General features: G+C 72.2%; 55 protein-coding genes and 3 tRNA genes (1 of these 58 only partly in view). 34 read left to right on the forward strand and 24 right to left on the reverse strand.

Features of this window, described 5'->3' with window-relative positions; genetic code table 11:
* Nucleotides 1–371: 371 nt before the first annotated feature.
* Nucleotides 372–1,085 carry a hypothetical protein gene (locus ACN265_RS31790; RefSeq protein ID WP_421411032.1) on the forward strand — a complete coding sequence of 238 codons (714 nt, stop codon included), beginning with the start codon at nt 372–374 and terminating at the stop codon, nt 1,083–1,085.
* A gap of 265 nt (nt 1,086–1,350) precedes the next feature.
* On the opposite strand, the gene ACN265_RS31795 is transcribed toward ACN265_RS31790, so the two are convergent.
* A complete protein-coding gene (locus tag ACN265_RS31795) occupies nt 1,351–2,160 on the reverse strand; it encodes a pectate lyase (RefSeq protein ID WP_421411033.1) in 810 nt (269 codons plus the stop codon).
* Between the two features lie 174 nt (nt 2,161–2,334).
* Nucleotides 2,335–3,792, reverse strand: a complete 1,458-nt coding sequence (locus ACN265_RS31800) for a tetratricopeptide repeat protein (RefSeq protein WP_421411035.1) — start codon at nt 3,790–3,792, stop codon at nt 2,335–2,337.
* Nucleotides 3,793–4,077: 285 nt separating this feature from the next.
* Here ACN265_RS31800 and ACN265_RS31805 point away from each other — a divergent pair, with 285 nt between their 5' ends.
* From ACN265_RS31805 to ACN265_RS31815, 3 genes are all read left to right on the forward strand, one after another.
* Nucleotides 4,078–4,407 carry a hypothetical protein gene (locus ACN265_RS31805; RefSeq protein ID WP_421411037.1) on the forward strand — a complete coding sequence of 110 codons (330 nt, stop codon included), beginning with the start codon at nt 4,078–4,080 and terminating at the stop codon, nt 4,405–4,407.
* 30 nt (nt 4,408–4,437) lie between these two features.
* Nucleotides 4,438–6,696 carry a CHAT domain-containing protein gene (locus ACN265_RS31810; protein ID WP_421411039.1) on the forward strand — a complete coding sequence of 753 codons (2,259 nt, stop codon included), beginning with the start codon at nt 4,438–4,440 and terminating at the stop codon, nt 6,694–6,696.
* A gap of 97 nt (nt 6,697–6,793) precedes the next feature.
* The gene (locus ACN265_RS31815; RefSeq protein ID WP_421411041.1) at nt 6,794–7,663 is read left to right on the forward strand and encodes a tetratricopeptide repeat protein; all 870 of its coding nucleotides are present in this window, start codon (nt 6,794–6,796) and stop codon (nt 7,661–7,663) included.
* A gap of 18 nt (nt 7,664–7,681) precedes the next feature.
* On the opposite strand, the gene ACN265_RS31820 is transcribed toward ACN265_RS31815, so the two are convergent.
* The 4 genes from ACN265_RS31820 to ACN265_RS31835 form a co-directional block, all read right to left on the reverse strand.
* Entirely contained in the window at nt 7,682–8,401 is a 720-nt protein-coding gene (locus ACN265_RS31820) for a CDP-alcohol phosphatidyltransferase family protein (protein WP_088642367.1), read from the reverse strand.
* Nucleotides 8,376–9,443, reverse strand: a complete 1,068-nt coding sequence (locus ACN265_RS31825; protein WP_421411043.1) for an iron-containing alcohol dehydrogenase family protein — start codon at nt 9,441–9,443, stop codon at nt 8,376–8,378. Before ACN265_RS31825 ends, ACN265_RS31820 begins: the two co-directional genes overlap by 26 nt.
* On the reverse strand, nt 9,431–10,162 hold the full coding sequence (locus ACN265_RS31830) for a sugar phosphate nucleotidyltransferase (RefSeq protein WP_421411045.1): 732 nt from the start codon (nt 10,160–10,162) through the stop codon (nt 9,431–9,433). Before ACN265_RS31830 ends, ACN265_RS31825 begins: the two co-directional genes overlap by 13 nt.
* A 99-nt stretch (nt 10,163–10,261) precedes the next feature.
* On the reverse strand, nt 10,262–11,071 hold the full coding sequence (locus ACN265_RS31835; protein WP_420116226.1) for a hypothetical protein: 810 nt from the start codon (nt 11,069–11,071) through the stop codon (nt 10,262–10,264).
* 200 nt (nt 11,072–11,271) lie between these two features.
* Here ACN265_RS31835 and ACN265_RS31840 point away from each other — a divergent pair, with 200 nt between their 5' ends.
* Together ACN265_RS31840 and corA are read left to right on the forward strand one after the other, a co-directional pair.
* Nucleotides 11,272–12,366: a PLP-dependent aminotransferase family protein gene (locus ACN265_RS31840; RefSeq protein WP_357924614.1), complete on the forward strand. Its 1,095-nt coding sequence runs from the start codon at nt 11,272–11,274 to the stop codon at nt 12,364–12,366.
* Between the two features lie 310 nt (nt 12,367–12,676).
* Nucleotides 12,677–13,825 (forward strand): magnesium/cobalt transporter CorA, encoded by a 1,149-nt coding sequence (gene corA / locus ACN265_RS31845; protein WP_421411047.1) that lies wholly within the window; start codon nt 12,677–12,679, stop codon nt 13,823–13,825.
* Between the two features lie 11 nt (nt 13,826–13,836).
* Here the strand turns inward: corA and ACN265_RS31850 are convergent, their stop codons facing one another.
* Complete coding sequence (locus tag ACN265_RS31850) at nt 13,837–14,763, reverse strand: polysaccharide deacetylase family protein (RefSeq protein ID WP_421411049.1); 927 nt, start codon at nt 14,761–14,763, stop codon at nt 13,837–13,839.
* A gap of 252 nt (nt 14,764–15,015) precedes the next feature.
* Nucleotides 15,016–15,870, reverse strand: a complete 855-nt coding sequence (locus ACN265_RS31855) for a hypothetical protein (RefSeq protein ID WP_421411051.1) — start codon at nt 15,868–15,870, stop codon at nt 15,016–15,018.
* Between the two features lie 84 nt (nt 15,871–15,954).
* Here ACN265_RS31855 and ACN265_RS31860 point away from each other — a divergent pair, with 84 nt between their 5' ends.
* Both ACN265_RS31860 and ACN265_RS31865 read left to right on the forward strand, forming a co-directional pair.
* Nucleotides 15,955–16,485, forward strand: a complete 531-nt coding sequence (locus tag ACN265_RS31860) for a peptidylprolyl isomerase (RefSeq protein ID WP_204925423.1) — start codon at nt 15,955–15,957, stop codon at nt 16,483–16,485.
* A gap of 27 nt (nt 16,486–16,512) precedes the next feature.
* Nucleotides 16,513–17,460, forward strand: coding sequence for a rhomboid family intramembrane serine protease (locus tag ACN265_RS31865; RefSeq protein ID WP_421411053.1), 948 nt, complete (start codon nt 16,513–16,515; stop codon nt 17,458–17,460).
* 88 nt (nt 17,461–17,548) lie between these two features.
* Here ACN265_RS31865 and ACN265_RS31870 read toward each other — a convergent pair whose 3' ends face one another.
* Nucleotides 17,549–17,974: a PH domain-containing protein gene (locus ACN265_RS31870; protein ID WP_420115309.1), complete on the reverse strand. Its 426-nt coding sequence runs from the start codon at nt 17,972–17,974 to the stop codon at nt 17,549–17,551.
* A gap of 104 nt (nt 17,975–18,078) precedes the next feature.
* Between ACN265_RS31870 and ACN265_RS31875 the strand changes: the two genes are divergently transcribed.
* From ACN265_RS31875 to ACN265_RS31900, 6 genes are all read left to right on the forward strand, one after another.
* The gene (locus ACN265_RS31875) at nt 18,079–19,251 is read left to right on the forward strand and encodes a thiolase family protein (protein ID WP_421411055.1); all 1,173 of its coding nucleotides are present in this window, start codon (nt 18,079–18,081) and stop codon (nt 19,249–19,251) included.
* A 158-nt stretch (nt 19,252–19,409) separates the two neighbouring features.
* The gene (locus ACN265_RS31880) at nt 19,410–20,525 is read left to right on the forward strand and encodes an aminoglycoside phosphotransferase family protein (RefSeq protein WP_421411057.1); all 1,116 of its coding nucleotides are present in this window, start codon (nt 19,410–19,412) and stop codon (nt 20,523–20,525) included.
* A 123-nt stretch (nt 20,526–20,648) separates the two neighbouring features.
* Complete coding sequence (locus ACN265_RS31885) at nt 20,649–21,161, forward strand: hypothetical protein (protein ID WP_204925418.1); 513 nt, start codon at nt 20,649–20,651, stop codon at nt 21,159–21,161.
* Between the two features lie 68 nt (nt 21,162–21,229).
* A complete protein-coding gene (locus ACN265_RS31890) occupies nt 21,230–21,925 on the forward strand; it encodes a response regulator transcription factor (protein ID WP_204925417.1) in 696 nt (231 codons plus the stop codon).
* Nucleotides 21,918–23,357, forward strand: coding sequence for a sensor histidine kinase (locus tag ACN265_RS31895; protein ID WP_377683624.1), 1,440 nt, complete (start codon nt 21,918–21,920; stop codon nt 23,355–23,357). Before ACN265_RS31890 ends, ACN265_RS31895 begins: the two co-directional genes overlap by 8 nt.
* Before the next feature lie 55 nt (nt 23,358–23,412).
* Nucleotides 23,413–24,006 carry a hypothetical protein gene (locus ACN265_RS31900; protein ID WP_420115313.1) on the forward strand — a complete coding sequence of 198 codons (594 nt, stop codon included), beginning with the start codon at nt 23,413–23,415 and terminating at the stop codon, nt 24,004–24,006.
* 66 nt (nt 24,007–24,072) lie between these two features.
* Here the strand turns inward: ACN265_RS31900 and ACN265_RS31905 are convergent, their stop codons facing one another.
* Nucleotides 24,073–26,352, reverse strand: coding sequence for a hypothetical protein (locus ACN265_RS31905; RefSeq protein WP_421411060.1), 2,280 nt, complete (start codon nt 26,350–26,352; stop codon nt 24,073–24,075).
* 145 nt (nt 26,353–26,497) lie between these two features.
* Here ACN265_RS31905 and ACN265_RS31910 point away from each other — a divergent pair, with 145 nt between their 5' ends.
* On the forward strand, nt 26,498–27,202 hold the full coding sequence (locus tag ACN265_RS31910; RefSeq protein ID WP_204925630.1) for a glycosyltransferase family 2 protein: 705 nt from the start codon (nt 26,498–26,500) through the stop codon (nt 27,200–27,202).
* Between the two features lie 25 nt (nt 27,203–27,227).
* On the opposite strand, the gene ACN265_RS31915 is transcribed toward ACN265_RS31910, so the two are convergent.
* Together ACN265_RS31915 and ACN265_RS31920 are read right to left on the reverse strand one after the other, a co-directional pair.
* Entirely contained in the window at nt 27,228–28,112 is an 885-nt protein-coding gene (locus ACN265_RS31915; RefSeq protein WP_421411719.1) for a transketolase family protein, read from the reverse strand.
* A 2-nt stretch (nt 28,113–28,114) separates the two neighbouring features.
* Nucleotides 28,115–28,837, reverse strand: a complete 723-nt coding sequence (locus tag ACN265_RS31920) for a transketolase (protein ID WP_421411062.1) — start codon at nt 28,835–28,837, stop codon at nt 28,115–28,117.
* A gap of 45 nt (nt 28,838–28,882) precedes the next feature.
* Here ACN265_RS31920 and soxR point away from each other — a divergent pair, with 45 nt between their 5' ends.
* Nucleotides 28,883–29,344, forward strand: coding sequence for a redox-sensitive transcriptional activator SoxR (gene soxR / locus ACN265_RS31925; RefSeq protein ID WP_204925412.1), 462 nt, complete (start codon nt 28,883–28,885; stop codon nt 29,342–29,344).
* Between the two features lie 40 nt (nt 29,345–29,384).
* On the opposite strand, the gene ACN265_RS31930 is transcribed toward soxR, so the two are convergent.
* Nucleotides 29,385–30,362: an NAD(P)H-quinone oxidoreductase gene (locus ACN265_RS31930; protein WP_421411064.1), complete on the reverse strand. Its 978-nt coding sequence runs from the start codon at nt 30,360–30,362 to the stop codon at nt 29,385–29,387.
* 295 nt (nt 30,363–30,657) lie between these two features.
* Between ACN265_RS31930 and ACN265_RS31935 the strand changes: the two genes are divergently transcribed.
* Nucleotides 30,658–30,744: transfer RNA gene (locus ACN265_RS31935), tRNA-Ser, on the forward strand.
* A 424-nt stretch (nt 30,745–31,168) separates the two neighbouring features.
* On the opposite strand, the gene ACN265_RS31940 is transcribed toward ACN265_RS31935, so the two are convergent.
* From ACN265_RS31940 to ACN265_RS31955, 4 genes are all read right to left on the reverse strand, one after another.
* Nucleotides 31,169–31,579: a type II toxin-antitoxin system VapC family toxin gene (locus ACN265_RS31940; RefSeq protein WP_421411065.1), complete on the reverse strand. Its 411-nt coding sequence runs from the start codon at nt 31,577–31,579 to the stop codon at nt 31,169–31,171.
* Nucleotides 31,576–31,854, reverse strand: a complete 279-nt coding sequence (locus ACN265_RS31945) for a type II toxin-antitoxin system Phd/YefM family antitoxin (RefSeq protein WP_421411067.1) — start codon at nt 31,852–31,854, stop codon at nt 31,576–31,578. Before ACN265_RS31945 ends, ACN265_RS31940 begins: the two co-directional genes overlap by 4 nt.
* A gap of 90 nt (nt 31,855–31,944) precedes the next feature.
* Nucleotides 31,945–32,067, reverse strand: a complete 123-nt coding sequence (locus ACN265_RS31950) for a GntR family transcriptional regulator (protein ID WP_421411069.1) — start codon at nt 32,065–32,067, stop codon at nt 31,945–31,947.
* Nucleotides 32,068–32,076: 9 nt separating this feature from the next.
* On the reverse strand, nt 32,077–32,298 hold the full coding sequence (locus ACN265_RS31955; protein WP_421411071.1) for a GntR family transcriptional regulator: 222 nt from the start codon (nt 32,296–32,298) through the stop codon (nt 32,077–32,079).
* 663 nt (nt 32,299–32,961) lie between these two features.
* Between ACN265_RS31955 and ACN265_RS31960 the strand changes: the two genes are divergently transcribed.
* On the forward strand, nt 32,962–33,243 hold the full coding sequence (locus tag ACN265_RS31960; RefSeq protein WP_421411073.1) for a hypothetical protein: 282 nt from the start codon (nt 32,962–32,964) through the stop codon (nt 33,241–33,243).
* On the opposite strand, the gene ACN265_RS31965 is transcribed toward ACN265_RS31960, so the two are convergent.
* On the reverse strand, nt 33,227–33,607 hold the full coding sequence (locus ACN265_RS31965; protein ID WP_421411074.1) for a nuclear transport factor 2 family protein: 381 nt from the start codon (nt 33,605–33,607) through the stop codon (nt 33,227–33,229). The genes ACN265_RS31960 and ACN265_RS31965 overlap by 17 nt on opposite strands.
* A 133-nt stretch (nt 33,608–33,740) precedes the next feature.
* Between ACN265_RS31965 and ACN265_RS31970 the strand changes: the two genes are divergently transcribed.
* Entirely contained in the window at nt 33,741–34,274 is a 534-nt protein-coding gene (locus ACN265_RS31970) for a YbhB/YbcL family Raf kinase inhibitor-like protein (RefSeq protein WP_363649361.1), read from the forward strand.
* Nucleotides 34,275–34,325: 51 nt separating this feature from the next.
* On the opposite strand, the gene ACN265_RS31975 is transcribed toward ACN265_RS31970, so the two are convergent.
* Nucleotides 34,326–35,036, reverse strand: a complete 711-nt coding sequence (locus tag ACN265_RS31975) for a class I SAM-dependent methyltransferase (protein WP_088642340.1) — start codon at nt 35,034–35,036, stop codon at nt 34,326–34,328.
* A gap of 409 nt (nt 35,037–35,445) precedes the next feature.
* On the opposite strand from ACN265_RS31975, the gene ACN265_RS31980 reads away from it, so the two are divergent.
* Nucleotides 35,446–37,143 (forward strand): hypothetical protein, encoded by a 1,698-nt coding sequence (locus ACN265_RS31980; RefSeq protein ID WP_421411721.1) that lies wholly within the window; start codon nt 35,446–35,448, stop codon nt 37,141–37,143.
* Nucleotides 37,144–37,161: 18 nt separating this feature from the next.
* Here ACN265_RS31980 and ACN265_RS31985 read toward each other — a convergent pair whose 3' ends face one another.
* Nucleotides 37,162–37,941, reverse strand: coding sequence for a hypothetical protein (locus ACN265_RS31985; protein ID WP_421411723.1), 780 nt, complete (start codon nt 37,939–37,941; stop codon nt 37,162–37,164).
* Between the two features lie 352 nt (nt 37,942–38,293).
* On the opposite strand from ACN265_RS31985, the gene ACN265_RS31990 reads away from it, so the two are divergent.
* Complete coding sequence (locus ACN265_RS31990) at nt 38,294–39,793, forward strand: peptide deformylase (protein ID WP_421411077.1); 1,500 nt, start codon at nt 38,294–38,296, stop codon at nt 39,791–39,793.
* Nucleotides 39,794–39,891: 98 nt separating this feature from the next.
* On the opposite strand, the gene ACN265_RS31995 is transcribed toward ACN265_RS31990, so the two are convergent.
* Entirely contained in the window at nt 39,892–41,010 is a 1,119-nt protein-coding gene (locus ACN265_RS31995; RefSeq protein WP_204925401.1) for a globin domain-containing protein, read from the reverse strand.
* A 145-nt stretch (nt 41,011–41,155) separates the two neighbouring features.
* On the opposite strand from ACN265_RS31995, the gene ACN265_RS32000 reads away from it, so the two are divergent.
* The gene (locus ACN265_RS32000; protein ID WP_421411079.1) at nt 41,156–41,929 is read left to right on the forward strand and encodes a CPBP family intramembrane glutamic endopeptidase; all 774 of its coding nucleotides are present in this window, start codon (nt 41,156–41,158) and stop codon (nt 41,927–41,929) included.
* A 67-nt stretch (nt 41,930–41,996) separates the two neighbouring features.
* Here ACN265_RS32000 and ACN265_RS32005 read toward each other — a convergent pair whose 3' ends face one another.
* Entirely contained in the window at nt 41,997–42,617 is a 621-nt protein-coding gene (locus ACN265_RS32005) for a hypothetical protein (protein WP_421411081.1), read from the reverse strand.
* An 809-nt stretch (nt 42,618–43,426) separates the two neighbouring features.
* On the opposite strand from ACN265_RS32005, the gene ACN265_RS32010 reads away from it, so the two are divergent.
* The 3 genes from ACN265_RS32010 to ACN265_RS32020 all read left to right on the forward strand — a co-directional run bounded on the left by ACN265_RS32010 (nt 43,427) and on the right by ACN265_RS32020 (nt 44,224).
* Nucleotides 43,427–43,618: a hypothetical protein gene (locus tag ACN265_RS32010; protein ID WP_421411083.1), complete on the forward strand. Its 192-nt coding sequence runs from the start codon at nt 43,427–43,429 to the stop codon at nt 43,616–43,618.
* A gap of 407 nt (nt 43,619–44,025) precedes the next feature.
* Nucleotides 44,026–44,116, forward strand: a tRNA-Ser gene (locus ACN265_RS32015).
* Nucleotides 44,117–44,151: 35 nt separating this feature from the next.
* Nucleotides 44,152–44,224, forward strand: a tRNA-Arg gene (locus ACN265_RS32020).
* 176 nt (nt 44,225–44,400) lie between these two features.
* Here the strand turns inward: ACN265_RS32020 and ACN265_RS32025 are convergent.
* Nucleotides 44,401–45,072: a hypothetical protein gene (locus ACN265_RS32025; protein ID WP_421411084.1), complete on the reverse strand. Its 672-nt coding sequence runs from the start codon at nt 45,070–45,072 to the stop codon at nt 44,401–44,403.
* 203 nt (nt 45,073–45,275) lie between these two features.
* Nucleotides 45,276–45,959: a Crp/Fnr family transcriptional regulator gene (locus tag ACN265_RS32030; RefSeq protein WP_421411086.1), complete on the reverse strand. Its 684-nt coding sequence runs from the start codon at nt 45,957–45,959 to the stop codon at nt 45,276–45,278.
* A 293-nt stretch (nt 45,960–46,252) separates the two neighbouring features.
* Between ACN265_RS32030 and ACN265_RS32035 the strand changes: the two genes are divergently transcribed.
* From ACN265_RS32035 to ACN265_RS32075, 9 genes are all read left to right on the forward strand, one after another.
* Entirely contained in the window at nt 46,253–47,251 is a 999-nt protein-coding gene (locus ACN265_RS32035; RefSeq protein ID WP_421411088.1) for an Hsp70 family protein, read from the forward strand.
* Nucleotides 47,248–48,030, forward strand: coding sequence for a TRAFAC clade GTPase domain-containing protein (locus ACN265_RS32040; RefSeq protein WP_421411090.1), 783 nt, complete (start codon nt 47,248–47,250; stop codon nt 48,028–48,030). Before ACN265_RS32035 ends, ACN265_RS32040 begins: the two co-directional genes overlap by 4 nt.
* A 43-nt stretch (nt 48,031–48,073) precedes the next feature.
* The gene (locus ACN265_RS32045) at nt 48,074–49,111 is read left to right on the forward strand and encodes a hypothetical protein (RefSeq protein ID WP_421411092.1); all 1,038 of its coding nucleotides are present in this window, start codon (nt 48,074–48,076) and stop codon (nt 49,109–49,111) included.
* On the forward strand, nt 49,108–50,145 hold the full coding sequence (locus ACN265_RS32050; protein WP_421411094.1) for a hypothetical protein: 1,038 nt from the start codon (nt 49,108–49,110) through the stop codon (nt 50,143–50,145). Before ACN265_RS32045 ends, ACN265_RS32050 begins: the two co-directional genes overlap by 4 nt.
* The gene (locus ACN265_RS32055; protein ID WP_421411096.1) at nt 50,142–52,010 is read left to right on the forward strand and encodes a dynamin family protein; all 1,869 of its coding nucleotides are present in this window, start codon (nt 50,142–50,144) and stop codon (nt 52,008–52,010) included. Before ACN265_RS32050 ends, ACN265_RS32055 begins: the two co-directional genes overlap by 4 nt.
* A complete protein-coding gene (locus ACN265_RS32060; protein ID WP_421411097.1) occupies nt 52,000–53,451 on the forward strand; it encodes a dynamin family protein in 1,452 nt (483 codons plus the stop codon). Before ACN265_RS32055 ends, ACN265_RS32060 begins: the two co-directional genes overlap by 11 nt.
* Nucleotides 53,452–53,488: 37 nt before the next feature.
* A complete protein-coding gene (locus ACN265_RS32065; RefSeq protein WP_421411099.1) occupies nt 53,489–54,010 on the forward strand; it encodes a hypothetical protein in 522 nt (173 codons plus the stop codon).
* Between the two features lie 427 nt (nt 54,011–54,437).
* A complete protein-coding gene (locus ACN265_RS32070) occupies nt 54,438–55,877 on the forward strand; it encodes a helix-turn-helix domain-containing protein (protein WP_421411101.1) in 1,440 nt (479 codons plus the stop codon).
* Nucleotides 55,874–55,925, forward strand: the start of a protein-coding gene (locus ACN265_RS32075; RefSeq protein ID WP_421411103.1) for a GNAT family N-acetyltransferase. It continues 503 nt past the right edge of the window; 52 of the gene's 555 nt are visible here — the first part of the coding sequence; its start codon is at nt 55,874–55,876; the stop codon falls past the right edge of the window. Before ACN265_RS32070 ends, ACN265_RS32075 begins: the two co-directional genes overlap by 4 nt.

Here is a 55,925-nt window from a genome sequence, read left to right on the forward strand (position 1 = left end):
CCCAACTTCGCCCCAACCGCGTCGATCAATCCCGTGTCACGGCGGCCAGGAACACAAACCCCCAAACGCCACGAACCCCCAGTGCTTCTGCCCGACTCTCCCGGTGATCAAGAAGATTGCGTCATCGGGAAGATCAAAGTTGACGTAAATCTCTTGATCACCGACACCAGGTGACTCAATTCTCTTGATCACCGGGCAGATCAGGGCGGGAGAGCCTGCCGTGGCGTGTGTGCCGGTCGGAATGGGCTGCCGGCCTGCGTCAGTGGTGTCCGGGAGTCGTCAGTTTCGGCTCTGGTGATGGTCGAACGTCCTCCCGTAACCTGATGGACCGCGTCCACAGTGGATCAGGGCCTAGCCGAGGAGTTCGACGCATGGTGACGGATGCCCACGATGGGCCGGTTCCGGAAGTGGCCGGAGGTGGGCAGCGGGTCCTCGATCTGCTGGACAAGGCGATCACCCTCCAGAGTCCCCTGGTGCGCAAGAACATCGCCCGCGCCCGCCAGCGCAACCCTGAGGCGACCCCCGCAGAGGTGATCCGCAACCTGGAACGGATGTACGTCAGCGCCCTGACCGGGACGGGTGCCGCAGTGGGCGGAGCCGCAGCAGCGCCCGGCGTAGGCACGGGAGTCGCGCTGGCGCTGTCGGGAGGCGAGTTCCTCTCTTCGCTCCAGTTGAGCGCCCTCTTCGCACTCTCAATTGCCGAAGTGCACGGCGTACCCATCGACGAGGTCGAACGCCGCCGGACGATCGTCATGGGCATCATGCTCGGCGGCTCCGGCTCTGCCACCATCACCAAGATGGCTGAACGTACGGGGCAGCACTGGGGGCGGCTGATCGTCGGGCAGGTTCCCGGCGAGACGTTGCGCCAGATCAACAAGGTCCTGGGAAGGCACTTCATCACGAAGTACGGCACGAAACAGGGCATCATCGTTCTCGGCCGGGTAGCGCCGTTCGGCGTCGGCGCGGTTATCGGCGGTGGTGCCAACGCTGCCCTCGCCGCCCTGGCCGTGCGGGCCGCCCGCCGTGCCTTCGGCCCACCCCCGACGTCATGGCCGAGTGACGTCGGCACGGGACCGGAGATCTGAGCGGCCCAAACCTGTGGGCCGAAGTAGCGGTATTTCGGCGAGGTCGACACCCCAACTTCGCCCCAACGGAGTCGATCAACCAGGGCGCGGCGGTCGAGGACGCGGCATCCGACGCCCTATCGGTTCCTTCGCTGATGCTGGCGACGGAGGCGGGCCGCGCACACCATGCGGGTGTGTGCGGCCCGCCTCCGTTACGACGGAACCGCGATGCCGGCCTACGGCCAGGTGACACACAGGGCCTACTGCAGTTGAGGGAGGGCCGGCTCTACTTGTAGACGATGTTCGAGGACGTGTACTTGCAGTACGTACCGTCAGGGCCGCTGCCGGTCTTGACGGGTTCGGCACCGGAGCTGTTGCCCGTGTAGCGGTCGCAGATGGAGATCTTCCGGCTGCTGTCGCCGTAGATGGTGATGCCCGAGAACGTCGCGGTGTCGCCGTAGTTGGTGTTGATGCCGGCGAGCACCTTGCCGGGGGCGGTCACGGTGACGTTCTGGATGACGACGGTCCGCTTGTACTGGGTCGAGCAGTTGCCGCACGACCGGTACAGCTTGCCGAAGTTGCTGACGTCGAAGTTCTTGATGGTCAGCTTGCCGCCGCCGTTGTGCTGGAACACCTTGTCGGAGGCGGAGCGGGCACCCCCGCCGTCGACCGTGTAGTTCGCCGACGAGCCGCCCTTGAAGGTGGCGGCGTCCTCGCCGACGTCCTCCCACCACACGTTGATCAGCGTGCAACTGCCCTTGCAGTGGATGCCGTCGGCGGCCGGCGAACCGATGATCACGTTCTTGATCGTCGCGCCGTCGGCCAGCTCGAAGATCGGTTTCTGGCTCTCGCTCTGACCGCCGTCACCCATCGCGCCGCCGGCCTTGTAGCGGACCAGGCCGTAGTCCTTGGTGCCGCTGACCGACTGGGTGGTGGTGACGGTGGTGGTGCTCTTGGCGGTGGGCCAGGTGGCGGCCTGGGCACCGGTCTGGGTCACGACCAGGCCGGCGGCGACCAGCCCTACGGTGGCGAACGGCAGCAGGGCGACCTGCCACCGTCGACGGCGCGACGTCGCGCCGTTGTCACGTGTGCTCACGTGTCCTCCGAGACGGGTGATGGGACGGGGTGGTGGCGGACAGCCGTCCGCACGCGCAGGAGCGCCCGCCGAAGTGCCGCAGCAGGGCTGGAAAGCGCTTACCTGCGAACGCCACACTACGACACCTTTCGATGCGCCGGAAGGGTCTCGCTCGGCTGTGGTCGAAGTGCTTTCCTACTGGCGTTCTGCGCGTTCCTGTCGGAGTTGTTCGAGGACGCGGGTGTCGGCTTCGAGGTCGGGGTGGCCAACCTGCCGGTCGAGGTCGACCACGAGTTCGAGCTCCCGGATCGCCTGGTCGAGGTCACCGACCGCCCGGAGGACCATCGCGATGTTGAACCGGGTGACGGCTTCGCCGGCCCGGTAGCCGACCTCCCGCTGGATGGGGAGGGCTTGGTGGTAGTGGTCGAGGGCCCGCTGCCGATCCCCCTGGCTGTCGTACACGCTGCCGATGTTGGTGAGGGTGACGGCTTCGCCGGCCCGGTCGCCGACTTCCCGCTGGATGGGGAGGGCTTGGTGGTAGTGGTCGAGGGCCTGTTGTCGATCCCCCTGGCTGTCGTACACGCTGCCGATGTTGGTGAGGGTGGTGGCTTCGCCGGCTCGGTTGCCGACTTCCCGCTGGATGGGGAGGGCTTGGTGGTAGTGGTCGAGGGCCTGTTGCCGATCCCCCTGGCTGTTGTACACGCTGCCGATGTTGGTGAGGGTGGTGGCTTCGCCGGCTCGGTTGCCGACTTCCCGCGTGATGGGGAGGGCTTGGTGGTAGTGGTCGAGGGCCTGTTGCCGATCCCCCTGGCTGTCGTACACGAGGCCGATGTTGTTGAGGGTGACGGCTTCGCCGGCTCGGTCGCCGACTTCCCGCGTGATGGGGAGGGCTTGGTGGTAGTGGTCGAGGGCCCGCTGCGCATCCCCGAGGCTGTCGTACACGCTGCCGATGTTGTTGAGGGTGGTGGCTTCGCCGGCTCGGTCGCCGACTTCCCGCGTGATGGGGAGGGCTTGGTGGTAGTGGTCGAGGGCCTGTTGTCGATCCCCCTGGTTGTCGTACACGCTGCCGATGTTGGCGAGGGTGGCGGCTTCGCCGGCCCGGTTGCCGACTTCCCGCTGGATCGAGAGGGCTTGGTGGTAGTGGTCCAGGGCCCGCTGCCGATCCCCCCGTCTGTTGTACACGAGGCCGATGCTGTGGAGGGTGGCGGCTTCGCCGGCCCGGTCGCCGACTTCCCGCCGGATGGGGAGGGCTTGGTGGTAGTGGTCCAGGGCCCGCTGCCGATTTCCCTGGCTGTCGTACACGAGGCCGATGTTGGTGAGGGTGGCGGCTTCGTTGCCCCGGTGGCCGGCCTGTTGGTACATGGTCAGGGCCTGCTGGTAGTCCTCAAGCGCCGGCCGGGGTCGGCCCGTCGACGACCGCGCCCAGCCACGCTGGTAAAGAGCGTCGGCGTCCGGGCCCAGGGTCAGGGTCGCGGTGGCCATGGCTTCGACGGCGGCGAACCGCGAGGTACGCAACCACACCCGACTCACCCGGTCACCGAGGTCCCGGGCGATCTCCGGCTGTCGGCCGGCGACCGCGAGCCGATGCACCTCCACGCGTCGGGCGATGGTGGTCGCCGCAGCAGTGTTGACGGGGCGTTCTCGATCCTCCATCGCCGGTCCACCTCGCCCTTCCTGCTACTCCCGTTGCCGAGGGTAGGACGGTGACACCACAGGCATGAGGGCAGTGGCGTCGGTCGCCGTTGTTCTTTCCCCGCTGACCGGGGACGCGGTCGGTGAGTCGGGAAGCTGTCACCTGAGCCGGGTTCTCCGAGCGGCCCCGGGACGCGAATGAAACGTACAGTAGCCGCCAAGGTCCGTACCGTTGATCGTCCCGGCTGGGCGGGCGGGGCGGTCCTGGGCCGGTGTGACCAGGAGCGTGGGGGAGGGGCGCGGGCGATGGCGAACGCCACAGTGGAGGTTTCCGGGGCGCAGGCCGCGAGCTGGGCGGCGGAACTGCGGGCCGCGCTGGTCGCTGCCGTGGGGCCCGACGGCAGCGTGTCGCCGGTGCAGGTGCAGCGTTCGTCAGAGATGGTGATCGCGGTGATCGGACTGGTGTTCTCCGGGGTCGGTGCGGCCAAGACGATCACCGAGTGGTGGGGTGCCCGCCGCCGGGACGGCGCTGCGGTCACCGTGCTGCTGCCCGACGGCACCCGGATCGAGCTGGCCGAGGGCAGCCAGGCCCGGCTGGAGATCGCCATGCGGCAGGACGACACCGGGCCGCGCTGACCTGGCCACCACCACGACGGGGACGGGCAGATGAGCACCTTCGACCTGGAGGTCTTCGCGCAGACCTCGGACCACTACGAACTCCGGCTTTCCGCCGACGGCCAGCCATCCCGGGTCCGCAGCCTGGACCGGGCCGCCGTCGACGAGCTGATCACCCTGGTACGCCGCGACTACAGCACCGACGCCACCGCCCACAAGGTGTACGGCGCGACGCGGCTGGCCGAGCTGGGGACGCGGCTGGCGGAGTTCCTGGACGGCGACGAGCGGTGGCTGACCCCGATGCTGGCCCATCCCGCCGGGGCGGTGCTGCGGATCACCGCCGAGCAGCGGCTGCGGCACCTGCCATGGGAGTTGCTGGCCCGGGAGGGGGCGTTCCTGACGGTGGCCGGGCGGGCGCCGCTCCTGCCGGTGCGGGCGGTCGGCACCCACGCGGCGTTGACCGGCCCGGTCGCGCCGGGTAACCGGCCGCTGCGGGTGCTGTTCATGGCGGCCTCGCCCGAGGGTGTCGAGCCGGTGCTCAACTTCGAGGCCGAGGAGGCGGCGATCCTGGCCGCGACCCGGCGCACCGGCACCGATCTGGTGGTGGAGGAGAGCGGCACCCTGGAGGGGCTGCAATTCCTCAGCCGTGACTACGGGCCCGGCCACTTCGACGTGCTGCACCTGAGCGGGCACGCCACCACCGCCGGCGGGCAGCCGGTCTTCCTCCTGGAGGACGAGTACGGCAGGCCCACCCGGGCGACGGCCGACCAGCTCGCCGAGGCGATGCAGGGCCACTGGCCGAGGCTGGTGTTCGTCTCCGGCTGCCTGACCGCCGACGCCCCGGAGGGCGGCGTGGTCCCGTCGATGAGTGAGAGCCTGGTCGCCGCTGGTGCCCCTGCGGTGCTTGGCTGGGCTCTGCCGGTCGGGGACGTCTCCGCCACCGACTTCGCCGCCGCCCTCTACCAGGTCCTGGCCGACGGCGGGTCGTTGGACCGGGCCATCATCGCGGCCCGCCGCCACCTGTTCCATGACAAGCAGAGCAGCTACTGGCATCTGCTCCGCGTCTACGCCGACCGGTCCCCGCTGGCACCCATGGTCACCCCGCTGCACACCAAGGGCCGCAGGCGGTTGCAGGTACGGGCCGCCGACCAGCAGTTCCTGGACCCGCAGACCCAACTGTCCCGGGTCGCGTCCCGTGCCGAGTTCGTCGGCCGGCGGCGGGTCATCCAGCGCTGCCTACGCGTCCTGCGGCAACCCGCCGACACCCCCGGCGCGGCGCAGGGCCTGCTGCTGGCCGGCATGGGCGGGCTCGGCAAGAGCAGCCTCGCCTCCCGGCTCCTGGAACGCATGCCCACCCACCAGCGTGCCGTCTGGTACGGCCGGGTTGACGCCATCAAGTTCCGCGAACTCACCAGCAAGATCCGTTTCGACAGCCTCGACCAGAGCATCGAGGCCGCCACCCTGCTCGACAACGACCAGGTTTCCCTGTCGATCAGGCTGCGGCACCTGCTCGACGCCGACGGACCGCTCGGCGGGACACCCTGCCTGTTCGTCTTCGACGACTTCGAGACCGGCAACCTCGACGCCCGCGACGACGGCAGCCGGGTCCTCGCCCCGGCGATGGCCGAGATCCTGCCCGCCCTGCTGGCCGCCATCCGCGACACCGGCAGCCCGAGCCGCGTCGTCATCACCAGCCGCTACCGCTTCCCCGCCCCGACCGGCACCACCCTCGCCGTCGAAGCGCTGGAAACCCTCACCCCGGTCGAGCAGACCAAGAAGATCGCCAACCTGACCAACCTGCGCCCCGAATCCACCATCAACCCCACCATCCGGAACCGGGCGATCGAGGCGGCAGCCGGCAACCCCCGCCTGCTCGACTGGCTCAACCGGATCGTCGGCGACGTCGCCCTCGACGTCGACGGCCTGCTCGCCGCCATCGAGGGCGAAGCCAACAGGTTCCGCCGGGAAACCGTCCTCGCCGACAACCTGCTCGACTCCCAACCCCTCGAACTCCGCCGGATGCTCGCCCGGATCAACGTCGTCGAACTACCGATCCCCGCCGCCACCGTCCACGCCCTGCACCCGCACCCCGACGCCGCCCGGCACCTCCAGCGGGCCGTCGAACTCGGCCTGCTCGAAGAGGGCATCGACCCGGAAAAGCACGAGCCCCGCTACTTCGTCTCCAACGTCCTGCACCCCCTCGTCCGCCCCCTGCTCACCGACGACGACTACACCGAGGCGTGCGCCGCCGCCGCCCAGTCCCTCTACCAAATCTGGGTCCTCGACCCCACCACCCCCGATGGCTACTGACCCGCAATTCCTCGCCCGCTGGGTCGAGGTGCACCGGCTCGCCGTCGCCGGCCGACAGCCGGCGATCGCCCGTAAGGTCGGTGACCGGGTGGGTCGGGTGTGGTTGCGTACCTCGCGATTCGCCGCTGTCGAGGCCATGGCCACCGCGACCCTGACCCTGGGCCCGGACGCCGGCTCCTTCTACGACCGGGGTTGGGCGCGGTCGTCGACGGGCCGACCCCGGCCGGCGCTGGAGGACTACCAACAGGCCCTGACCATGTACCGGCAGGCCGGCCACCGGGGCAACGAAGCCGCCACCCTCAGCAACATCGGCCTCGTGTACGACAACCTGGGGGATCGGCAGCGTGCCCTGGACCACTACCACCAGGCCCTGCCCATCCAGCGGGAGGTGGGGAACCGAGCGGGTGAGGCCATCACCCTCAGCAACGTCGGTGTCGTGTACGAAAGCATGGGGGATCAGCAGTGTGCCCTGGACCACTTCCACCAGGCCCTGCCCATCCAGCGGGAGGCCGGTGACCGGGCGGGTGAAGCTGTCACCCTCAGCAACATCGGCCTCGTGTACCGCCACTTGGGGGATCTGCAGGGGGCTCTCGACTACTACCGTCAGGCACTGCCTATTCGACGGGAGGTCGGTGACCGGGCGGGTGAAGCTGTCACCCTGAACAACATCGGCCTCGTGTACCGCCACTTGGGGGATCTGCAGGGGGCTCTCGACTACTACCGTCAGGCCCTGTTTCTCCGGCGGGACGTCGGCGACCAGGCCGGAGAAGCCATCACGCGGTACAACATCGCGATGGTCCACCAGGCGAACGGCGACCTGGACCAGGCGATCCGCGAACTCGAACACGTCGTCGACCTCGACCGGCAGGTAGACCACCCCGACCTCGAAGCCGACACCGCCGTCCTCGAACGGCTCCGCCGACAACGCACGGAGGAGCACGGCGCCGAACCCCCTGCGGGACCGTGACGGCGGTGCCGCAGGCCGCTACAGCGAGGCGCGGGCCGAGAAGGCGATGCTGGCGAGCAGGAACCCGCCGTTGACCACCGTGAACGCCACGACCACCCAGAACACCAGCGCCGGCACGAGCATCAGCACCAGCCCCGCCACGAAGATCACCGCGCCGTAGTCGCGGACCAGCTTCACCAGGCGTACCGGCAGGGAGGTCGAGGTGACCATGCTGGCGGCGTTGGGGCCGGACTGCATCACCGAGGTCACCAGGTTGACCATCCAGGTGCCGGCGAAGGTCGCGACCAGCCAGGTCGGCGTGGAGGGGCGCTGCGCCACGGCGGTGGCGGACAGGGCGGCGACCAGGGCGATCTGGGCGGCCACGTCGCAGAGCACGTCGACCCGGGCACCGGCCGCGCTGCCCTGACCGGTCACCCGGGCGAGCTGCCCGTCGGCGCAGTCCAGGGCGTACGCCACCTGCCAGCCGACCAGCGCGACCAGCCCGACCAGCCAGGCCGGGACGGTGCCGGCGGCGACCCGGTCGGCGAGCGCCACCACGGTCACCGAGGCGGCCAGGCCGAGCACCAGGTTGGTGATGGTCAGCGCGGTCGGGCGCAGCCCGAGGCGCTGGGCGACCAGGGCGAAGACGGCACCCAGCCACTGGCTGACCGACTCGCTGAACAGGCCGCCGCCCCGGTTCACCCGGTGGAAGTCGGCAACGGTGGGGCGGGGTTCAGCCACTGTGGTCGCGGAGTGCACCGGCGTAGTCTGCCAGCCGCTCCCGCGTCTCGGTAACCGACATGGCCAGGTGCTCCAGGATGGTGTACCGGTCGGGGCGGGTGGCCGGGGCGAACTGCACCGCCTCGACGAACTGGTCGTCGGTGAGCCCCACGTCGGCGGGGTGCCGGGGCAGCCGGTGCCGGCCCAGGCAGGCCGCCATCTCGGCGAAGCGCCGTTCGTCACCGCGCAGGAACGTGCAGAACAGTGCGCCGAGGCCGGCCAGTTCGCCGTGCGACGAGGTGCCGGGGAAGAGGGCGTCGACGGCGTGCATGATTTCGTGGCAGCCGCCGCTGGCCGGTCGGCTGCTGCCGCAGACCGCCATCGCCAGGCCGCTGGAGATCAGCGCCTCGGCCAGCACCGTGACGAACGCGTCGTCGGTCATGTCGCCGGTGTGCGCGAGCACCGCCTCCGCGCCCATCCGGGCCAGCGACGCGGCGAGGCCGTCGACGGGTTCGCCGCGTACCTGGCGGGCCAGTTCCCAGTCGGCCAGGGCGCTGATGTTGCTGACCACGTCGCCGATGCCGGCCCGGTTGTGCTGGTCGGGGCCGGCGGCCACGAAGTCCAGGTCGACGATCACCGCGATCGGGATGTGCACCCCGTAGGAGCCCTTCAGGCCGCCGGTGATCAGGCTGGCGACCGGGGAGGCGATGCCGTCGTTGGCGAGGCTCGTCGCCATCGTCACCATGGGCAGGCCGCGCCGGGTGGCCGCGTACTTCGCCACGTCGATGGTCTTGCCGCCGCCGATGCCGACCACCGCGTCGTACGAGCGTTCGCGGAGCTTGCCGCCCAGCTCGTCGGCGGCGTCGAGGGTGCCGCCGGCCACGGTGAACACGTCCGCCGAGCGCAGCGACGGCCGCAGCAGGTCGGCGATCTGCCCGCCCTGACCGGGGCCGACCACCACCGCCACGTCGCCCCCGGCGGAGATCCGCCCGTCGGCGAGGATGGTGGCCAGGTCGGCGACCGCGCCGCGCCGCACGTCGATGTGCAGCGGGGTCAGGATGGTACGGGCTAGTAGCGGCACGCGATCTCCCGTGCCCGGGTCAGGTCGTCGTGGTTGTCGACCTCGACCCAGGAGACGTCTCCGATCGGCGCGGCCCGCACCTCGCCGCCCCGGTCGGCGAACTCCTGGTAGCCGTCCTCGTAGTAGAGGTTCGGGTCCCGCCGCCAGGTCGCCTCCAGCGCGTCGGCGAGCGCCCCGGCCACCTGCGGCTCGATCAGCGTCGCGCCGATGTACTCGCCGTACGCCTCGCCCGGGTCCATCAGCTTGGTGATCCGGGTGAGCTGGCCGGCGGCGTCGAAGGTGGTCTTCATCTCCTCCTCGGCCAGCGCCTTCAGGGTGTCCACGGCGAGCAGGATGCCCGGCCCGCGCTCGGCCAGCAGGGTCTTCTCCACGCTCACCGGGTGCACGGTGTCGCCGTTGACCAGCAGCACGCCCCGGGCGAAGTGCTCCCGGGCCAGCCACAGCGAGTAGGCGTTGTTCCACTCCTCGGCCTTGTCGTTGTGCACCAGGGTCAGGGTGACGCCGTACCTCTCCTCCAGGGCCGCCTGCCGCTGCACGACCGCGTCGGCGGCGTAGCCGACCACGATCACGATCTCGGTGAGCCCCACCTCGGCCAGGTTGCGCAGCGCGATGTCCAGGATGGTGGTCTCACCGTCCACCGGCACCAACGCCTTGGGCAGGGTGTCGGTGTACGGGCGCAGTCGGCGTCCCGCACCGGCCGCGAGCACCATCCCGATCATGCGGGGCCTCCCTCGTACGACTCCAGGTCACCGTGGAGGATAGCCCCGCGTGACCCGCCGGCCGCCGTCAACCGGGAGTTCACCCGGGCCGGACGGGGTTCAGCCGGGCAGGGCGGCCAGGTCGGCGAGCACGCACAGCCGCTCGTCGGCGGTCAGCGTGGCGTACGGGCCGGCCGCCCGACGGTCGGTCTCCAGCTCGATGGCCCGCCGTTCCGGCCCGTCCGGCAGCTTGCCGACGCTGGCGGCGGTGTGCCCGGCGGCGGTCCACGCCTGCGCGTACGCGTCGGCCCGGTGGTACCGCAGCGCGCCGATCCGGTTGAGCAGCAGCACGCCCGGCGGGATGCCGTCCGGCTCGTACGGCGGGGCCACCGCCGCGAACGCGGGCCCCGGCCCGGCGTCCGGCTCCCCGGCCAGCAGCACCGCGTACGCCACCACCCGCCCGTACGCCTCGACGAGCCGGCGCACCCGGTCGTCGTGCCCGGCCCACAGTTCCTCGGTCACCTCGGCGTGCACCTGGTACAGCTCGGTGAGGAAGTCGACGCCGCGTTCGGTGGCGGTGATCCCGCCGTCGGGCCGGCGGGCGATCGTGCCGTGGGCGACCTGCTTGTCCAGCGCCCGTTGGCAGGTGGCCGGGTCGCGGTAGCGGTTGACGGCGGCGAAGCCGGCCCGGTCGACGGTGCCGCCCGGCGCGGCGAGCCGGGTGCGGAACTCCACCAGGAAGCCGGTGGCGGCGGGCCCGCCGTACCGTTGGCTCAGTTCGGCGCCGCCGCCGTCGCGGCCGGCGAGCATCCCGGCCACGAACGCCCGCTCGACCGCCGGGGCGACCAGCCCGGCGAAGCGGTGCGGTGCCAGCTCGACGCCATCGTCCGTGATCAACGCGCCGGCGCTGCGGAGGGGCTCGGTGGGCACGCTTCGACAGTAGCGAGCGCGGGCCGGCCGCGCCGATGTCCGGTCCCGTCCCGACCTGCACCGGAGTCGACCGGTTCGCCCCCTCCCGCCCCGGCCGGCCGGCGCACCGGATGCCGGGTCGGGGGTGCCGGGCTGCCCGCATGTTGAACTTGGCGTGTATGCCGGCCGGAGCGGCCCGGCCAGGCCCTAGGCTCGTGCGCATGACCGCCGAGCAGCTGATCTCGTTCGCCCGTGGCGCGCCCTCGCTGGACATCGTGGATGTCGAGGGGCTCAAGGCCGCCGCCGTCCGTGCCTTCGACGCCGACCCCGCCGGGGTCACCGCCTACGGCACCTCCGTGGGTTACCCCCCGTTGCGGAAGTGGATCGCCGAGAAGCACGGCGTCGAGGCGGATCAGGTGCTGGTCACCAACGGCTCGCTGCAGGCCGACGCGTTCCTCTTCGACCACCTGGTCCGGCGCGGGGACGCCGTGGTGGTGGAGCGTCCGACGTACGACCGGACCCTGCTCAACCTCCAGCGGATGGGCGGCGAGATCCACGGCGTGGGCATCGAGCCGGACGGCCTGGACACCGCCGAGCTGCGCAAGCTGCTGGAGTCCGGGGTACGCCCCCGGCTGGCCCACGTGATCCCGAACTACCAGAACCCGGCCGGGGTGACCCTCTCCCTGGACAAGCGCCGTGAGCTGCTCGACCTCGCCGCCGAGTACGGCTTCACCATCTTCGAGGACGACCCGTACGCCGACATCCGGTTCCGGGGCGAGCCGCTGCCGTCGATGCTGTCGATGGACACCCGGGGTGTGGTGGTGCACGCGTCGAGCTTCACCAAGACCGTCTGCCCCGGGGTCCGGGTCGGTTACCTGGTCGGGCCGGCGAGCCTGATCGCCGACATCGCCAAGAAGGCGACCAGCCTCTACATCTCGCCGGGCATGGTGGCGCAGTCGATCGTCCACCAGTTCTGCGTCTCGGGTGACATCCAGCGGTCGATCGCCACGGTGTCGTCGGCGCTGGGTGAGCGGGCCGGGGTGCTGGCCGAGGCGCTGCGCCGGCACCTGCCCGAGGCGACCTTCGTCGAGCCGGACGGCGGCTACTTCCTCTGGGTGGAGTTCCCCGACGACGTGGACGTGGACCGGTTGGCGCCGGCCGCCGCCGAGCGGGGTGTCGCCGTGGTCAAGGGCAGCGACTTCATGGTCGACGGCGGGCGGCACGCGTTGCGGCTGGCGTTCTCCGCGGTGACCGCGGACCGGATCGACGAGGGTGTGCGCCGGCTCGCGGACGCGGTGGCGGCCATTCGCGGCTGAAAAATCTGTCGGGTTTCTGACAAAAGTACGACGTCGGCCGGTCGAGGGCTCCCCTCGGCCGGCCGGGCGACCCACAATGCTGCGAGCGTCACTCACGTTCGGCCGGTGACCCGGTCGTACCCGCCGGACGGGTGGGTGACGCGGCAGCATTACCCCCGCCCCCAGCGGTGCCGGGTGGGTCGGGTCGCCCCCTCACCCCCCGAACGCGGTCCGACCCGCCCGGCGCCCACACCCCGATCGGCCGAGCGCCGCCACGCCCGGGGCGGCGTAGCCTGCAAGCCGCAGCAGGACACCCGGGAGGGGGAACGCCATGACGGACCGGGCGGCACGGGAGCGGTCGGCGACACTCCACGGCGGTCGGGTGCTGAACCCCCGCGCCTGGGTGTCCCCGGTGCGCGCGATGTCCCGCATCCTCAACGCCGACGGCTCCCCCCGTACCCCCGCGCCCATCGGCCCGGGACGCAGCGGGGTGGTCGACTGCGGCCTCTACGTCGACGGCGAACGCCGCCCCGGCCAGTGGCAGTACGCCGAGGCGCTGGCCGCCGCCCGCGAGGAACGCGACGGGTTCGTCTGGCTGGGGCTGCACGAACCGGAACTGGCCGAGATGACCGCCATCGCCGAGACGTACGGCCTGCACGAACTGGCCGTCGAGGACGCGGTGAAGGCCCAGCAGCGGCCCAAGCTGGAGCGCTTCGGCGAGGTCAGCTTCCTGGTGCTGCGCACCGCCCGGTACTGCGAGCACACCGAGCTGACCGAGACCTCCGAGGTGGTGGAGACCGGCCAGGTGATGCTGTTCATCGGGCCGAACTTCCTGATCAGCGTCCGGCACGGGGACGCCTGCCGGCTGTCGCCCGTCCGGGCCGACCTGGAGGCCAAGCGGGACCTGCTGCGGCACGGCCCGTGGGCGGTGGCGTACGCGATCACCGACCGGGTGGTGGACCTCTACCTGGAGGTGGCCGACCAGCTGGAGGACGACCTCGACGTGCTGGAGGCCGACGTCTTCGACCGGCAGAGCAGCGGGCGGATCCAGCGGATCTACCAGATGAAGCGGGAACTGGTCGAGTTCAAGCGGGCGGTGATCCCGCTGCAACGGCCGCTGCTGACGCTGACCGCCCAGGTCAACCGCGAGGTGCCGCAGGAGGTGCGACGGTACTTCCGCGACGTGCAGGACCACCTCAGCCGCACCGTCGAGCAGGTCAACTCCTACGACGACCTGCTCAACTCGATCCTCCAGGCCCGGCTGGCGCAGGTCACCGTCGACCAGAACAACGACATGCGCAAGATCGCCGCGTGGGCGGCCATCGCGGCGGTGTGGACCGCGTTCGCCGGGGTCTACGGCATGAACTTCGAGAACATGCCCGAACTGAAATGGACGTACGGCTATCCGGGGGTGCTCGCGTTGATGCTCGCCATCTCGCTGGCGCTCTACCGGTGGTTCCGCCGCAACGGCTGGCTCTGACCGCCCACCGGTCAGTGGGTCGGGGCGGTGGCCGGGGTGGCCGCCGCCATCAGCTCGGAGACGGTGACGAACTCGAAGCCCTGCCGCCGCAGCCCGGTGATCATCGCGGCCAGCCCCCGGATCGCGACCAGCCGGTCCGCCGGCCCGGTGTCGTGGGCGAGCAGGATGGTGCCCGGCTCGCAGGAGTCGACGATGTAGTCGACCAGGCCGTCCGGATTCTGGGTGAACCGGGATTCGAGCATCTGCCGGTTCCACAGGACCACCTGGTAGCCGAGGTCGTTGGCGGCGAGCAGGGTGCTGCCGGCGAGGTGCCCGTACGGCGGGCGGAGCAGGGTGGGCTCCCGGCCCCAGAGCCGGGTCAGCTCGTTGTGCGCCCGGCTGATCGCCGTGCACGCCTGCTCGTAGGTCATCTTCGCTAGGTCCTGGTGGGCCCAGGTGTGGTTGCCGACCTCGTGACCGTCGAGCCGGTGCGCCACCAGCCGGCCGTACTCGCGGGCGCGGCGGCCGACCATGAAGAAGGTGGCCGGGGTGTCGGTCTGCGCGAGGATCGACAGCACCCGGGGGGTCCAGTTCGGCGCGGGCCCGTCGTCGAAGGTGAGCGCGATCAGCCGGCGGGTGGTGTCGACGCTCCACACCACGTCGACCCGGGACGACCGGGGCGGGGTGCGCCGGTCGGCGTGCACGGTGGCGGCGTACCCGCCGTAGACGGGCAGCTTGCTGTCGGCGGTCGCCTCCGCATACCCGAACTCGCCGGTCAGCGCCACGCCCGCGCCGGCCAGGGCGGCGGCGGTGCCGGAGAGCACCCGCCGCCGGGACAGCGCCCGGTCACGCCCCGCCGGGGCCTCTCCCGGACGCTCGGCGGACTGGTCCCAGCGTCCCGTCGAGGGGGCGCCGTTCGGCTCCGGAGCCGGACGCTCCGGGTCGGTGGTCGACGACATACGAGCACTGTAGGAGCCGCAAGCCCGCCGGGTGGACCCGTAACGGTCGGGGGTAACCCTGAAAAATCCTTACGTTCTCGTGGGGGCCGTCGCCCTGGGCAGGCCGGATGACGGTGCCGGGCCGTACCGTGCCGGGGGCTGCGGGTACCGGCGTCGTGTCGGGCGGCCCGGGACCCGGCGGGGTCCGGAAGTCGGCTGCGGCGCGGGACGACCGGTCAGGTCGTCGCCGCGCCGCCGACGTGGTGCGGGGGATCAGCGCCGGGTGCTGGACTGCGCCGCGCCCCGACCGGCGTCGAGCGCCTTGCCGAGGTCGTCGGCCGGCCGGCCGGAGACGTCGGTGGCACCCTCGGCGACCGAGGGGACCTTGTCGTTCGGGTGGATCACCGGCTTGCCGGCCGGGGTGCCGGCCGCCACGGCGGAGCTGCCGACGCCGGTGGCCGGGGTGGCCGAACCGGTGGGCGTGGTGCCGCCCGCCGACGGGGTCTCCACCACCAGGATGTCGACGTCGTCGCGGGGGGCGTCGACGCCGGCGGCGGCCGAAGCGGTGGAGGCACCGGGGGTCGACGACGGGACGGGGGCGGTGCCGATGCTGCGGGTCGGGTCGTACTCGGCCCACTCCTGCTGCTCGCGGCGGCGACGCAGGGCCATCGCGCCGGCCACCCCGGCGACCGTGCCGGCGACCAGCAGGCCCGCCATCATGCCGCGCGAGGTCTGCTTCTTCTTCCGGGCCTTCGGGCTCTTCGCCTTGATCTTCTTGCTCACCTTGGCCTGCTTGGCGGCGGCGGCCTTCTTGCCGGCCAGCGCCTTGCCGGCGGCCTCGGCCTGGGCGTGGCGCACCGCCAGGGCCACCGGGGCGAGCGCTGCGGCCGTCGTCGCCAGGCCGCTGGAAGCCCGGTCCCGCACCGCGACCGCAGTCGGCGCGACGGCACTGCGGGCCGACTGGACCCGCGGGCCGACCGTGGCGCCGGCGCCCTTCGCCGCGTGCGTGGCCGCCTGCCTCAGGTGACCGATGCCCTGGTGCAGCTCCACCTTTGCCAGCTGCCCCTGGGTCTTGCGCCGCCCGATTCCAAACACGGTCCCACCTCCTGGGAGTTGTTCCTTCGTCATCCTCTACCACCGGATGCCTCCGCACTGCCAGATGGGGCACATGGGAGGATCCGCATGGAACTGACCAACGAGTGAGGAGTACCCGTGGCCGAGGCTGTCTACGCCACCTTGCACACCAACGCTGGCCCGATCCGGCTGGAACTCTTCGGCAATCACGCTCCGAAGACGGTTCGTAACTTCGTCGACCTGGCCGAGGGCAACAAGGAATACACCGATCCCCGCACCGGTCAGCCGGGCAACGGGCCGTACTACGACGGCACCATCTCGCACCGGGTGATCAGCGGTTTCATGGTCCAGATGGGCGACCCGACCGGCACCGGCCGGGGTGGCCCGGGTTACACGTTCGCCGACGAGTTCCACCCGGAGCTGCGCTTCGACCGGCCGTACCTGCTGGCGATGGCGAACGCCGGGCCGGGCACCAACGGCTCGCAGTTCTTCATCACCGTCGGGCCGACCCCGCACCTCAACAACCGGCACACCATCTTCGGCCAGGTGGCCGACGAGCAGTCGGCGAAGGTGGTGGACTCGATCGCCAACACCCCCACCGGCCCGAGCGACCGGCCGTTGCAGGACGTGGTGATCGAGCGGGTCGAGATCGAGCGCACCGGGGCCTGACCGCGGTCGCGAGGTACCTTTGCACGCATGACTGAACGCTCCGGGCCGGCCGGCGACGCCACCGGTGGGCCGGTGCCGACCACCCCGGTCTGCTACCGCCACTCCGACCGGGAGACGTACCTCAGGTGCTCCCGCTGCGACCGGCCGATCTGTCCGGACTGCATGCGGGACGCTCCCGTCGGCCACCAGTGCCCGGAGTGCGTGAACGAGGGACGCCGCAGCGTACGGCCGGCGCGTACCGCCTTCGGTGGCGGTGCCGCCGGCCGTCGCGGTCTGGTCACCCGCACCCTGATCGCGTTGAACGTGCTGGTGATGATCGTCTCGGTGCTCAGTGACCGGGGCGGCGACTCGCTGATCGGCGGCTCCGGTTTCGGCGGCCTGCTCGGCGGTGGCACCCCGCTGACCCAGTGGGGTTCGGTGCTCAGCTACGCCTCGTACGTGCCGTTCGGCGAGGCGCACGGCGTCGCCTCCGGCGAGTGGTACCGGCTGGTCACCGCGATGTTCCTGCACTACGGCGTGCTGCACCTGCTGCTCAACATGTGGGCGCTCTGGGTGCTGGGGCGGGAGCTGGAGGCCCTGCTCGGGCCACTGCGGTTCCTCGGTCTCTACCTGATGGCCGGCCTCGGCGGCAACGTCGCTGCATACCTGTTCAGCAGCCCCAACACCGCCTCGGCGGGTGCCTCGACGGCGATCTTCGGGCTGTTCGCGGCGGTCTTCGTGCTGATGCGCCGGCTCGGTCGGGACACCTCGGCGATCCTGCCGATCCTGGTGATCAACCTGATCTTCACGTTCACCGTGCCGGGCATCTCCATCCCGGGTCACGTCGGCGGGCTGATCGTCGGGGCGCTGATGGCGCTCGTGCTGGCGTACGCCCCCCGGATGCGGCGCTCGGTGTTCCAGGCCGTCGGTGCGGGGGTCATCCTGCTCGCGCTGCTCGGCCTGGTGATCGTCCGTACGGTGATGCTGCTCGGCTGACCGGGCCGTGCGCTGGTGTGGCGGTGTCGGGGCTGGCCGGATACCGCTACGTCGGCTCCGCTGAGCCGACCACGTCGGCACCGTGGGATCAGGGGCGGGCGGCCCGGACCTCCTCGGCCACCTCGGCCGGGGATGCGCCCAGGTCGGCCCGGCCCAGCAGGTGCAGGGTCTCGCCCGCGTCGATCTCCAACGTCTCGCCGGTCAGCCCGAACCGGGTCCGCCGGTCAACGGTGACCGCCTCCACCACCTCCCACGGCAGGTGCCGGCGCCCGGCGTACCCCCGGACGACGGTGATCCCGTCGGCGTCGACCGCGAGCCGGACCGGGGCGAGCAGGTCGCGTACCGCCCAGGCGGCCATTCCCGCAGCGGCGGCGACGGCCAGCGCCAGCCGGACCGGGTCGCCGTCGGCGAGCAGCAGCCCGAGGGCGACCAGCCCGACCGCGCCGGCCAGCTTCACCGCCGGGACCGCCGGGGGGACCCGCCACTGACGGGCCGGAGACGTTGGTGGATGCACCTTCCCAGCATGCCAGCCGCACCGGGCCGGTCCCGGCGACGCGGGGGGCGGACCGGCGGCCGGGGACGTAGTATCGACACAGCCGAAGTTACCGGGGAGTAGTCATGAGTGACGCAGTCATCGTCGGTGCGGTGCGTACCCCGGTCGGGCGACGCAAGGGCGGCCTGGCCGAGGTGCACCCGGTCGACCTGTCGGCGCACGTGCTGCGCGCCCTCGCCGACCGCACCGGCATCGATCCCGGCCAGGTCGACGACGTCGTCTGGGGCTGCGTGTCGCAGGTCGGCGAGCAGTCGTGGAACGTCGCCCGCAACGCCGTGCTCGCCGCCGGCTGGCCCGAGTCGGTGCCCGGCACCACCCTCGACCGGCAGTGCGGCTCCAGCCAGCAGGCCCTGCACTTCGCCGCCGCGACGGTCGTCTCCGGGCAGGCCGACCTGGTGGTGGCCGGGGGCGTCGAGTCGATGACCCGGGTGCCGATGGGGTCCAGCGTCGGCGACGGCATGCCGTTCAGCGACCGCATCCGGGCCCGCTACCGGGGCGTCGAGGGCTTCGCCGACGACCAGCCGCTCCCGTTCAACCAGGGCGTCGGCGCCGAGCTGATCGCCGCCCGCTGGCGCTTCTCCCGCAGCCAGCTCGACGAGTTCGCGCTGGCCAGCCACGAGAAGGCCGCCGCCGCGCAGGACGCCGGGGCGTTCGACCCGGAGCTGGCCCCGGTGCCGCTGAGTGACGGGCGCTCGTTCACCACCGACGAGGGCATCCGCCGGGACACCTCCCTCGCCGCGCTCGGCGAGCTGAAGACCCCGTTCCGCACCGACGGGGTGGTGACCGCCGGGTCCGCGTCGCAGATCTCCGACGGGGCCGCCGCGCTCGCCGTCACCACCAGCGAGTGGGCCAGCCGGCACGGCCTGCGCCCGCTGGCCCGGGTGCACACCGCCGTGGTCGCCGCCGACGACCCGGTCGCCATGCTCACCGCCCCCATCCCGGCCACCGCGAAGGCGCTGCGCCGCGCCGGCCTGGGCATCGAGGAGATCGGCGTGTACGAGGTGAACGAGGCGTTCGCGCCGGTGCCGCTGGCCTGGCTCGCCGAGACCGAGGCCGACCCGGAGCGGTTGAACCCGCGCGGCGGGGCGATCGCGCTGGGGCACCCGCTCGGCGCGTCCGGTGCCCGGATCATGACGACGATGCTCCAGCACATGCGGGACAACGACCTCCGGTACGGCCTGCAGACCATGTGCGAGGGTGGCGGCATGGCCAACGCCACCATCCTCGAACTGCTCTGACGCCGCCCGCCCGGGCGATCCCCGCCCGTGCGATCCCGCAATGGGGCCGATGTTGCGGTGTCCGAGCGGCCTTGATGCCGCTACATCGGCCCCATTGCGATCCCGCCCGGCCGAAAATGGCGGGTGTCGGGGTGGGCGGGTGGCCTACTCTGCGCCGCGTGACGATCGTCTCCGTGGCCCCCGGGTGGGCCGACCCGCAGTGGCGGGCCACCGCGCTGGAGTGGGTGAGCGGGCAGCTCGACCGGCACGGCCGGCGGGTCACCGGCCCGGTCGAGGCCCGGCAACGCCCCTGGTCGCTGGTCTGGCAGGTGCCCACCGACGCCGGGCCGTACTGGTTCAAGGCGAACAACCCCGGCACGGCGTACGAGGCGGTGCTGCTGGCCGAGCTGCCCCGGCACGTCCCCGGCCGGGTGCTCGACCCGGTGGCCGTGGACCCCGCGCGGGGCTGGTCGCTGCTGCCCCACGGCGGCCCGTCCCTGCGTGACCTGGCCGAACCGGACCCGACCCGGTGGGCCGACGTGCTGGCCGCCTATGCCGACCTCCAACGGACGGTGGCTCCCCGGGCCGACGGCCTCGTCGCGCTCGGCGTGCCCGACCATCGGCCGGCCGCCCTGCCGGCCCTGCTCGCCGACCTCCTCGACGACCGCGCCGCCCTGCTCCTCGACCCCGGACCCGATGGCACCGACACCCGCCCGGCCACCGGAGGCGGCACCGACACCCACCCGGCCACCGGAGGCGAGGGCGACGGCGAGACCCGCCCGGCCGCCGACGCCGACGCCGACGGTGACGACGGTGACGACAGTGGGCTGGACGCGGCGACCTACGAGCGGCTGCGGGCGTACCTGCCGCGCTTCGCCGAGGACTGCGGGCGGCTCGCCGACACCGGCATCCCGGCCACCGTGCAGCACGACGACCTGCACGACGGGAACGTGTTCGCCGCCGACGGCTACCGCTTCTTCGACTGGGGCGACGCGTCCGTGGCGCACCCGTTCGGCACCCTGCTGGTGACCCTGCGCTCGGTCGCGCACACCTACTCGCTGCCCGAGGGGGACCCGGTGCTGCTCCGGCTGCGCGACGCCTACCTGGAGGCGTGGACCGACCGGCACGACCGGGCGGCCCTGCGGGAGGCCGCCGGGCTGGCCGTACGGGTGACCACGGTGAGCCGGGCGCTGTCCTGGCGACGGGCGCTGGCCACCACCGACCCGACCCGCGCCGAGTACGCCGACGCGGTGCCGGGCTGGCTCGGCGAGCTGTTCGCGCCGATGCCCGTCTGACGTCCCGTCCCCCGGACAGCAGCCGGTGCGGAAAGACGCACCGGTGGTGCGACCCGGGGGAGTGGAAGTTCCAAAAGTCGACAGTGACCCACATCACCCCTGGTCACGGCTCGTTGGCCAGGTATGGACGTCTTCTCGCGCACCTTCCTCCCGGCCGCCGCCGAGACCGGGCTGGCGGTCCAGACGGTGAGCCGGCACATGCCGGTCTTCCGCCAGTGCGTCGGGTCGGGGGACGCCACCATCCTGGTCGCCCGGTGCGCCCGCCCCGACCGCCCGGTCGACGGCGACTACCTCCTGCTGCTCACCCACCGCCGGCTGGTGGTGACCCGGCAGACCCGGGTGCTGCACCGGCTGCGCCTGCACCTCAACACCGAGCTGCGGGAGCTGAGCAACGTCACCTGGAGCCCCGACCCGCGCGCGCAGGCCGTCGAGCTGGCCGCCACCGCGATCGACGGGGTACGCGAGCGGTTCGTCATCCGTACCCAGCACCCGAAGCAGGTGTGGCAGCTCGACACACTGCTGCACCACGCCTTCCGGACCCGGCTGCGTCGGCCCGAGGAACGGGTCGTCGCCACCATCGGTGACGCCCCGCCCGTCGCGCCGGCCCCGCTGCTGCGCCCGCTGCCGGCCCGCTGACCGGGTTCTTACCTGACCCGAACACGGCCGTCCGCACCGCCCGACGCCGGGTCGGTCATCATGGGCCGGTGACCGTCGATGCCACCGCACCACGTGGGCTCGTCCTCGTCGTGGAGGACGAACCGGCCATCGCCGACCTGGTCCGGCTCTACCTGGGCCGGGACGGGTTCGGCGTACACCTGGAACGGGACGGCACCGCCGGGCTGGCCGCCGCCCGCCGGCTGCGCCCGGTGGCCTGCGTCCTCGACATCACCCTGCCGGGCCTGGCCGGCACCGAGATCTGCCGGCGGCTGCGCGAGTCCGGCGACTGGACCCCGGTCATCTTCCTCACCGCCCGCGACGACGAGGTCGACCGGATCGTCGGCCTGGAGCTGGGCGCGGACGACTACGTGACCAAACCGTTCAGCCCCCGCGAGCTGGTGGCCCGGGTCCGGGCGGTGCTGCGGCGGACCGTCGGTGCCCCCGACGGCGCGGACCGTTCCCGCACCGTCGGCCCGGTCACCCTCGACCCGGCCCGGCGTACGGTGCTCGCGGCCGGTGCCCCCGTCCAGCTCACCTCCACCGAGTTCGACCTGCTCGCCCATCTGATGGCCCGCCCCGGCCGGGTCTTCACCCGGGAGGAGCTGCTGGCCGGGGTCTGGGGGTACGCGGCGCACGCCGGCACCCGTACGGTCGACGTGCACGTCGCCCAGGTCCGGGCGAAGCTCGGCGCGGCCAGCGTGATCCGCACCCACCGGGGCGTCGGGTACGCCGCCGATGGCTGAACCCGCCGCGCCGCCGGCCGCCCCCCGGGGTGACACCGCCCCCCGCCGTCGCCGCTCCCTGCACACGCTGACCTCCCGCGCGGTGCTGGTCACCTGCGCGGTGGCGCTGGTGTCGGTCCTGGTCACCGCCCTGGTCGCGGTCCCCCTGGCGGTACGTGGGGTGGAACGTCGCGACCAGGAGGCGCTGGCCGCGCAGGCCCGGCTCGCCGCCGACGTGCTGCGGGTCCGGCCCAGCCGTCAGCGCGACGCGGCCGGCGACCGGCTGATCCGCCAGCTCAAGGACCAGCAGATCGAGGTGTACGTCGTGCAGGGTGGGCTGGCCGACCGCCCCGGCCTGCCCCGGCAGGTGGTGAACCGGATCTCCGCCGGCCGGGACGTCTCCGGTCGCCGGTTCGTCAACGGCCAGCGGACCCTCGTCGAGGGGCGGGCGTTGCCCGGCGGGGAGGGGGTGGTGCTGACCCGGGCCACCCCGCAGGGACCGTGGCGGCAGGTGCTGCGCGCCCTGTGGCTGCCGCTGCTGGCCGGGCTCACCGCCGGGGCGGCGGCCGGGCTGCTGCTCGCCCGTCGACTGGCCCGGCCGATCCGGCACGCCGCCACCGCCGCCGCCCGGCTGCGCGCCGGTGACCGCGCCGTCCGGGTGCCCGTCGAACCCCCCGACGAGGTCGCCGACCTGGCGTACGCGTTGAACGGGTTGGCCGCCGCGCTGGCCACCAGCGAGGGCCGCCAGCGGGAGTTCCTGCTCTCCGTCTCGCACGAGCTGCGCACCCCGTTGACCGCGATCCGGGGGTGGGCGGAGGCGCTCGCCGACGGGGTGATCGGCGCGGACGAGGCGACCGCGACGGGCCGGACCATGCTCGCCGAGGCGCAGCACCTGGACCGGCTGGTCGCCGACCTGCTGGCGCTGGCCCGGCTGGAGGCGGTGGACTTCCCGCTGGAACCGGTGCCGGTGGACCTCACCCGGTTGGCCGCCGACGCCGAACGCACCTGGTCGGAGCGGTGTGCGGCGGTCGGGGTGCCGTTCCGGCTGGAGACGCCGGGCACGGCGGTGCCCGCGTACACCGATCCGGGGCGGATCAGGCAGGTGGTGGACGGGCTGCTGGAGAACGCGCTGCGGGTCGTACCGCCGGGGGCGCCGGTGGTGCTCGCGGTCCGGGCGGCCGGTGCCGGCCCGACCGCCGGTGGGCTGGTCGAGGTCCGCGACGGCGGACCGGGCTTCACCGACGACGACCTGGCGGTGGCCTTCGAGCGGGGGGCGCTGCACCAGCGCTACCGGGGGGTCCGCAAGGTGGGCAGCGGGTTGGGCCTGGCGTTGGCGGCCGGGCTGGTCCGCCGGCTCGGCGGGGAGATCGTCGCCGGGCACGCCGCCGAGGGGGGCGCGGCGTTCACCGTCCGGCTGCCCGCCCGTCCTTACCTGACCCGAACATCGGTCTGACCCCGCCCCCATCCCGTTCGGTGAGGCTGGTGGCATCACGGACGAGAGGACAGTCATGGCACATCGGGGAATCGCCGTCACCGCCACGTCGCTGCTCGCGGCGCTCACACTCGGTGTCGCCGGCTGCGGTACGGCCCAGGTCGCGCAGGACGGCACGAAGGCCGCCGTCGTCGAGGTGGCCGCCGCGCTGGGCGTCGAGGGGCAGGCGTTGGCCGCGCTGGGCCTCGACCCGGTCGAGTTGGACCTGCTCGCCGCGCCCGCCGCGTCGACCACCCCGTCCCCGCAGGCCGGGGCTAAGGGCAAGCGCGGCGAGCGGGTGAAGGAGCTGCGGCAGCGCCGGCAGGCCCGGGTGAAGCTGGGCCGCAACGGCCTGCACGGCGAGGCGGTGGTGCAGACCAAGGACGGCACGAAGACCGTCGTCGTGCAGCGCGGCGAGGTGACCGCGATCGACGGGGACTCGGTGACGGTGAAGTCCACCGACGGTTTCACCCTGACCTGGAAGCTGGGCGACCAGCTCCGGGTGGTCGAGCGGCGGACCACCGTCAAGGCCAGCGACGTGAAGGTGGGCACCCAGGTCAACGTGGCCGGGGCCAAGGACGGGGACGCCAGCGTCGCCCGGCTGATCGTGGTGCCGATCAAGCAGAAGTGACCCGTGGGGGACCGGTCGGGGTCGGCGTGGACCACCACGCCGGCCCCGACGTGTGTTCCCCGGTGCTCAGCGGGCCGGGGGCAGCGCGTAGCCGACGTGGTCGCGGTACTCGATCGTCCAGCCGGCCGGGACGAGCCGGGCGCACTCCGTGCGGGGGCCGGTGCAGACGATCGCGTCGACCGAGGTGGGGTCGGCCGGCGGCCGGTCCGGCAGCACCGACTGCAACGCCACCAGCTCGGGTGACCGGCCGTCGTCGTCGCGCAGCAGCAGCCACCAGGGGTACTCCCAGTTGTCGTTCTGCTGCACCAGGCCGATCCGTCGGGCGTCGCTGGCCCGTACCGCCGAGGCGGCCCAGCGGAACTCGTCGGCCCACTGCGGCCGGCGCAGGAACCGGGTGTCCCACTCGGCGGTGGTGAAGACCGAACCCGCGCCGACCAGCCGGCGGGGAAAGCCGTAGGACAGGGCCAGCACGCCGGCCAGCGCGGAGGTGGCCAGCACGGTCACCACCAGCCCGGCGGCCACCGACCGGCGGCCCGCCCCGGCCCGCCGCCGCAGCACCGCGTCGACCCAGAGCCCCGCCAGGGGTACGGCCAGCACCAGCGCGTACAGCAGCAGCCGGTTCCCCCACGGCTGCCACTTGATCATCGCGGTGTGCAGGACCACCGCGCCCACCACCACCCCCGCGTACGCCCGCAGCGTCCCCGCCCGGCCGGGGCTGATCCGGCGCGGCCGGGCCAGCGCGACGACCGCCCCGAGCAGCGCCAGCGCCCCGGCCAGCGGGAAGGCCACCCGGTCCTCGTCGGGATACCAGGCGGGCACCGGGAAGACCTCCCGGCCGAACGTGATGGCCCGGTCCTGCGGGTCGACGCCGACCGCCCGGGAGCCGTCCATGATGGCCGAGGCGGTGCCGGCGCGCAGCGGGGCCAGCGGGGTGTCGAACGCGGTGTGCCCGATCCGCAGCGCGTTGACCAGCACGGCGGCCGGATCGTGCCGTTCCATCGGGATGGACTCGCGGAGTCGGGGCGGCCCCAACGGGTGGCCGAACTCGGCGGTCTCCCGGGCCAGGAACGGCCCCACCACGGTCGCCGCGACCAGCAGCACCAGCAGCGAACCGCCCACCGTCCGGGCGACCTGCCGGGCCCCGGTCGGCCCCGGCCGGTCCGTCGGTCCGGTCGTCGGGTCCGAGCTGAACCCGCCCGACGCCCGGCCGGCCCGGTCGGGCGTGACCCCGGTGGGGTCGTCCGGAGCGGTCCCGGCGGGGCGGCGGGCCAGCCGGAGCTGGGCCAGGCCCCAGAGCAGCAGCAGTGGCCCGACGGCGATCAGCCCGCTGGTCTTGGTCAGCGCGGTCAGGCCGGTGGCTGCGCCGAGCGCCAGCGCGTCGGTGAGGCCGGCCCGGCGGCGCAGCCCGTCCAGCACCAGGGTGGCGGCGCAGGCGGCCCAGGCGGCGGCGACCAGGTCGGTCTGGGTGCTGGTCGCCTGTAGGGCCACCATCGGCGTGGTGGCGAGCAGGAACGCGGTGACGAGCTGGGCCCGCCGGCCCCCGCCGAGCTGGGCGGTGATCCGGGTGGCCGCGAGCAGGCAACCGATCTCGGCGGCCCACTGCACCAGGTTGTGCAGGGCGTCCCCGCCGGTGAACAGGCGCAGGTGCAGCAGCAGGTATTCGGCCCCGGGCGGGATGGTCACCTGCCGGTGGATGGCGGTGGGCCAGAACTCCAGGCTGCCCTGGGCCACCCAGTGCTCCACCTTCGGCAGGTGGTAGGTCTGCGAGTCGAAGTTGTTCGGCTCGGCCAGCAGCGCCACCACCAGCTCGATCAGCACCACCGCGAGCACCGTGCCGGCGAGCAGCCGTTCGCCCCGGGTCGCCGTACGCCGGAAGTGGGTCAGCCGGTCCGCCCAGCCGGTCAGCAGCGCCGCGACGCCGGCCCGGACGGTGGCCGCCGGGAGCGCCGGGGGCGTCGGAGCGTCGACCGGCGGCGGTCCGGACGCCGCGCCGAGGGTCGGGTCGTCGGCCGGCGGACCGCCCACGGTCGCGCCGACCAGCACCGCCCGCCGGCTGCCCGCGACGGCGGCCCGGGGCGCGGCGGGGTCGCGTCGCCGGCCGACCGCCACCGTGACCCCGGCGACGAAGATCAGCCAGGCCAGGGCGAAGGCGGGCAGGGTGAGCGCGTCGAGGGCGCCCAGCACCTCCACGGTCAGCACGGCGAAGACGCCGGTCAGCAGGGCGGCCCGGACCACGCCGAGACGGTGCGGGGCGACCACCCCGGCGGCCCGGGGGCGCAGGAGGGCGGTGAGTAGCACGAGCGCCGCGACGGGGGCCGCCACGAGCATCCAGCCGGCTGCCGACATGGGCGGAAGTAAACACCATTCCGCGTGGTGACCGGGCGCCGGCCGGGCCGGTGGCGGACATTCGCCGCTGCGGTGGCGACCCTCGCGCGGCTGACCTGCCAGGCTAGGCTATGCCCGACTCACTGTCGCCACCGTGGAGATTCCCGTGAAGCTCTCGATCCTCATGCCGGTCTACAACGAGGAAGAACGCATCGCGGATGCCCTCAAGCAGGCATTGGCGGTCGATTACCCGTGCGAGATCGAGCTGGTCGTGGTGGACGACGGCAGCCGGGACGGCACCGGGGAGATCCTCGGCCGGGCGGACGACTCCCGGCTGCGGGTGATCACCCACCCACGTAACGCGGGCAAGGGCGCGGCCATCAGGACGGCCGTGGACAGCGCCGAGGGTGAGTACATGGTCATCCTCGACGCCGACCTGGAGTACGACCCGCAGGACATCCCCCGGCTGCTCGCCCCGGTGCTCGACGGGCGGGCCACGGTGGTCTACGGCAACCGCACCTTCGGCAGCCACAGCGCCTACAGCTTCTGGTACGTGATGGGTAACAAGGGCGTCACGATGGCGGCGAACGTGCTGTTCAACTCCTACATCGGCGACCTGGAGACGTGTTTCAAGCTGATGCCGGTCGAGCTGTACCGGTCGTTGGGCATCCGGTCCCGGGGTTTCGGGATGGAGGCGGAGGTGACCGGCAAGTTGTTGCGTCGCCGTATCCGCCCGTACGAGGTGCCGATCAGCTACCGGGCGCGCGGGCGCGAGGAGGGCAAGAAGATCACCTGGAAGGACGGGGTCGAGGCGATCTGGATCCTCGGCCGGGAACGCACCCGCCGTCGTCCCGCCCGCACGCCCCGCTGACCCGTCCCTCCCGGTCAGCCCACGGTCATCCCGCCGGGGTCAGGAAACCGTCGACCGCCCGGCGTAGCCCGGCCGGATCGAGGCCGTGCCACCGGTCGTGGTCCTCGGCGGTCCCGTAGCGCCGCAGTTCCGCCCGACCCACCCCGAGGCTGAGCAGCCGGTGCGGCCGGTCGGCCAGCGCCTCGGCCACCACCCGCGTCGAGGTGCCGGCCAGGTAGGGCTCCACCACGATCACCTCGGTTGCGGCCAGCGCCCGCAACCCGGTCACGTCGAACGGCCGGGGCCGGTGCGTGTAGGCCACCGTCACCGGCAGGTCGGCCACCGCCGCGAGCGCGGCGTCGAGCACCGGACCGACCGCCACCAGCAGCGCCGCGCCCGGCCCGGCGTCGCGGACCACCTGCAACCCACCCGCCTGCGGGTACGCCAGCGCGTTGCTCTGTAGGGACAGCCGCAGGTAGGTCGAGTGCTGCCCGCAGACCGCGTCGCGGAGCAGGTCGGGCACCTCGTCGGGGTGGCCGGGCACGTGCACGGTCCAGCCGTCGAGGGTGTCGATCAGGGCGACGTCGGCCGGGGCGAGGTGCGTCCGTCCGGCCTCCGCCCGGTCGTACGACGCGCCGATGCTGACCAGCACCGCACCGACGCCCTGGTGGTCGAGGTCCAGCTTGATCTGCTCGTACGCCCGCTCGACGAGGAACGGGGCGTAGCTGTGCACGATCGGGCGCTGCCCGGCGAGGGCGAGCCCACCGGCCACCCCGACCATCAACTGTTCCCGGATGCCCACGTTGACGACCTGGTCCGGATACCGTCGGCCCGCCTCGGTGAAGGCGTCGGCGGAGATGTCGGCCAGCACGATCGTGGTCCGAGGGTCGTCGAGGAACCGGGTGGCGCTGGCGACGAAGGTGTCCCGCATGGTCATGACCGGCTCCCCGGGGTCGGTCCGTCGACCGCGACGACGACGTGGGGGCGGTGGCCGTCGTGGCCGGTGAGGGCGGCGTGCAGGGCGTCGTGGTCGTGCCCGTCGACGGTGGCGGCGGTCCAGCCGTTGACGGTGAACCGGCTGGCCACCCCGGCCGGCCAGCCGTGACTGGCCGACGAGTTGTCGACCACGATCGCGGTGAGCCCGGCCAGGCCGGTGGCCCCGGCGTACGCGATCGCCTCGTGGTTGGAGCCCTCGTCGAGTTCGGCGTCGCCGAGCAGGACGTACACCCGGGGGGTGGTGCGGCCCTGGGCGCGTAGGCCGAGCGCGGTGCCGACGCCCAGCCCGAGGCCGTGGCCGAGGGAGCCGGAGCCGATCTCGACGCCGGGGACCAGGGTGCGGTCGGGGTGGCCGCCGAGCCGGCTGTCGGGCCCGCCCGCGTCGTCGAGCCAGTCGACGGGGATGAACCCCTTGGCGGCGAGTACGGCGTAGTAGCCCGCCACGGCGTGCCCCTTGGAGAGCAGGAAGCGGTCCCGGTCCGGGTCGTCGACGGTGGCCGGGGTGATCCGTAGCACCCGGTCGTAGAGCACCCAGTGCACGTCGACGGTGGAGTACACGTTGGCGTCGTAGTGGCGGCCGGCGCGGAGGCGTTCCAGCGGCGCGACGACGGGGGCGGGCAGGGCGTGGCCCGGCGGATGGGTTGCGGTCGCTGTGGTCATGTGGCTAGCGTGCTACTTGAAGTTAACTTCAACTCAAGGGCAGTGATGCACGAGTCACTCACCATCGGTCAGCTCTCCGCGCGCAGCGGGGTGGCCCAGTCGGCGCTGCGCTACTACGAACGCCTCGGGCTGATCCACGCCGAGCGCACCGGCGGCAACCAACGTCGCTACGCCCGCACCGAGCTGCGTCGGGTGGCGTTCATCCGGATCTCCCAGCAGGTCGGCATCTCGCTGGAGGAGATCCGTGCCGCGCTGGACTCGCTGCCCTCGTCCCGTGCCCCCAGCCCCGACGACTGGGCCGCCCTCTCCCGCACCTGGCGGGAACGGCTGGACGAACGGATCAAGCTGCTCGGCAAGCTCCGCGACGACCTCGACGGCTGCATCGGCTGCGGCTGCCTGTCGTTGCAGCGCTGCACCCTCTACAACCCGGGCGACACGCTGGCCGGCGAGGGCCCCGGCGCCCGCCTGGTGCTGCCCCGCCGGGACGGCCCGCGCCCGCCGACCTGAGCGTCCCCCGGGCCTGCGCCCGGTGTGGCCCGGCCGGTCGTCACCCGGTGGTGAGCAGCACCTTGCCCACGTGGTCGCTCGACTCGACCAGCCGGTGCGCCTGCGCGGCGTCGCGCATCGGCAGCCGCCGGTCCACGATCGGCCGGACCGCGCCCGCCTCCACCAGCGGCCACACCTGCTCCCGTACGCCCCGGACGATGTCCGCCTTGTCGGCCAGCGGGCGGGAGCGCAGCGCGGTCGCCGCCACCGACGCCCGCTTCGCCAGCAGCGCGCCCAGATCCAGCTCCGCCTTCCGGCCGCCCTGCATGCCGATCACCACCAGCCGGCCGCCGTCGGCAAGCGCCGCCACGTTCCGGCCCAGGTAGGACGCGCCCATGATGTCGAGGATCACGTCCGCACCCCGGCCGTCGGTGACCCGCCGGACCTCCTCGACGAAATCCTGCTCGCGGTAGTCGATGGTGTGCGCGGCACCCAGCTCGCGCAGCCGGTCGTGCTTGGCCCACCGGGCGGTCACCAGCACCGTCGCGCCCAGCGCCGCGCCGAACTGCACCGCGAACGTGCCGATCCCGCTCCCGCCGCCGTGCACCAGCAGTGTCTCGCCCCTGCCCAGGTGGGCCACCCGGATCAGGTTCGACCAGACCGTACAGGCCACCTCGGGCAGCGCGGCGGCGTCGACCGGGTCGACACCGGCCGGCACCGGCAGCAACTGCCCGGCCGGCACGGCGACCCGCTCGGCGTACCCGCCGCCGGCCAGCAGCGCGCACACCGGCTGACCCACCGCCCACCCGGTCACCCCCGCGCCGAGCGCGCCGATCACCCCCGAACACTCCAACCCGGGGTACGCGGGCGCGCCCGGCGGCGGCGGATACTGCCCCTGCCGCTGGAGCAGGTCGGCCCGGTTCACCGCGCTGGCGGTCACCTCGACGACCACCTCACCCGCACCGGGCTCCGGGTCGGGCACCTCCGCCCAGACGAGCGCGTCGGGTCCACCGGGTTCCGGGATCGTGATCGCGTGCATGGCCCAGTCTTACCCGATCCGGGCCGGGAACCACGCCCGGCCGACGAGAAGCGCCATGTGGGCAGGTCCGGCCGGCAATATCCACCGGCCGTCGCCGTGGGCGGTCCACCGCTCGCCCACGACGGCCGGAATTTCGGCCACAGTGGACCATCCGGGTGAGGTCACGCTGGTCATGCCAGGGATCAAGGACCCCTCTCCGGTACGCCGAACCCCGCCCGACGGCGATGGGCCGGCTCGTCCGGACGCGGTTCGTGGCAGACTAGGCACGGGCCGCGCACCCCCGGGTGGCGGTTCGGGAGGGTTCGCCTAGTGGCCGATGGCGCTGGTCTTGAAAACCGGTAAGGCAGCGATGTCTTCGTGGGTTCGAATCCCACACCCTCCGCGTCCTGAGCCGCAGAAATGCCCCCTGACCAGTGCGGACGTCGGCAGGGGGCGCGTCTATATATCGCGAGCAAGCCTCACTTCGTCTCGCTTGGTACTGCCGTGTCTCACTGGTTGTGTCGTCTACGTGTCGGCGTTCTCCGGCCCTTCGGTCGGCTCGGTGCCTAGCGCTCCCTCGATCCGCTTCCGAGCGACCTCGTCCTGTCCGTCGATGCACGGGACGTAGATCTTGAGCAGCGCATGCACGCTGTGCCCGGCCCACTGGGCGACCTGAGTAGTCGGCACTCCGGCGTTGCCAGGTCGGCTAAGTCCCCGGTCATGGCGCGAAATGTAACTGCGTATGAGTTATATTTAAGCTTGTCGGGTTACATTTGGCGCGTGTCGTACGGAGGGCCGGAATCCGTACCGGGGCGGGGACTCGTAGGTCAGTTCTGGCCGGGGCTCGCGGTGGGTAGTCCTGCTTCCTTGGCGCATTCGAGGAGCCGTCGGTCGTAGGTGACGAAGGCGGTGAGTGCCGTGCCGGATTCGTTGGTCAGAACGTGGGCGGTGGCCAGGTGGATGGCGTCGAGGCTGCGGAGCGTCGGTTCGGTGAACGCCGCTGCGGTCGCCCGGATCGTGCTGTCGATCTCCAGCCGGAACAGCCGTCCGACTGCGGCCGGCACTCCGATCAACGCCTGCGGAGCTGACCGGCGCAGCGCTCTGGGCACTTCCACCTCGACGAGGGTGGAGGAGACCAGCGGGACGTCGTCGTGCGCGTTGAGCCAGGAGACGAGGTCGGTGCTGTACTCCTCCTGTCGGACCAGCTTGACGACGGCGGCGGAATCGAGATAGATCACCAGCGCTCCTCGTCGCGCATCGCGGCGAGCGAGGCGGCCGCGTCCACGTTCTCGTCACCGAGCTTCGGTGGAAGCGGCACCGAGCCAGTGCCGGTGGGGGCGACGGCTCGCCCTGCGGCTACCAACTTGGCTAATACTGACCTATCGTCACCTACCGGGACAAGTCGGGCGATCGGATGGCCTCGATCGGTGATCTCCACTGTCTCGCCGCCACTCACCCGAGCCAATACCTGGCTCGTGTTCTGGTTCAGCTCCCGGACACCGATGCGCTCCATGCATCCGATTGTAGAACCAGATGTTCTACCCTTCCAGCTTCCGGCGTCATCTGGACTACCCCGTGCCGAACATGCGGGACACAATCCAAGCTACGTCTCCCTGCGGTTCTCGGTGACGTACGTGCCGCGCTGGGGCATGGTCATGACCAGCCCGCGTTCCCGTAGCAGGGCGATCGCCGCACGGACCGTGCCGCGCGAGAACTGGTCGACCATTGCTCCAACCTAGTCGCCCTCGCTCACGTACACCCCGGCACCGGCCCGGCCGACCGTGAGCCCTCGTTCCCGGGTGAGTTCCAGGGCGCGCTGGATGGTGGACACGCTGACGGAGTACAGGTCGGCCAACTCCCGTAGGGACGGCAGCTTGGAGCCCTGCGGGTACTCCCCGGCGCGGATGCGGGTGGTCAGGTCGTCGGCGATCTGGCGTGAGGACATGGGGATGGGCATGGTGGATCTCCGGATGTCCGGTACCTGGTTGGCCTGGCCAGTAGATCACGACACGCCGGTCACCCTGGTCTCTCCTTGCCTAGTGGCCACATAGTGACCTAGGTTGTCGGGGCGGGTATCCCTCCCTGGTTGGCGCCTGGCCGTGATGCCCCTGCCGGGCTGGGGTGGCTCCCGTGCCACCTCAGCCCGGCCTCCGTCTCCACAGCACCACCGGCTGAGGAATCTCCAGGGACCAACGTCCGCACGATGGCCCGCTACCGGCCGGCAGAAGGATCGGATACTCATGCTGCGTTCGTTGATCACACGTGCCCTGCGACGGCTGGCTGGTCGTCCGGGTGCCTCCCCGCCACTGGATCGCACCGGACCGGCCACCGCGTATCCGAATCAGACCGGCGCGTGGGCTCGGGTCCGGAGTGCGTCGCCGCAGCCCTACCCACACGCCGCCCGTGACGACTGCCCCTGCCGGCTGGCGGCCGTCCGTCGGGGTGCGGTGGATGCGCGCAGCGGAGTGCCGCTCCTGGTCCAGTCCGCGTGGGACTGCCTGGACCACCACCGCCACAGCCGGTGCGGCAGGTGTACCGAGGGTGGCTTCTGCCCGTTGGTCGAGGCCGCCCGTGCCCGGATCAGGGCGTGGCGCAGACTACGTCACGTCCGGGGCCTTCGATGAACGCGCCGCTGCCGGAGGCCGGCGAACTGGTGTACGTCACCCGCGCCGCCAACGTGCAGTTCGTCAAGCCGATCTGGTGCCGGGTCATCCGGGTGCTCAACTGGATCACCTACGACGGGTGGTGCTGGCTGGACGTCTACCAACTGGACGCCAGGGGCGATGCGGTCGCTCGTCGGTCGATCTTCGTGCAGCCCGCGAAGCTGGACAGGAAACAACCGGTGACAGCCGCGCTGCGTCCAGCGAGCAACCCAGATAGCTCGGTCAGGGGGCGGGGCTGAGGTGGGCGGCGAGGATGCGCCAGCCGTACCCGTCGTCGTAGGCCCAGGTGCGGGTGTAGCGCAACTGCGCCGCGAACGGCTCCCCCGCGAAGGTGCCGCTGACCCGCCCCCGGAAGAACGTCACCCCGGTCGTCCCGGCCACGATCAGCTCCAGCTCCTCCTCGACCAGCTCGTCGAGCACCGAGGTGCCGCTGCGGTGGGCGGCCAGGTCGTCGGACTTGCCGAAGGTACGACCGTCCGGCCCGACGGCGATCAGGCGGTCGTCGAGCAGGGCGTCGAGCGCGGCCACGTCGCCGGCCCGCTGGGCGGCCTGGAGGCGGCGCTCCGCCTCCAACAGTTCCGCCTCACGTTCGGTGTCCTGCATGCGCCCTCCCGGTCGTCCGCCGCCTCCCCTCATTCTGGCGGCCCGACGGTGCGCGGTGCTTCCGGTTCGTCGTGCCGGCCCGGCGGGGTAAGAAGGGGCAGAGGAAAACGCGTACACCGGAAGGACCTTCCCGATGACCCTGGAACGACCGATCGCCCCGGACCCGTACGAGCTCCTGCCGACCGTCTCGTCGTTCGACCTGACCAGTGACGACGTGCACAACGGCGAGCCTATGGAGGCCCGGTACGCGCACGGCAGCACCGGTGGCGAGAACGTCTCCCCGCACCTGGCCTGGTCGGGCTTCCCGGCCGGGACGAAGAGCTTCGTGGTGACCTGCTTCGACCCGGACGCCCCGACCGGCAGCGGCTTCTGGCACTGGGTGCTGGTCGACGTGCCGGCCTCGACGACCAGCCTGCCGACCGGCGTACGGGAGGCGGACCTGGGCGGCGCGTTCAGCGTCCGCAACGACTACGGCGACACCGGCTACGGTGGCGCGGCCCCGCCGCCGGGCGACCGCCCGCACCGGTACGTCTTCGCCGTGCACGCGGTCGACGTCGACACGCTCGGCGTCGGGCCGGACGCCAGCCCCGCGTACGTCGGCTTCAACCTGGCGTTCCACACCCTGGCGCGGGCGGTCATCAGGCCGACGTACCAGATCAAGGAGTGACCGGTGGCCCGCCGGTCCCGCGCACGCGGGGCCGGCGGGCGGGCGGTGTCCTCAGCCGGGCACCCGGGCGACGGCGAAGACGGACTGGCCGAACGGCGGCCGGACGAGCTGCTCGGCGGCCTTGGTGGCGGGCAGGACGAGGGTGTCGTACACCTTGACCATCGGGCCCTCCTTCGGCATCAGCCGGAAGACCTTGGTGGCCATGAAGTAGCCGATCAGGCCGAGGGCGTTGGCGTAGTGCATCGTCTCGACCCGCAGCCCGGCCGCGGTCATCGCGTCGCCGAGGGTCTTCTTGGTGTAGCGGCGCACGTGGCCGGTGGCGATGTCGGCGGGGCCCATCGCGAACTGGAACGCCGGCACGATGATGATCACGGCACCGCCGGGCCGGACCAGGTCGCGCATGCTGCGCAGCGCGCCCACGTGGTCCTCGATGTGCTCCAGCACGTTGTACGACACGGCCGCGCTGTAGTCGCCGCCCCCCGGGTGCGGCAGCAGCATCTCGCGGACCTCGATGGTCGGCTCGTCGACCAGCCGCTCCTTGAGCAGGATGAGCCGGTCCGGGTCGGCCTCGGTGGCGGTGAACCGGGGCACGTGCCGCGCCCACTCCAGGGCGTAGTCGCCCAGGCCGCTGCCGATCTCGATCGGGTCGTCACCGAGGTGGGGCACCGCCAGTTCGACGAACCACCGACGGTGGTTGACCGCGGTGGCCAGGCCCTCCAGAACCTCTGCCTGGACGCGCTGGTCCCCAAGGATTTCTGCCATGCGTCGATTCCTCACGATATGACTGACCCGCGCCTGGACCGACAGAGTGAATCATCCGCGTCAGGGGCGGAGGAAACGGGGCACTGTGAAGGCCGAAATGTGGTCGGGGGAGGGCACGTGATCGGCGGTCGGCGAACCCGGCACATAGTACGGCAGTACCCGAAACATGTCACGTGACCGCCATAGGCCAACTACGCTCTGAATTGCTATGACTACTGGCGAATCGGAGCGCGGGACCGGTCGATCCGACGTCGGGGACGCCGGACCGACACCGGTCCGGCGGGTCGTCCGGCGGCGCCGGCGGCGGGTGCTCCCGGCAGCCCGTGCGCCGCGTGCCGGGCCGCCGGCACCGGCCCGTCCGTCGGCCGCCGGGTGGCGGTGGGACGCGTTGGCCGTGGTCAGCTACCTGATGCTGGCGTTCTGGGTGACCGCCCGGTTCTGGCGCGACCCGGCGGCCGGGGTACGCGACAACCGGTCGGACCAGGCGCAGTTCGAGTGGATGATGGCGCACGGCGCGCGGGTGGTCACGGAATGGAGCTATCCGTTCGCCTCGGACCGGATGAACGTGCCCGACGGCGTCAACCTGATGGCGAATACCTCGGTATTATCCGTCTCAATCCCGATGACCCCGGTCACTGTCCTCTTCGGGCCGCACTGGTCATTTCTTGTCTTTCTCACCCTCGGAATGGCGGCCACCGGCACCGCCTGGTACTTCTTCCTGTCCCGGATGGTCACCCGATCCCGGGGGCCGGCCTGGCTCGGCGCGGCCTTCTGCGCGTACGCCCCGGCGATGGTGTCGCACGCCAACGCCCACCCGAACATCGCCTCCCAGTTCGTCGTCCCACTGATCATCTGGCGCACCCTGCGGCTGGCCGAGGAGGGCCGGTGGCTGCGCAACGGACTCCTGCTCGGCCTGCTGATCGTCTGGCAGGCCTTCCTCAACCTGGAGATCCTGCTGATGACCGCGATCGCCCTGGCCGTGGTGGTCGGTGCCCTCGCCATCGGCCGACCGCCGCTGCGCGCGGCGGCCCGACCGTTCCTCGCCGGCCTCGGCGTGGCCGCGCTGCTGTCCGCCGTGCTGCTCGCCTACCCGCTGTACGTGCAGCTCTTCGGGCCGGGTTCCTACCACGGGCTGTCCCGGCTGATCCGGGGTTACCGCACCGACCTGGGCGCGTTCGTCGGCTGGTCGCGGGAGTCGCTGGCCGGGGACGCCCGGTCCGCCGATCCGCTGGCCCGCAACCCCACCGAGGAGAACGCCTTCTTCGGCTGGCCGCTGGCCGTGCTGACGGTCGCCCTGGTCTGGTGGCTGCGGCGCAGCGCCCTGGTGGTCGGCCTGGCCGGCCTCGGGCTGCTCTTCGCCGTCCTGTCGCTGGGTCGGGAGGTGCAGCTCAACGGGCGTGACACCGGCGTCCCCGCCCCCTGGGCACTGCTGGAGGACCTGCCACTGCTGCACTCCGTGGTGCCCACCCGCTGGTCGCTGGCGATCACCCCGATCGTCGGGGTGCTGCTGGCCCTCGGCGCCCAGCGGGCCCGCGACCTCGCCCGCCGGCATCCGGCCGCCCGCCGGCAGATCCGATTCGCCACGGTGACCGTCCTGCTGATGGCCCTGGTGCCGCTGCTGCCGACCCCGCTGCCGGCGACCCGGCTCGACCCGGTGCCGCAGTTCGTCACCGACGGCGGCTGGCGGCCGTACGTGGCGGGAGGGCGCAGCGTGGTCACCCTGCCGCTGCCCGACAACACCTACGCCGAACCGCTGCGCTGGTCGGCCCGGACCGGGTTGGAGATGCCGCTGGCCCGGGGCTACTTCCTGGCCCCCGACACCCGGCCGTGGTCGCCCGAACCGGACGCCGCCCTGTTCACCGCCCCCTACCGGCGGACCAGCAACTTCTTCGGCGGGATCGCGCGGACCGGCACCGTCGGGCCGATCACCGACGCCGACCGGCGGGCCGCCGTGACCGACCTGCGCTACTGGCGGGCCGGTGTGGTGATCCTCGGCCCGCACCGGCACGCCGACGCGTTGCGTCGGGCGATGACCGCGCTGACCGGCATCACCCCCGTGCAGACCGGCGGGGTGTGGCGGTGGGACGTCCGGTCGCTCACCGGGTGAACCCGCCGGGGTGCCGGGTCAGGCCGTGCGGACGCAGCAGCCCTGGCAGACCTTCGGGCTGGGCAGGGTGAACGCCAGGCAGCAGGTGCGCCGCTGCACGGTCGGCTCGCCGCCCCGGCCGGGCACCAGCTCGACCAGGTCGGCCACGCCGAGGGTGCCGAGCAGGGTGTCGATGGTGGTCACCGACGGGCCGGGCAGGACGTCCGCCGCGCGCAGGATGCCGTGCGCGATCCCCGAGGCCACCGAGCCGAGCAGGGTACGCGCACCGACCCGCACCTCCGCCTGGATCGCGGTGATCATCGGGGCGAGGTGGGCGTCGAGCAGCGAGGAACGCAGGAGACCGAGCAGCTCGGCCTCGTCGGCGGCGACCTGGACGCCGGGCTGGCCGGCGAGGGCGAGCGGGTCACCGGGCAGCACCGCGACGGTCGTCGAGCGGTGCAGGCCCATGGTCAGCAGTTGCCGGTGGTCCTCGAAGTGGATCAGCACGTCGGCCGGGTCGAGCAGCGGCACCCGGCGGGCCGAGGCCCAGCCGAGCACCACCGGCAGCGCCGTCCAGTAGCTGTAGGACTTCCAGGCCAGCGCGGCGCAGGCGTGCGGGGTGCCGCCCCAGCGGCGGGCTGCGGCGCGCAGGAACTCCGGCATCCGGGTGCCGTCGACGAGGGTGGTGGCCGGGCTCCAGCCGAGGTCGTCGGTGACCACCAGGCCGGGCGCGAGGCCGGGCAGCACGTCGGTGCCGAACATGGCGCGCAGGGTGGCGGTGACCGGGGCGAGTCGGTCGGCGAGATCCTGGCCGGGCAGCACCGCCGTCATCCGGACCCCCTCCCGTCCCGCTCGGCCCGCCACGGGTGGTGGCGGTCTCCTCGGCCACTCCGGTGCCGGAGGGGTCGTCCGTGAAACTACGTCCGCGAAGCTAAGGCTAGCCTAACCATGCCCGGGTGCTGAGGGAAGTCTCTGCGGAGGTGGATCGGGAGGCCGGGATCACGATGTCCGTCCCGTCGGTACGGATCGGCCCGGTTCGGCTACTACCCGGCCGAACGCGGGGAAAACGCGGGCGATGTCAAGGCATATGTCGGCAACGTGCCAGTTCGGTACAGGGCGATGGGAAAAACGTGAAGACTTGTCATCCCGGCTGCGCTGCGTGAGGAAGCTGATGACGACCTCTCCCCTGGAGCGGGCCGCCGATTCGTTCGCGGCGGAACTCGCCCGGCACCGGACGGGGCGAGGGCTGACCAAGAAACAGCTCGCCACCATGATGGGCTTCGACCCGTCGTACGTGAGCCACGTCGAGGGGCGACGACACCGGCCCACCGAGGACTTCGCCCGCCGCGCCGAGGCCGTCCTCGACGCCGGGGGCGTCATCTGGCAGCGGTTCCGCGAGTACGACCAGCTCCGCCACACCCGCGCCACCCCCGGCCACCGCGAACCCGCACCCCCCGGCCGCTGGCTCCCCCCGGGCACCGGGCTCGTCGTCGAACGGGAGACCGCCACCCTCACCCTGGTCGACGGCACCTACCGGTGCGTGATCCGCCGCCGGCTGCACAACGCCGGCACCGAACCGGTCACCCGCTATCTCGTCCGGGTCGCCGTCGACAGGTGGCCCGACGACCCCGGCCGCTCCAACCGGCACCACCGCGAACACCCGCTGACCTTCGCCGAGCTGCGCTTCCGCGCCGTCCACCACGACGACGGCGCCCGCGAACCGATGCACTGGCGGGTCCGCCACGACCGGGACGCGTACAAGGAGATCTGGCTGCTGTTCGAGAACGCCGACGGACGGTTCCCGCTGCACCCCGGCGAACGCGCCGAGGTCGAGTACGCCTACCGGGTCGGCCGGGTCAAGTGGGGCCCCTGGTTCCAGCGGGCCGTCCGCCTGCCCACCCGGCACCTCGCCGTACGACTGGACCTCCCGGCGGCCCTCGACCCCCGGGTGTGGGGGGTGGAGACCTCGCTGTCCGCCGACGAGGGACCGCTGCGCACCCCGGTCCGCCGGCACGACCGGGGAGACCGGGTGGTCTTCGACTGGTCCACCGACGACCCGCCGCTCAACACCCGCTTCCGCCTCCAGTGGCGGTTCCGGCGGGAAGCCGTCGAGACGCCCCCCGTACCGACCCGACCGGCCGACCGGATGCGCGCCCTCGGCGTGCTGCCCCCCGAGGCCACCCCGCCCGGCCGACCCGCCCGCCCCCTGCACCTGCCCCGGGAGGCCGCCACCGCCCGTGAGGTGGCCGACCGGCTCACCGACCTGCTGGCCCGGGCCGAGGAGGTGCACCCGCTCAGCACCGGCACGGGCCTCGCCGCCCCGCAGATCGGCTTGGACGTCGCGGTCGCCGTGGTCCGCCCCGCCGACCGGGCCGCCCCGCCGGTCGTCCTGGTCAACCCCCGGGTGGTCGGGGAGAGCCCGGAAACCGTCGAACAGTACGAAGGCTGCCTCGCCGCCGCCGACCACCGTGGCCTGGTGGCCCGGCCGCTGCGCATCGAGGTCGAACACGCCCGCGCCGACGGCAGCCGGATGATCACCTCGTTCGCGTACGGGATGGCCCGGTTGGTCGCCCACGAGATCGACCACCTCGACGGCCGGGCCTGGACCGACCGGATGGCCCCCGGCGTGCCGCTGGTCCCCGTCGAGGAGTACCGCGAGAGCAACGCCTGAACCCTGCCCCGGACGCCGATCCGGGTGGGCACGGAGGGGACCGGGGCGCGTGCCCCAGGGGGCGGGGGCACGCGCCCCGGTTCGGGGGGAGTAAAGCTCTACAGGTTGCCGAACGTGTCGTACCGGATGTGCTGCGGCGGTACGTCGTCCTCGGCGAGCGCCCGCAACGTCGCCCGGACCATCGCGGCCGAACCGGAGACGTAACAGTCGTGCGACGTCCACGGGCCGTACCGGGCCACCACGTCGGGGACGTCCCCGCGCTCACCGGCGAAATCCGGGTCGTCGCTGCACGACGGGGTCACCGACAGCCACGGGTGGACGGCGACCAGCTCCTCCAGACCGGCCAGGCCGTACAACTCGTCGGCGTGCCGGGCACCGTAGAAGACGTGCACCCAGCGGGCCCGGTTCCAGCCCGCCAGCTCCTCCACCATCGCCTTCACCGGGGCCAGGCCGACCCCGCCGGCCACACAGAGGATGTCCCGCCCGGAATCCCGGTCCACCGTCATCGAGCCCATCGGGGCGGCCACCCGCAGCAGGTCACCCGGCTTGGTCCGGCGCACCAACGCCCCGGAGACCCAGCCCGCGCCGGCCGGCGTACGGACGTGGAACTCCAGCACGTTGTCGTCGTTCGGGGCGTTCGCCACCGAGTACGTCCGCCACACCCGGGGCAGGTGCCGGGGCACCTCGACGCTGACGTACTGGCCGGCCTTCCAGACCAGCGGATGCTGGAGGGCGCGGACGGTCAGCACGGCGGTGTCGCCGCCGTACCGCTCGTGGGTGAGCACCTCCGCGTGCCAGTACGGCGGATTCTCGTCCGACTCCGCACCGGCCAGCATCGTCGCCGTGATCGCCGCGTACGCGTCCCGCCACGCCTGGTCGTACTCCAGGTTCCAGCCGTCACCGGCGGTGGTACGCAGCGCGTCGAGCAGCGCCACCCCCATCGTCGCGTAGTGCGCGGCGTCGACGTGGTACTTGCGGTGGTCCCGACCCAGCGAGCGCAGATACTCGTCGAAGCTCTCCGGGTCGTCCATCACCTGGGTGGCGGTGACGATCGCGTCCAGGATCCGGTCGCCCTGGCCGGTCATCTCCGCCGGGAACAGCCGGCGCAGCTCCGGATCGAGCAGGAACAGCCGGGCGTAGAAGCGACCGCTCAGCCGGTCCCGGTCCTCCTCGACCAGGGTCCAACTCTCCTTCAGCAGCCGAGCGAAGTTGTCCACGGGGGGCGGTCCTCCTCCTGACGGCGGATCGGGCACCGATAGAATGTCCACGGAGCGTGTGCACCGGTCGCACAGAATGTGCGATCGGCTCATCTGGGCCCACCGGCCGGTGCGATCGAGCCACCCCGTCGGGCAGAGTGGTGCGGTGACCGTTGAGCAGCACACCCGCCCGGAGTCCAGGCGGGTCCTCGGCACCGAGACCCTGCTGGTCCTCGGCCTGTCACTCGGACAGTCGGCCGTCTACGCCGTGGTGTCGCTGACCGCGAAACTGACCGCCGACGGGCCGCTGTCGAAGCAGACCGCCTCGCTCAACACCTCGCAGTCCGCCCGGCCCTGGCTCGACCTGACGTACCAGCTGCTCGGCATCGCCTTCGCGCTGCTGCCGGTGCTGCTCGCCGTACACCTGCTGGCGCGCGACCCCGGCGACCCGGCGCGGACCCTCGGGGTGGACCTGCGACGGCCCGGGTCCGACCTGGCCCGGGGCGCCGGGCTCGCCGCACTGATCGGCCTGCCCGGCCTGGCCCTGTTCTGGGCGGCGGCGCAGCTCGGCGTCAACGCCACCCTGGTCCCCGCCGGCCTGCCGCCGCTGTGGTGGGCGGTGCCGGTGCTGGTCCTCGCCGCCGTGCAGAACGCCGTGCTGGAGGAGGTGATCGTGGTCGGCTACCTGGTCACCCGGCTGCGCCAACTCCAGTGGCGAATCGGCGCGGTCATCGTGACCAGCGCGTTGCTGCGCGGCTCGTACCACCTCTACCAGGGCTTCGGCGCGTTCGTCGGCAACGCCGTGATGGGCGTCGTGTTCAGCCTGTTCTACCTGCGCACCCGGCGGGTGATGCCGCTGATCGTGGCGCACACCCTGCTCGACGTGGTCGCCTTCGTCGGGTACTCGCTGCTGCCGAAGGACTGGTTCGACTGGCTCTGACCGTCGCTGTCCCCGCTGCGTCGCCGGTCGCCGCTGCGTCGCCGGTTGCCGCCGCTCGGCGGGCGGCCTAGCTGCCGGTACGGGCGGGCCGGTAACTGGCCACCGCGCGGGCGGCCAGCAGGTCGGTCGCCGCCGCGTCACCCGCCGCCGTCGCCAGCACCGCCGCCCCCGGCAGCAGCCGGGCCGCCAGCCGGAGCGCGGCCCAGCCACCGGCCTGCGCGGCCAGCGGAGCTGCCAACCGCCACGCGGCCTCCGCCGCACGCGGCCACGGCCCGTCACCGGGCCCGTCCGCCGCCCGCGCCGCGTCCAGCGCGGCACGGGCACTGTCCGCGTCCGGGTGCACCCGGGTCAGCACCAGCAACTCCACCGCCCGCTCCGGGTCGGCCGGGTCCCGGCCGTACGCCGCCGCCACGTGCAGCACCAGCGCCGACTGCGTCCAGAGCACCACCGCCAGCTCGGCCAGCGGCGCGAACAGCCCGGCCACCGCCGCCGTCGCCCCACCCACCCCGGCCCACCTGACGAACCGCCGGGTGGCCAGCCGGGCCAGCCCGTCCGGACCGGCGTCCGGGTACGCCTCGCGCAGCCCGCGCGCCCACTCCCGGGCCTGCGGCCCGATCCCCTCGACGGCCGCCAGGGCCAGCAACTCCGGCGCGAACCCCGGATGGGCCAGCAGCCGGGTCCGGATCACCGCCAGATCCAGGCGTCCCGCTGCCGCGCCGTCCGGGCCCGCCGCCGTTACGGCGGGGGCGCTGGTGGCGGCGGTCGGGGTGCCGACGGGGTCCGGGCCGGCAGGCGGACGCTGCGTGGTGGTCGGGGTGTGTTCCGTGGCGGGGGTGGTGGTCGGTTCGGGGGTGGGTTCCGCTGGCGTCTTGTTCGAGGGCGCCTTCTTCGGTGGGGTCGCCCGCGTGCGGGGCGCAGAACGGCGGGGGGCCGGGGTGGTCGACGCCGTCGTCGCCTTTCGCGCGGTCCGCTTCCGGGAAGGGGCGACCGGTTCTGGTTCTGTGCCCTGCGCCGTCGGTTCTGTGCCCTGCGCCGTCGGTTCTGTGCCCTGCGCCGTCGGTTCTGTGCCCTGCGCCGTCGGTTCTGTGCCCTGCGCCGTCGGTTCTGTGCCCTGCGCCGTCGGTTCTGTGCCCTGCGCCGTCGGTTCTGTGCCCTGCGCCGTCGGTTCTGTGCCCTGCGCCGTCGGTTCTGTGCCCTGCGCCGTCGGTTCTGTGCCCTGCGCCGTCGGCGCGGCCGCTGCCGTCGGTGTGTCCGTTTCCATGGGAGCGGCCGTGACTGCCTGCGACGGACCGGCCGTTTCCGGCGGTGTGTCTGATTCCGGTGGAAGGGTTGTTGTTGCCGCCGGTGGGGGTGTTTCCGGTGGTGCGGTCGCGGTGGGGATGGCGGCCTCGTCGGGTGCCAGTTGTCCGGGGGGTGAGTCGGTGGTGCCGGCGACCGCGCCCGTCGCCCGTTTGCGGGGGGTACGCCGCGCGGCCGGCGTCCGCGCGGTGGTGGGCTGTGCTGGTGCTGGTGCTGGTGCTGGTGCTGGTGCTGGTGCTGGTGCTGGTGCGGTGGCCTGCGTCGCCGTGCTGGCGCCGGGTGCCGGTGCGTCGTCCGTGCCGGACGGCGCCGGTGCCGTCGGCGGGTCGTCCGGCGCGCCGGACGGCGAGGCTGCCGGCCGACCCGCGGCCGGACGGCGGGGTCGGGTGACAGCCGCCGGTGGTGGTACGGGTGACTCGGCGGCAGGGGGTTGGAACAGCACAGCCGGCGCCGCCTTCGTCGGGCGGGTCCGCTTCGGCCGGGGCGTCGCGTCATCGTCGGAGGGCTGCGGCTGCCGGGGCGGTGCGGGCGGCGGCGTGAAGGTCGCCTCCGGCGAGCGGCGACGTGCCCGGTCGCTGGCGGGGCGGCGGGGCGGGTCGCTCGGCGGCTGCTCCTGCATGGAACAGGAGCGTAGCCGCGAACGTGACCTCGCACACGCGGGAATACGCCGCGTGGGGCGATGCGGCGGCGCCCCCGGCGCGGCCCCCACCAGGGATTGCCGCCCGTCGGGATAGTCGCTTTGCCCAGGGTGGGGGCGGACCTGTATCCTCGTCCGCGGTGGTCCGCAGGGTCACCGAGGAGACTTCGCCTAGTCTGGTCTATGGCGCCGCACTGCTAATGCGGTTGGGGTCTTAAAGCCCCTCCCGGGTTCGAATCCCGGAGTCTCCGCGCAAAACCGGTTGTGTAGACTGGTCGAGCACCGGGCGCCCGTAGCTCAATGGATAGAGCATCTGACTACGGATCAGAAGGTTAGGGGTTCGAGTCCCTTCGGGCGCACAAGATCATAAGGGGTCTGACCTGCCGAAAAGGCGGTCAGGCCCCTTTATGCTTCTGTCCCTTGTGGTCGGTTGGGTGCTCGGTGGGTGCTCGTGCGACGAGGATCCCTCACGTCCGGTCCTATCCGACGCGTCGCTGCCGGGTCCAGGCGCGTCTGTGGCGTCGGGCCCCTGCCGTCAGTGCGGTTGCTCGTCATCCTCCTCGTAGCTGCCGCCAAGGTGCGGTTCCGGCCCGCTGTCTTCCTCGTCGTGGTGCAGCAGGTCGTCCAGGTCGGGTGATCGATAGCCGCTGGAGCGGCTGGTCGGCGTCGGCCGTACCGACTCCGTGGTGTCCTCCAGTAGTTCGGCCAGTTCCTCTCCGAGCATTATCGTGACCGCGCCGATCGCGGTGCCGGTCACGGCCGCCGCGACGATCCGCCCGGTCAGGATCTGCTTCTTGTGGACCGCCTCGGGCACTGGGCCGCGTGGCGGCAAATGAACCCAGGCCTTGCCCTCGAACTTGTCGGTCCGTACGTCGATGCGGTGGAAGGCACCGGCATCCAGCGCGGCGTAGCCGGCATCCACCACATCCCTGTGGAGATCGTCAGCGACCGCGAGCGCCAGATCACCGCCGTTGTGCTTGGCCAGCTCCTTGCGTAGCACGTCTGAGTCCACGATCCGGCACGCTGCGACCACCGCCCTGCCCACGTAACCGGTACGCCCCTCGTGCACCACTCCTTGCGTGAGCGCTGCCCGCAGCCGGACCGGCGCGTCGGTCCTACTGTTGGCCCGGTGCAACGCCTGCCGCAGACCGAGAACCAGCTCGGGAATCACCTTCGGCTCGTCGACGTCCGGCAGCACCAGCAGCATCCCGTCACCCCGGTCCTGTCGCAGCGTCGCCCGGATCGAGACACGGGCCCGGGTACACGCCGACCGCACCACCGACTCGATCCGTTCCTGGGCACTGAGCTGGGACTCGTTGCCCAGCCTGCTGTAGCCCTCCATGTCGACGACCAGGCAGAGTCGGCGACGTCCCGCAGCGGTCGGCATGGCTCCTCCCTCTCCGATCCCCGTCAGCCAGCCTCACCGAGGCTGAACATCTGCAGGCCCGCGTCGTCACGAACCACGATCTCGCGGTACGCCGACGCGATCAGCCCGCGCCGGCGCAACTCGCCCAGCGCCCGCTGCACGCTCGGTTCCGATATCCCGGCCATCGCGGCGAGATCGGTCTGACTCAGCGGCACGTCGATGGCCCGCCCATCCGGCACGTCCCGTCCGTACCTGGAGGCCAGATAGGCGAGCAGCCGGGCCAGCCGTACCACCGCCGACGAGCCACCGGCGTCGATGCGCAGCCGGGTGGCCTGCCGCAGCTTGGCCACGACACTTTTCTGCACGGCCCGCGCGGCGTCCGGCCGATCCCGCAGGAAGTCGTCGAAGGCGGTCCGTCCGATCACCCGTACGGTGCTGACCGTGCACGTCACGACGGTCGCCGACCGCCGACCCGCGTCCAGCGCGGCCAGCTCACCGACGATGTCACCGGCGACCCGGAGCGCCAAGAGCGCGGTCCGCCCGTCGTAGGTGTCACCGAAGACCTTCGTCGACCCCGCGGTGATGACGAAGACGTCCTCGCCGGTGCTGCCCTCGCGAATGATCGTCTGACCACGGCCCAGGGGGCGCCCGGTGCCGAGCCGCAACAGAGCTGCGCGATCGGTGTCGGTCAGCGCCGCCAGCAGAGTGCCGGCCGGCCAGGTGTCCATCAGGCCGCCCCGCAGCTCGGTGTCGTCCGGTCCACAGCCGAGCCTAGGAGCCCGGGCACGCCCGCGGCAGAGCCGGTCGGTGGATGTCGGCGGGCGACCGGACGGGCCGGGCTGCGGTGTTCGGACAAGCCTGGGTCGCTTGTCCGGCAGTGTCTGTCGCGCTTCGACGTCCAATGCAGACCCGATTCGTGGATGGCGAGGGGATGACCCGATGCCAAGAGTCCGGTGCGGATACGTCGCAGACCCCATCAAGCGACGGGATCCGATCGCCCTCAGCGCGGTGGGATGGGCACATGACGCGGAGTGTGCACCGGGAGGCGACATCGACGTGGACCCTTGCCGTCGATGTCGGCGACACGACCACCGCGATCGGGCTGCCCGGCGAGACCCTGGTCGTCCAGTCCCGGAGAGCCGGCGATCCGCTGCCGCTCCGGTCCTTGACCGACCGGTCCACCACGCGTCTGGGCGACCGGGAGACGTCCACCGAGCGGATCGTCGCCGAGATGCTGGGCCGGGCCCTGCAGTGGGTGGTCGACAGGCAGCGGGGTGGGCCCCCGACCCGTACGGTCCTGGCCCACCCCGGCGGCTGGGACGACACGGACGTGGCCCGGCTGCGGGCCGCTGCCGCGTCGGCCGGGCTGCCCGGCGGGACGACCATGCCGGCACCGGTGGCCGCAGTGCACGCCGTGCTCGGGCCCGCGTTCCGGGGCGTCGCAGGTGTCCTCGACGTGGGTGGCCGGACCACGTCCGCAGCGGTCGTGCGGGCCGGTGGCGAACCCAGGTTGCTGGCCGCCGGTGCACCGCAGCCGATCGGCGGCGCCGACCTCGACGACGTGGTCCGCGAACTGCTGGGCGAGCACGGTGCCGGAACCTGGCCGGCGGCGATCGCCGCCGCGCCGTGGCCGTGGGAGGTCGCCTCCCGGGCCCGAGAGGAGCTGTCAGCGCGGACGTCGGTCCGGGTGCTGGAGCCGGGCGGCGGCGAGCCGGTACTGCTCGGACGGGCCGAGTTCGAGCGGCTGGCAGCCCCGCTGGCCGACGAGATGATCGGCTGCCTGACCACGGTCCTGGACGCGGCGCCGTCAAGGCTGGACGCGATCCTGCTGGTCGGCGGCACCGGCCGTACACCACTGTTGTCCGACCTGATCACCCTGCGGTTCGGTCGGTCCCCACTGGTGGACCGGCACCCGGACCTGGTGGTGGCCCGCGGCCTGACGGCCGCCAGACGGGCGCAGTCGACCGAGGACTGCGACGACGACCCGTACGGCCTCGGCGACCTCGGGGAGCACGCGTGAACATCGTCATGCTCGGGCACAGCGGGGCGGGCAAGACCTCCTACGTCTCGCTGATGTACGCCATGCTCAACGACGGTGCCGGTGGGTTCCGGATCACCGCGGCACCGGACGACGACCTACTATTGCGTTCCAACGCTGGCGAGATCCGGCGCGGACGGTATCCGTACGCGTCCAGCCTGCGCAGCAGTTTCGACTTCATGCTGCGCTACGCCGGCGCCGACGTGTTCCCGTTCCGCTGGCACGACAACCGCGGCGCGGCGCTGGAGGAGCGGGTACGAGACAGCCCGCAGGCCGCGGAGTTACAGGCCGACCTGCGTACGGCCGACGGCATCCTGCTCTTCGTCGACTCCGCCGACCTGCTCGCCGGGCGGGCCGACCGCGCGGTGCGGTCGCTGACCACCCAGGTCCTCCGCGCGCTCCACGCCCGCGGGCGGCGCCTCACCCCGCTGGCAATTCTGCTGACCAAAGCGGACCTGGTCGACTTCAGCCGTCCCGACGTCGCCGCGCGGCTGCGTGCGCCGTTCCGGCCGATCGTCGACACGGTTGCCCGGACCCTGCACGTGCAGGGCACGTTCGTACCGGTCAGCTGCGGGCCACAACCGATCGGGGTCCGGCTTCCCGTGCTGTGGATGCTGCACCTGGGCATCCTGAACCGGGCGACCTCGTTATCGAAGACCACCGCCACCACGGACGGGCGTGCGGAGGCTGCACGCCTGCGGCACCTCGTGGAGCCCGCGGAGCGTCTCGGTGAGCTGCTACACCGCATGGACCGGTTTTGACCTCGGAGGACGCATGCTGGACATACCGAAAATCGACATTACGATGCTGGGCTGGACCCACTCCGGCAAGACGGTCTTCTTGCTCGCGATGTACGCCGCCCTCAACCAGAGCATCGACGGCTACTACCTCTCCGCCGACCAGGACACCGACCTCGACCTGCGGGAGGCGTGGGAGGACCTGACCGAACTGGGTACGCTCCCGCTGCCCAACTCGGAGGTCCCGCAGAGTTACGACTTCTCCCTGGTGGAGAACCTGGAGACCCTCGCCGAGGTCAACGTCACCGACTTCCGCGGCAGCGCCGTACGCGCACGGACCGACTCGAAGGACGCCAAGCCGCTGCTCGACCGGCTGATCGAGTCGGACAGCATCTACGTGGTGCTGGACGGTCAACTGCTGCGCGACTGGCTCGTCGACCCGAGCGGCCCACCACCCCGGGACCTTCATCTCGCCAAGACCAACGACGTCCTGCTGCGTACGCTCAGGGCGCGGCAGGACGCCAAGCGGGAGCTCCCCTCCATCGTCCTGCTGATCACGAAGATGGATCTACTCACCGGTATTCCGGGCCTGCCGCGGCCCGCGGCGTTGCGCAAGGTCCCGGAGCTGCTGGAAGAGAGGGTTCCCGTCCTCTTCACGCCTGGCGTGACCGCTCTGCTCTGCCCGGTCAGCGTCGGGACCTTCGACGAATCGGGCGATCCACGATCGATCGCCGACTCGATCAAGCCGGTGGGTGTCGCCCGTCCCCTGGCGTTCTCACTGCGCCACATCCACGACCGGTACATCGCGCGGGAGAGCGCCCGGCTCAGGGGCCAGGAGTTGGCTCATGTCGCCGTCGAGACCCGGCTCGACGACCAGCGAAGCAGCATCTTGCGCCGCTTCTACAACCGGAAGTCGATCCGGATCGCCGAGGAGCTGATCCGCAGCGGTCAGCAGAGGCTTAGGAACGACACCGAGGAGCTGCGCGGGGTGGTCTCGATGGCCGACCGGCTCCGGGCGCAGGTCGGCAACCTGCCGGTCCTGCGCGACGGGAAACTCGGCTGGTACCTGTCGGCGAACGGCCACGGATACGGGGACGACGAGTGACCACGCCGCCGTCGCGTGACGTGTGGTCGCCGGTCGTGTACGGCCGGACGCTGCACGCCGACTTCTGGTGGCGGGCCGTGCCGGCCGGTGTCCCACGGCGGGGATGGCTGACCGACGTCGTCCACGCGTCGGTGAACAACGGCCGCCGGATCGCCACCGCACCGAGGTTCGCGCTCGCCCGGACCGACGACTGGGTGCTGGCAGGGGTCGCCTGTGCCGCCGCGGAGATCAGCACGGACTTCAGCCACCAGGGGCTCCGCCCGCTCTACACCTTCGTCGGCTGGGCGGGCCCGGCCGACGCCGCCACGGAGATCCCCCCCCTGCACCGTTGGCACGCGCAGTGGCGCACCTGGACGCGGGACAGCTACGACCGATGGCTGCGTGACGTGTGGACCCTGCCGTCACGGCAGTTGCAGCAGCCGCGCGACAGCGGTCCGGAACAGGCAGGATGGACATCGCCCGAGGAGGAGCTCGGGGAGCAGCCTGCGCCGGAGAGGTCATATCCCGCCGAACCGGGAACGGTGTGGCTGCTGCCGGCCACGGCCGGTCCGGGCCTGTGGGAGCAGGGGCGCCTCGGCACCGCCCCGATGCGGCTGGTGACCGGGTGGGAGAAGGCTGGGCACGCCCTGCTGGCCGGTACCACCCACATCACGGCCGCGGACGTTGACCTGCCACGGCGACGACCGCTCCCGACTGCCCGGACCGCCACCCCGCCACCGCCACCGCCCCAGGAACCGTCCACCGCACCGCCGCAGGCGGAGACCCGGCCCGTCCAGAGACCCCACTGCCTGCGCCGGACTGCGGCGAGGATACCGATCCTAAAGAGGTTGTTCGGCAAGGGCGAACCCCGCCACACCCGGCCGCACGGCGGACCTCCGGACACCACAGCCAACTACGCCGTTCCCCTCGCCGCAGTCGGTCAGCACGTCCGCGAGACACCCGCGCCGCCGATGGACGACCACGCCGCACGGGCACAGTTCGATGCCCACCCCGACTTCGCCGAGCCCGAGCAACCGGAGGACCGTCCGAGATGAACGACTCCTACGACCGCGCGCAACATCCGCTCGCCGGCCCGGCCGCCACCCTCTGCGCGGAGGCCGCCGAAACCGTCGCCGCCGCCGAACGACCCCCCGGCGAGGGACCGGGGTCCGCCGCGATCCTCGCCGAGATTGCCCACATGGCCCGGACCGTGACCACGGTAGTAGTGGCCGGCGAGCAGAAGCGCGGCAAGAGCACCCTGATCAATGCGCTTCTCGCCGTACGCGACCTGCTACCGGAGGACGCCGACGTGGCGACCACCACGCACGCCACGGTCCGGTACGCCGCCGAGCCGACGGCGGTGGCCTGGCCGTCCGGTGCCGATACCCCGGTGCCGATCGGGATAGCGGGGATCGCCGAGTTCGCCGCCGCAGACCCGGAGACCGGCGAGGTACGCCATCCCGACATCGTCGGATTGGAGATCGGCTACCCCGCCGCCGTGCTGGCGACCGGCCTGGAACTCGTCGACACCCCCGGTGTCGGCGGCCTCGACTCCGGGCACGGCCGGGTGACGATGGCCGCCCTGTCCCGGGCCGACGTTCTGGTCTTCGTGGTCAACGGCGCGCACGAACTGACCGCCTCGGAACTCGCCTTCCTGACCGGGGCGACCGAGCGAATTGACACCGTCCTGTTCGTGCTCGCGCAGACCGACAAGTATCCGGCCTGGCCCCGCCTGCTGGAGCGCAACCGCAAGCTGGTCGCTGCGCATGCCCGTCGCTACGCCGGGGCACCCTGGTTCCCGGTCAGCAGCCGGGCCGAATTGGACGCGGTCGACGCCCGGACCGCCGGGGATGACGGCCGAGCCGCGCAACGTGCGGCCGAGAGCGGGTTCGCCCCGCTGACCGCCGCGCTCGCCTCGATCGCCGACCGGGGGCGTGAGATCCGACTGGACAACGGTCTCTACGTGGCACGCAGGGAGGTCGAGGCGCTGCTGGCCCGCAGCCGCCGCGGGATCGGCCTGCTGGAACGCGACCCGGTGGTGGAGGCCGAGGCTGCCGACCTGAGCCGTCAGCTTGCCGAGGTGGAGGCCGCCGACGCCGCCTGGCGTACGACACTGCGTCGGCGTACCGGGGAACTCACCGACCAGTTGCAACTGGCCTTCGACCGCAGCATCACCGACCTGCGGAACCTCATGGACAAGAGGGTGGCCGAGCAGGACCCGCACCTGCTCGACGCCCTGCCCAAGGAGATCGAGGCGGCGGTGACAGGGCTCTGGTTGGACCTGGACACGGTAGCCGGCCGGGGCGTCGCCCAGATCGTCGACGAGATCGGCCGCGACTTCGGCGACTCCGGGCTGGCGGGCATCTCAGCCAACCTGACGCTGCCGGAGCGGCTGCGCGACCTGCCGGCCGTAGTGGCGAGCGAGCACGACGGCCGCGGCCTGATGGCGCACCTGGAGCGGTTCGGGCCAGCGCTCCGGACCGGCGGCCTGACCACCACGATGCTGGCCGCGCTGACCACGGGCGCGGCGATCCCGGTCCTGGCGGGCCTGGCCGTCACCGCCACGATGATGTTCCGGCGGGCCCGGCGCGAGCACACTATGCGGATCACCGCGGACGCGAACCGGCACATCAGTCGGATCATCGGGCTGGCGCAGGTGGAGGTCCCGTCCGAGTTCCGGCGCGCGGTGGAGAACGTACGCGTGAGCGTCGCCGAGCACGTCTCGGTACTCATCGCCGCCGAACGCGCCCAGCTGACCGCCGACGTGGCCGACCGGCAGCGGCTGCTCGAAACCGAGGACCGGCGCCTGGCCCAGCGTCGGGAGACGCTCGACACCGCGATCGCCACCTGCAGGGGACTGATCGAACGCATCGACGGCCTGCGCATCCGGCTCGCCACCGGTGACGGACATGCCGGCTGAGCTGCGCGACCGTCTGCGGCGGCTGTGCCGGGACGTGTCGCCCGGCCTGCCCCGCCCGCAGGCCCGCGTGGTCGACGCGGTCGCGCGCCGCCTGGCCGAGCCGGTGCTGCGCATCGGAGTCGCCGGCCGGCTGAAAGCCGGGAAGTCCACGCTCGTCAACGCTCTGCTCGGGCAGCGGCTCGCGGCCACCGCCGCCACCGAGTGCACGCTGGTAGTGACCCGCTTCCAGGCCGGGCCGCAGAACCGAATCGAGGTACGGCTGCGCGACGGTACCCGGCACACCGCGCTGGGCCGTCCCGGTGGCGGTGTGCCGGACGACGTGGGTGACCTGGGCGCGGCGACCGCTGACATCGCGGAGATCGTGGTCGAGGCGGCCAATGAGCACCTGGCCGGGACGCACGTGCTCGTCGACACCCCCGGCCTCGACTCGCTGACCGGGCTCGACCCGCTATCGAAGGCGGCGATCGCCGAGGTGGACGCGCTGCTGTTCGTGATGCCGCACCCCGGGGCCGGGGACGCCGAGGCGCTGCGCGAGCTAAGGAACACCGCCACCGCCGCCTTTACCGCGTCGAACATCCTGGGGGTGCTCAGCCGTGTCGACGAGTTGGGTTCCGGTGTCGATCCCTGGCCGGACGCTCGCCGGTTGGCCGCGGCGTACCGGCGTCGGCTGGACGGGTTGGTGCACGACGTCCTGCCGGTCCACGGTCTGCTCGCCGAGACCGCGCTCTGTGACGGCTTCACCGAAGAGGACGCGCGGATGGTCGGGCAGCTGCGCCGGGTGGCGCCGGAGGTGGCCGCCGCCGCACTGTACTCGGGCGCGACGTTCCTGGGCGACGCCCGGCTCGCACTCGACGGCCAGGCCCGTGCCCGGCTGCTGTCGATGCTCGGTGTGCACGGTCTGCGGCAGCTGACCGCACTGCCGGGGCCACCGGACCGGGGTGCCGTCGCGATGCTCGAACACCTGCGGGACGCCTCCGGCATCGACGCGCTCATCGACCTCATCGGCCGGCGCTTCGTCGACCGGGCCGATGCGCTGCGGTCGGTCGCCGCCGCCGCGACACTGCGGCGGCTGTGCCCGTTGCCGGTCCACCATCAGGCCCCGCAGGCGCTGGCCCGCCTGCGGGACGGCCTGCGGACGCTGGATCGCCATCCGGTGCTGCGCCAGGCACGGCTGACCGACGCGATGGCGGATCTGGCCGTCGGCCGGCTGCGGCTGCCCGACACGGAGAGGACAGCCCTGCTCACCCTCGCCACTGGCAACGGGGCTGGCGAGGCGCTCGGCGTCCCGGGTGCCGGACCCGCCGGGCTGCGGGCGGCGGCCGACGCGGAGATTCGTCGGTGGCGTAGCTGCGAGCGGACGCCGGACCGCACGGTACGCCGGCACGCTCGCCTGGCCCGCGAGTACTGTGAGGCGCTTTACTTCGCCGATGCCCTCACATAGCTGAGTTCTTACTATCCGTAGATAGTTTGATGTCGGTATGTCATCCCAGACGCCGCTGTCGCCCTTCGAGGAACTCCAGATCGCCACTAACGTCACCGCCTCCTTCCAGACCGCGATCCAGCAGGCCGACGCGAAGGGGGGCATTCTGGTCGCAATGTACGCCGGTGTCGTCGCGGTGGCAGCCACTGGCAACGCCGACCTGGTCCGGGCCCTCTGGCGGGGTAGCCACTTCAGCACCGGCCCGGCCGCACTGCTCTGGGTGACGCTCGGGCTCTTTGTCCTCGGGACGCTGGGCTGCGGCGCCTTCCTGTTCCAGGCAATCCGGCCCCGGCTGACACCCCCGGCGGGGGCGAACCGCTTCGCGTTCCCCACCGTCGCCATCTCGGTGCCGATGGCCCGTCCGGCCGTCCCGGATCAGCTCATTGCCGAGGCATGGGGGCATGCGGAGGCGATGGCGGTGATCGCCCTGGCCAAGTATCGAAACATCAGGTCGGCCCTGTACTGCCTACCGGCGATGGTCCTGCCCGCAGTGCCGCTGATCTGGGTCCTGCCCTCCTGATCTGATTGGTTGTGTGGGCCGAGAATGCGGAATCCGCGCACTACGGATCAGAAGGTTAGGGGTTCGAGTCCCTTCGGGCGCACAAGATCATGAGGGGTCTGACCTGCCGAAATGACGGTCAGGCCCCTTTGCTTTTCTGTCCCTTGTGGTGGGTTGGGTGCTCGGTGGGTGCTCGTGCGACGAGCATCCCTCACGTCCGGTCCTGTCTGGCGGTGTTCCCTCCGGTCCGGAGGCGTCTTGATCATGGTTGATCGAGTCGGTCCGCTTGTGTGGCTGGTGGGTTGCGGGCTTCCTGGATAGCGGGGTTTCGCGGTGTGCTGTCGGTTTGGCTGGGGTGTCCGGTGGTATTGCGGTGAGTTAGTGTCGGTTTGCCGTTGGTTATGGCAGTGGTGGCCGATGCTTCGATGTCGCTGGAGGGGTTTTCCTCGTGGATCCGCAGCAGCTCAGGGATGTGAAACGGGCGCTGGGTGGTGCGTTGGCGCGGTGGCGTCGGGCGCGTGGGCTGACGCAGGATGATGTGGCGCGGCGGGTGCACAGCACGCGGAGCACGGTGGCGAACGTGGAGTGCGGTCGTCAGGTAGTCGACCGGGTTTTCTGGGCGCAGTGTGAGTCGCTGCTCGCGGCCGGCGGTGAGTTGATCTCCGGTTACGACGACTACCGGTCCCTTGAGGTCCAGTTCCGGCGGGACAAGGCCGAGGCGGCCCGCCAGGCCCGATGGGCAGGGGTACTCGATCCTGAGACTCTCGCCGAGACGGCTTCACCCCGGGGGTTCCGGGATCATGGAGAGGTGCTGCTGGCGGAGCTTCGCGGGCCGACGGGCGGCGCGCGGACGGAGGGCGATATGCGACGTCGGATCGTGCTGCAGCACGCGTTGATCGCTCTGTCCGCAGGGGTGGCGGGGCCGGCTCTGGATTCGATCCGCGCCGGGTTGGCGTCTCCAGTGCTGGGGCATGAGCCGGCTGATGTCGACGTCGCGGAATGGGACGAGGTCGCCGAGGAGTACGGGCGCGGCTACTACAGCATGACGCCGGTGTCGCTGATGCTCCATCTGGCCGCTGACGTGGCGGATCTCCAGCAGACGATCGAAGCCAGCAGGGGTAGCCGCCGCGCGGACCTGTCGCGGGCCGGCGCGCGACTGGCGGCGATCATGGCGATGTCTCTGGTGAAGACGGGTCAGTTCCAGACCGCGCGTAGGTGGTGGCGTACCAGTCGGGCGGCCGCCGACGCCTCTGGTGACCCGGCTGTGCGGGTGTGGGTGCGTAGCCAGGACGCCGTCCACGCCCTGTACCAGCACCGCTCGACGCGGGCGGCGATGGATCGGGCCGGTGAGGCGGTGGCGATCAGCGGTGGGCGTGCTTATCCGGGCACGGCCGAAGCGCTCGGCGCTTGTGCGCAGGCCAGCGCCCTGGCCGGTGACGTAGCGGGTGCTCAGGGCTATATCGATTTGCTCACCGACGTGTTCGACAAGCTGCCTGACAAAGTGACCGCCGACACCGGGAACATCTATCACTGGCCGCAGCGGCGGCTGTGGCACACCGCCAGCTACGTCCACAGCCACCTCGGTCGTTCCCTGGATGCGCAGCGGGCGCAGGAACGGGCGCTGTCGTCGATACCCGATTGGGCGCCGGCCGCCCGTGCGCAGGTGCACCTGCATTCCGCGATGTGCCTGATCCGAGACGGTCACCTCGACGACGGCGCCAACCATGCACGACAGGCCATCACTGCCCTACCCGAATCCCGGCGAACCACCCTCGTTGTCCACCTCGCACGCGCGGCGCTGGACGCGGTACCCCACAGCGAACAGCGTCGACCGGCGGTCACGGACCTCCGCGAGCTGGTCACCGCCTGCGGACCGGTGCCCCGGTGACCGGACACGACGGCATCCGGCTACACCGCTGGGAGGGCGCTGACGTCG

Source organism: Micromonospora sp. WMMD730, from assembly GCF_049178955.1.
GTDB lineage: Bacteria > Actinomycetota > Actinomycetes > Mycobacteriales > Micromonosporaceae > Micromonospora > Micromonospora wenchangensis.

Bases quoted from the DNA above. Each gene is read 5' to 3' on its own strand.
- ACN265_RS31975 (WP_088642340.1), bottom strand. From the start codon at position 35,036: ATGGCAGAAATCCTTGGGGACCAGCGCGTCCAGGCAGAGGTTCTGGAG.
- ACN265_RS31945 (WP_421411067.1), bottom strand. From the start codon at position 31,854: ATGGAGCGCATCGGTGTCCGGGAGCTGAACCAGAACACGAGCCAGGTA.
- ACN265_RS31790 (WP_421411032.1), top strand. From the start codon at position 372: ATGGTGACGGATGCCCACGATGGGCCGGTTCCGGAAGTGGCCGGAGGT.
- ACN265_RS32030 (WP_421411086.1), bottom strand. From the start codon at position 45,959: ATGGACACCTGGCCGGCCGGCACTCTGCTGGCGGCGCTGACCGACACC.
- ACN265_RS31830 (WP_421411045.1), bottom strand. From the start codon at position 10,162: ATGATCGGGATGGTGCTCGCGGCCGGTGCGGGACGCCGACTGCGCCCG.
- ACN265_RS32060 (WP_421411097.1), top strand. From the start codon at position 52,000: ATGCCGGCTGAGCTGCGCGACCGTCTGCGGCGGCTGTGCCGGGACGTG.
- ACN265_RS32035 (WP_421411088.1), top strand. From the start codon at position 46,253: ATGACGCGGAGTGTGCACCGGGAGGCGACATCGACGTGGACCCTTGCC.
- ACN265_RS32045 (WP_421411092.1), top strand. From the start codon at position 48,074: ATGCTGGGCTGGACCCACTCCGGCAAGACGGTCTTCTTGCTCGCGATG.
- soxR (WP_204925412.1), top strand. From the start codon at position 28,883: ATGCACGAGTCACTCACCATCGGTCAGCTCTCCGCGCGCAGCGGGGTG.
- ACN265_RS31915 (WP_421411719.1), bottom strand. From the start codon at position 28,112: ATGCGGGACACCTTCGTCGCCAGCGCCACCCGGTTCCTCGACGACCCT.
- ACN265_RS31990 (WP_421411077.1), top strand. From the start codon at position 38,294: ATGACGACCTCTCCCCTGGAGCGGGCCGCCGATTCGTTCGCGGCGGAA.
- ACN265_RS31865 (WP_421411053.1), top strand. From the start codon at position 16,513: ATGACTGAACGCTCCGGGCCGGCCGGCGACGCCACCGGTGGGCCGGTG.
- ACN265_RS32065 (WP_421411099.1), top strand. From the start codon at position 53,489: ATGTCATCCCAGACGCCGCTGTCGCCCTTCGAGGAACTCCAGATCGCC.
- ACN265_RS31960 (WP_421411073.1), top strand. From the start codon at position 32,962: ATGAACGCGCCGCTGCCGGAGGCCGGCGAACTGGTGTACGTCACCCGC.
- ACN265_RS31800 (WP_421411035.1), bottom strand. From the start codon at position 3,792: ATGGAGGATCGAGAACGCCCCGTCAACACTGCTGCGGCGACCACCATC.
- ACN265_RS31970 (WP_363649361.1), top strand. From the start codon at position 33,741: ATGACCCTGGAACGACCGATCGCCCCGGACCCGTACGAGCTCCTGCCG.
- ACN265_RS31850 (WP_421411049.1), bottom strand. From the start codon at position 14,763: ATGTCGTCGACCACCGACCCGGAGCGTCCGGCTCCGGAGCCGAACGGC.
- ACN265_RS31905 (WP_421411060.1), bottom strand. From the start codon at position 26,352: ATGTCGGCAGCCGGCTGGATGCTCGTGGCGGCCCCCGTCGCGGCGCTC.
- ACN265_RS31840 (WP_357924614.1), top strand. From the start codon at position 11,272: ATGACCGCCGAGCAGCTGATCTCGTTCGCCCGTGGCGCGCCCTCGCTG.
- ACN265_RS32025 (WP_421411084.1), bottom strand. From the start codon at position 45,072: ATGCTGCTGGTGCTGCCGGACGTCGACGAGCCGAAGGTGATTCCCGAG.
- ACN265_RS31895 (WP_377683624.1), top strand. From the start codon at position 21,918: ATGGCTGAACCCGCCGCGCCGCCGGCCGCCCCCCGGGGTGACACCGCC.
- ACN265_RS31805 (WP_421411037.1), top strand. From the start codon at position 4,078: ATGGCGAACGCCACAGTGGAGGTTTCCGGGGCGCAGGCCGCGAGCTGG.
- corA (WP_421411047.1), top strand. From the start codon at position 12,677: ATGACGGACCGGGCGGCACGGGAGCGGTCGGCGACACTCCACGGCGGT.
- ACN265_RS31885 (WP_204925418.1), top strand. From the start codon at position 20,649: ATGGACGTCTTCTCGCGCACCTTCCTCCCGGCCGCCGCCGAGACCGGG.
- ACN265_RS31955 (WP_421411071.1), bottom strand. From the start codon at position 32,298: ATGCCCATCCCCATGTCCTCACGCCAGATCGCCGACGACCTGACCACC.
- ACN265_RS31930 (WP_421411064.1), bottom strand. From the start codon at position 30,362: ATGCACGCGATCACGATCCCGGAACCCGGTGGACCCGACGCGCTCGTC.
- ACN265_RS31950 (WP_421411069.1), bottom strand. From the start codon at position 32,067: ATGGTCGACCAGTTCTCGCGCGGCACGGTCCGTGCGGCGATCGCCCTG.
- ACN265_RS31965 (WP_421411074.1), bottom strand. From the start codon at position 33,607: ATGCAGGACACCGAACGTGAGGCGGAACTGTTGGAGGCGGAGCGCCGC.
- ACN265_RS31810 (WP_421411039.1), top strand. From the start codon at position 4,438: ATGAGCACCTTCGACCTGGAGGTCTTCGCGCAGACCTCGGACCACTAC.
- ACN265_RS31875 (WP_421411055.1), top strand. From the start codon at position 18,079: ATGAGTGACGCAGTCATCGTCGGTGCGGTGCGTACCCCGGTCGGGCGA.
- ACN265_RS32055 (WP_421411096.1), top strand. From the start codon at position 50,142: ATGAACGACTCCTACGACCGCGCGCAACATCCGCTCGCCGGCCCGGCC.
- ACN265_RS31920 (WP_421411062.1), bottom strand. From the start codon at position 28,837: ATGACCACAGCGACCGCAACCCATCCGCCGGGCCACGCCCTGCCCGCC.
- ACN265_RS31980 (WP_421411721.1), top strand. From the start codon at position 35,446: ATGCTGGCGTTCTGGGTGACCGCCCGGTTCTGGCGCGACCCGGCGGCC.
- ACN265_RS31855 (WP_421411051.1), bottom strand. From the start codon at position 15,870: ATGACGAAGGAACAACTCCCAGGAGGTGGGACCGTGTTTGGAATCGGG.
- ACN265_RS31900 (WP_420115313.1), top strand. From the start codon at position 23,413: ATGGCACATCGGGGAATCGCCGTCACCGCCACGTCGCTGCTCGCGGCG.